The sequence below is a fragment of the Bradyrhizobium rifense genome (genome assembly GCF_008123425.1).
In the GTDB taxonomy this organism is placed as follows: Bacteria; Pseudomonadota; Alphaproteobacteria; order Rhizobiales; family Xanthobacteraceae; genus Bradyrhizobium; species Bradyrhizobium rifense.
The window spans coordinates 1-57,671 of record NZ_VSSS01000030.1; the positions used below are offsets into that span (position 1 = coordinate 1).

Annotated in this window: 53 protein-coding genes (1 of these 53 running past the window's edge); 12 read left to right on the forward strand and 41 right to left on the reverse strand. The window is 63.6% G+C overall.

Annotated features, from left to right (window positions below):
- From FXB40_RS18660 to FXB40_RS18680, 5 genes are all read right to left on the reverse strand, one after another.
- Positions 1–2,266 (reverse strand): caspase family protein (locus FXB40_RS18660; protein ID WP_148773658.1); only part of this gene is annotated, 2,266 nt, incomplete at its 3' end.
- 205 nt (positions 2,267–2,471) lie between these two features.
- Positions 2,472–3,212, reverse strand: coding sequence for a carbonic anhydrase (locus FXB40_RS18665; RefSeq protein WP_148773659.1), 741 nt, complete (start codon positions 3,210–3,212; stop codon positions 2,472–2,474).
- A 138-nt stretch (positions 3,213–3,350) separates the two neighbouring features.
- Positions 3,351–3,842 carry a DUF2846 domain-containing protein gene (locus tag FXB40_RS18670; RefSeq protein ID WP_246207709.1) on the reverse strand — a complete coding sequence of 164 codons (492 nt, stop codon included), beginning with the start codon at positions 3,840–3,842 and terminating at the stop codon, positions 3,351–3,353.
- Between the two features lie 142 nt (positions 3,843–3,984).
- Entirely contained in the window at positions 3,985–7,488 is a 3,504-nt protein-coding gene (dnaE, locus tag FXB40_RS18675; protein ID WP_148773943.1) for a DNA polymerase III subunit alpha, read from the reverse strand.
- A 450-nt stretch (positions 7,489–7,938) separates the two neighbouring features.
- Complete coding sequence (locus tag FXB40_RS18680; protein ID WP_148773660.1) at positions 7,939–8,658, reverse strand: outer membrane protein; 720 nt, start codon at positions 8,656–8,658, stop codon at positions 7,939–7,941.
- 256 nt (positions 8,659–8,914) lie between these two features.
- On the opposite strand from FXB40_RS18680, the gene FXB40_RS18685 reads away from it, so the two are divergent.
- Together FXB40_RS18685 and FXB40_RS18690 are read left to right on the forward strand one after the other, a co-directional pair.
- The gene (locus FXB40_RS18685) at positions 8,915–9,199 is read left to right on the forward strand and encodes a DUF3551 domain-containing protein (protein WP_148773661.1); all 285 of its coding nucleotides are present in this window, start codon (positions 8,915–8,917) and stop codon (positions 9,197–9,199) included.
- Positions 9,200–9,322: 123 nt separating this feature from the next.
- Positions 9,323–10,558 (forward strand): hypothetical protein, encoded by a 1,236-nt coding sequence (locus FXB40_RS18690; RefSeq protein WP_148773662.1) that lies wholly within the window; start codon positions 9,323–9,325, stop codon positions 10,556–10,558.
- A gap of 19 nt (positions 10,559–10,577) precedes the next feature.
- On the opposite strand, the gene FXB40_RS18695 is transcribed toward FXB40_RS18690, so the two are convergent.
- The 6 genes from FXB40_RS18695 to FXB40_RS18725 form a co-directional block, all read right to left on the reverse strand.
- Positions 10,578–11,510, reverse strand: a complete 933-nt coding sequence (locus FXB40_RS18695; protein ID WP_148773663.1) for a dihydrodipicolinate synthase family protein — start codon at positions 11,508–11,510, stop codon at positions 10,578–10,580.
- A 117-nt stretch (positions 11,511–11,627) separates the two neighbouring features.
- Complete coding sequence (locus FXB40_RS18700; protein ID WP_148773664.1) at positions 11,628–13,025, reverse strand: ABC transporter substrate-binding protein; 1,398 nt, start codon at positions 13,023–13,025, stop codon at positions 11,628–11,630.
- A gap of 212 nt (positions 13,026–13,237) precedes the next feature.
- Entirely contained in the window at positions 13,238–14,296 is a 1,059-nt protein-coding gene (locus FXB40_RS18705) for a LacI family DNA-binding transcriptional regulator (RefSeq protein WP_148773665.1), read from the reverse strand.
- A 217-nt stretch (positions 14,297–14,513) separates the two neighbouring features.
- Positions 14,514–15,119: a hypothetical protein gene (locus FXB40_RS18715; RefSeq protein ID WP_187436973.1), complete on the reverse strand. Its 606-nt coding sequence runs from the start codon at positions 15,117–15,119 to the stop codon at positions 14,514–14,516.
- Entirely contained in the window at positions 15,097–15,501 is a 405-nt protein-coding gene (locus FXB40_RS18720; protein ID WP_148773666.1) for a hypothetical protein, read from the reverse strand. The genes FXB40_RS18715 and FXB40_RS18720 overlap by 23 nt, the downstream gene beginning before the upstream one ends.
- Positions 15,502–15,580: 79 nt before the next feature.
- The gene (locus tag FXB40_RS18725; protein WP_148773667.1) at positions 15,581–16,354 is read right to left on the reverse strand and encodes a helix-turn-helix transcriptional regulator; all 774 of its coding nucleotides are present in this window, start codon (positions 16,352–16,354) and stop codon (positions 15,581–15,583) included.
- 108 nt (positions 16,355–16,462) lie between these two features.
- Between FXB40_RS18725 and FXB40_RS18730 the strand changes: the two genes are divergently transcribed.
- Complete coding sequence (locus FXB40_RS18730) at positions 16,463–17,542, forward strand: quinone oxidoreductase family protein (protein WP_187436974.1); 1,080 nt, start codon at positions 16,463–16,465, stop codon at positions 17,540–17,542.
- 127 nt (positions 17,543–17,669) lie between these two features.
- Here FXB40_RS18730 and FXB40_RS18735 read toward each other — a convergent pair whose 3' ends face one another.
- The 8 genes from FXB40_RS18735 to FXB40_RS18770 form a co-directional block, all read right to left on the reverse strand.
- Positions 17,670–18,374 carry an ABC transporter ATP-binding protein gene (locus tag FXB40_RS18735; RefSeq protein WP_148773668.1) on the reverse strand — a complete coding sequence of 235 codons (705 nt, stop codon included), beginning with the start codon at positions 18,372–18,374 and terminating at the stop codon, positions 17,670–17,672.
- A 7-nt stretch (positions 18,375–18,381) separates the two neighbouring features.
- Positions 18,382–19,662 carry a lipoprotein-releasing ABC transporter permease subunit gene (locus FXB40_RS18740; protein WP_148773669.1) on the reverse strand — a complete coding sequence of 427 codons (1,281 nt, stop codon included), beginning with the start codon at positions 19,660–19,662 and terminating at the stop codon, positions 18,382–18,384.
- Between the two features lie 72 nt (positions 19,663–19,734).
- Positions 19,735–21,054, reverse strand: a complete 1,320-nt coding sequence (proS, locus tag FXB40_RS18745) for a proline--tRNA ligase (RefSeq protein ID WP_148773670.1) — start codon at positions 21,052–21,054, stop codon at positions 19,735–19,737.
- Positions 21,055–21,200: 146 nt separating this feature from the next.
- Positions 21,201–22,763, reverse strand: a complete 1,563-nt coding sequence (locus tag FXB40_RS18750; protein WP_148773671.1) for a copper resistance CopC/CopD family protein — start codon at positions 22,761–22,763, stop codon at positions 21,201–21,203.
- A complete protein-coding gene (locus FXB40_RS18755) occupies positions 22,763–23,281 on the reverse strand; it encodes a YcnI family copper-binding membrane protein (RefSeq protein WP_148773672.1) in 519 nt (172 codons plus the stop codon). Before FXB40_RS18755 ends, FXB40_RS18750 begins: the two co-directional genes overlap by 1 nt.
- Positions 23,282–23,312: 31 nt before the next feature.
- Positions 23,313–23,834: a copper chaperone PCu(A)C gene (locus FXB40_RS18760; protein WP_148773673.1), complete on the reverse strand. Its 522-nt coding sequence runs from the start codon at positions 23,832–23,834 to the stop codon at positions 23,313–23,315.
- Between the two features lie 41 nt (positions 23,835–23,875).
- On the reverse strand, positions 23,876–26,419 hold the full coding sequence (locus tag FXB40_RS18765) for a TonB-dependent receptor (RefSeq protein WP_246207711.1): 2,544 nt from the start codon (positions 26,417–26,419) through the stop codon (positions 23,876–23,878).
- 40 nt (positions 26,420–26,459) lie between these two features.
- Positions 26,460–26,834, reverse strand: a complete 375-nt coding sequence (locus FXB40_RS18770; protein ID WP_187437002.1) for a DUF2946 family protein — start codon at positions 26,832–26,834, stop codon at positions 26,460–26,462.
- A 482-nt stretch (positions 26,835–27,316) separates the two neighbouring features.
- Between FXB40_RS18770 and FXB40_RS18775 the strand changes: the two genes are divergently transcribed.
- The 7 genes from FXB40_RS18775 (at position 27,317) to FXB40_RS49900 (ending at position 35,844) form a co-directional block, all read left to right on the forward strand.
- Complete coding sequence (locus tag FXB40_RS18775; RefSeq protein ID WP_148773676.1) at positions 27,317–27,721, forward strand: globin; 405 nt, start codon at positions 27,317–27,319, stop codon at positions 27,719–27,721.
- 140 nt (positions 27,722–27,861) lie between these two features.
- Positions 27,862–28,884: a sugar ABC transporter substrate-binding protein gene (locus FXB40_RS18780; RefSeq protein ID WP_148753658.1), complete on the forward strand. Its 1,023-nt coding sequence runs from the start codon at positions 27,862–27,864 to the stop codon at positions 28,882–28,884.
- A 6-nt stretch (positions 28,885–28,890) separates the two neighbouring features.
- Complete coding sequence (locus FXB40_RS18785) at positions 28,891–30,393, forward strand: sugar ABC transporter ATP-binding protein (protein ID WP_148773677.1); 1,503 nt, start codon at positions 28,891–28,893, stop codon at positions 30,391–30,393.
- A 12-nt stretch (positions 30,394–30,405) separates the two neighbouring features.
- Positions 30,406–31,434, forward strand: a complete 1,029-nt coding sequence (locus FXB40_RS18790) for an ABC transporter permease (RefSeq protein WP_148773678.1) — start codon at positions 30,406–30,408, stop codon at positions 31,432–31,434.
- Between the two features lie 248 nt (positions 31,435–31,682).
- Positions 31,683–34,955, forward strand: a complete 3,273-nt coding sequence (locus FXB40_RS18795) for an adenylate/guanylate cyclase domain-containing protein (RefSeq protein WP_148773679.1) — start codon at positions 31,683–31,685, stop codon at positions 34,953–34,955.
- Between the two features lie 185 nt (positions 34,956–35,140).
- On the forward strand, positions 35,141–35,653 hold the full coding sequence (locus FXB40_RS50400) for a substrate-binding domain-containing protein (RefSeq protein WP_430647711.1): 513 nt from the start codon (positions 35,141–35,143) through the stop codon (positions 35,651–35,653).
- Positions 35,566–35,844, forward strand: a complete 279-nt coding sequence (locus FXB40_RS49900; RefSeq protein WP_283812923.1) for a molybdate ABC transporter substrate-binding protein — start codon at positions 35,566–35,568, stop codon at positions 35,842–35,844. The genes FXB40_RS50400 and FXB40_RS49900 overlap by 88 nt, the downstream gene beginning before the upstream one ends.
- A 197-nt stretch (positions 35,845–36,041) precedes the next feature.
- Here the strand turns inward: FXB40_RS49900 and FXB40_RS18805 are convergent, their stop codons facing one another.
- The 4 genes from FXB40_RS18805 to FXB40_RS18820 form a co-directional block, all read right to left on the reverse strand.
- The gene (locus FXB40_RS18805) at positions 36,042–36,371 is read right to left on the reverse strand and encodes a GcrA family cell cycle regulator (RefSeq protein WP_148773680.1); all 330 of its coding nucleotides are present in this window, start codon (positions 36,369–36,371) and stop codon (positions 36,042–36,044) included.
- Between the two features lie 39 nt (positions 36,372–36,410).
- On the reverse strand, positions 36,411–36,590 hold the full coding sequence (locus FXB40_RS18810) for a hypothetical protein (protein ID WP_148773681.1): 180 nt from the start codon (positions 36,588–36,590) through the stop codon (positions 36,411–36,413).
- A gap of 144 nt (positions 36,591–36,734) precedes the next feature.
- A complete protein-coding gene (locus FXB40_RS18815) occupies positions 36,735–37,052 on the reverse strand; it encodes a hypothetical protein (protein ID WP_187436975.1) in 318 nt (105 codons plus the stop codon).
- Between the two features lie 170 nt (positions 37,053–37,222).
- Positions 37,223–37,438: a dodecin family protein gene (locus FXB40_RS18820; RefSeq protein WP_148773683.1), complete on the reverse strand. Its 216-nt coding sequence runs from the start codon at positions 37,436–37,438 to the stop codon at positions 37,223–37,225.
- Positions 37,439–38,409: 971 nt separating this feature from the next.
- Here FXB40_RS18820 and FXB40_RS18825 point away from each other — a divergent pair.
- Positions 38,410–38,739: a hypothetical protein gene (locus FXB40_RS18825; RefSeq protein WP_148773684.1), complete on the forward strand. Its 330-nt coding sequence runs from the start codon at positions 38,410–38,412 to the stop codon at positions 38,737–38,739.
- A gap of 122 nt (positions 38,740–38,861) precedes the next feature.
- Here the strand turns inward: FXB40_RS18825 and FXB40_RS18830 are convergent, their stop codons facing one another.
- From FXB40_RS18830 to FXB40_RS18850, 5 genes are read right to left on the reverse strand one after another with little or no spacing between them, the layout of a single operon-like run.
- Positions 38,862–39,914: an ABC transporter ATP-binding protein gene (locus tag FXB40_RS18830; protein WP_148773685.1), complete on the reverse strand. Its 1,053-nt coding sequence runs from the start codon at positions 39,912–39,914 to the stop codon at positions 38,862–38,864.
- Entirely contained in the window at positions 39,907–40,887 is a 981-nt protein-coding gene (locus tag FXB40_RS18835; protein WP_148773686.1) for an ABC transporter ATP-binding protein, read from the reverse strand. The genes FXB40_RS18830 and FXB40_RS18835 overlap by 8 nt, the downstream gene beginning before the upstream one ends.
- Complete coding sequence (locus FXB40_RS18840; RefSeq protein WP_148773687.1) at positions 40,884–41,705, reverse strand: ABC transporter permease; 822 nt, start codon at positions 41,703–41,705, stop codon at positions 40,884–40,886. The genes FXB40_RS18835 and FXB40_RS18840 overlap by 4 nt, the downstream gene beginning before the upstream one ends.
- Entirely contained in the window at positions 41,702–42,625 is a 924-nt protein-coding gene (locus FXB40_RS18845; protein WP_148773946.1) for an ABC transporter permease, read from the reverse strand. The genes FXB40_RS18840 and FXB40_RS18845 overlap by 4 nt, the downstream gene beginning before the upstream one ends.
- Positions 42,626–42,684: 59 nt before the next feature.
- Complete coding sequence (locus FXB40_RS18850; RefSeq protein ID WP_148773688.1) at positions 42,685–44,274, reverse strand: ABC transporter substrate-binding protein; 1,590 nt, start codon at positions 44,272–44,274, stop codon at positions 42,685–42,687.
- Between the two features lie 224 nt (positions 44,275–44,498).
- Here FXB40_RS18850 and FXB40_RS18855 point away from each other — a divergent pair, with 224 nt between their 5' ends.
- Positions 44,499–45,383: a hypothetical protein gene (locus FXB40_RS18855; protein WP_148773689.1), complete on the forward strand. Its 885-nt coding sequence runs from the start codon at positions 44,499–44,501 to the stop codon at positions 45,381–45,383.
- Between the two features lie 22 nt (positions 45,384–45,405).
- On the opposite strand, the gene mtnK is transcribed toward FXB40_RS18855, so the two are convergent.
- From mtnK to nuoH, 13 genes are all read right to left on the reverse strand, one after another.
- Positions 45,406–46,695, reverse strand: a complete 1,290-nt coding sequence (gene mtnK, locus FXB40_RS18860; protein ID WP_148773690.1) for an S-methyl-5-thioribose kinase — start codon at positions 46,693–46,695, stop codon at positions 45,406–45,408.
- Between the two features lie 33 nt (positions 46,696–46,728).
- Positions 46,729–47,076, reverse strand: a complete 348-nt coding sequence (locus tag FXB40_RS18865) for a hypothetical protein (protein WP_148773691.1) — start codon at positions 47,074–47,076, stop codon at positions 46,729–46,731.
- 34 nt (positions 47,077–47,110) lie between these two features.
- Complete coding sequence (locus FXB40_RS18870; RefSeq protein WP_148773692.1) at positions 47,111–47,386, reverse strand: DUF1467 family protein; 276 nt, start codon at positions 47,384–47,386, stop codon at positions 47,111–47,113.
- Positions 47,387–47,396: 10 nt separating this feature from the next.
- Positions 47,397–47,801, reverse strand: coding sequence for a methylmalonyl-CoA epimerase (mce, locus tag FXB40_RS18875; protein WP_148773693.1), 405 nt, complete (start codon positions 47,799–47,801; stop codon positions 47,397–47,399).
- A gap of 41 nt (positions 47,802–47,842) precedes the next feature.
- Entirely contained in the window at positions 47,843–49,513 is a 1,671-nt protein-coding gene (locus tag FXB40_RS18880) for a ribonuclease J (protein WP_148773694.1), read from the reverse strand.
- Entirely contained in the window at positions 49,513–50,319 is an 807-nt protein-coding gene (locus FXB40_RS18885; protein ID WP_148773695.1) for a biotin--[acetyl-CoA-carboxylase] ligase, read from the reverse strand. The genes FXB40_RS18880 and FXB40_RS18885 overlap by 1 nt, the downstream gene beginning before the upstream one ends.
- Before the next feature lies 1 nt (position 50,320).
- The gene (gene nuoN / locus FXB40_RS18890; protein ID WP_148773696.1) at positions 50,321–51,757 is read right to left on the reverse strand and encodes an NADH-quinone oxidoreductase subunit NuoN; all 1,437 of its coding nucleotides are present in this window, start codon (positions 51,755–51,757) and stop codon (positions 50,321–50,323) included.
- A gap of 22 nt (positions 51,758–51,779) precedes the next feature.
- Positions 51,780–53,288, reverse strand: a complete 1,509-nt coding sequence (locus FXB40_RS18895; protein ID WP_148773697.1) for an NADH-quinone oxidoreductase subunit M — start codon at positions 53,286–53,288, stop codon at positions 51,780–51,782.
- A complete protein-coding gene (nuoL, locus tag FXB40_RS18900) occupies positions 53,289–55,355 on the reverse strand; it encodes an NADH-quinone oxidoreductase subunit L (protein ID WP_148773698.1) in 2,067 nt (688 codons plus the stop codon).
- Positions 55,356–55,418: 63 nt separating this feature from the next.
- Entirely contained in the window at positions 55,419–55,727 is a 309-nt protein-coding gene (nuoK, locus tag FXB40_RS18905) for an NADH-quinone oxidoreductase subunit NuoK (protein WP_008547737.1), read from the reverse strand.
- Positions 55,724–56,362: an NADH-quinone oxidoreductase subunit J gene (locus FXB40_RS18910; RefSeq protein ID WP_148773699.1), complete on the reverse strand. Its 639-nt coding sequence runs from the start codon at positions 56,360–56,362 to the stop codon at positions 55,724–55,726. Before FXB40_RS18910 ends, nuoK begins: the two co-directional genes overlap by 4 nt.
- Before the next feature lie 9 nt (positions 56,363–56,371).
- Positions 56,372–56,860, reverse strand: coding sequence for an NADH-quinone oxidoreductase subunit NuoI (gene nuoI / locus FXB40_RS18915; protein WP_027529879.1), 489 nt, complete (start codon positions 56,858–56,860; stop codon positions 56,372–56,374).
- A gap of 13 nt (positions 56,861–56,873) precedes the next feature.
- On the reverse strand, positions 56,874–57,671 hold the 3' portion of the coding sequence (nuoH, locus tag FXB40_RS18920) for an NADH-quinone oxidoreductase subunit NuoH (protein WP_148773700.1). The gene runs 270 nt beyond the window's last position; the window shows 798 of its 1,068 coding nt (coding positions 271–1,068); its start codon lies off the right edge, out of view — the gene reads right to left on this strand; its stop codon occupies positions 56,874–56,876.

Below are 57,671 nucleotides of genomic sequence, written 5' to 3' on the forward strand. Positions count from 1 at the left end.
CGACAGGCGGGCGTGGTGGTGGCGGCGCCGCCCGCGGCAGAGGCGGCGCGGCGACCCGCGGCGGAGGCGGAGGTGCCGGCCTTGCGAGCGCCTGCGGGTGCGGCGCTGACGGCGGGGTCCTTGTGACCTGCGCGGGCGATGGCGTTACAGGCCGCAGGCTCTGCGGCTTGATCTGCTCCCGCGCCGCGACCGGCGGCGAAGAAGGCTGCGTCGGCTTCCCATTGGTCACGGTCGTCGTGGTCACGGGCGGCTTGCCCGCCGGGGTCGTGGTCGGTGGCGTGACGGCCGGCTCATGCGCCAGTGATTTTGCATGCGGATCCGGCCCGCCGGTCGTTGGCGTTTGTGCCACGGGCGGCTTCGTACCCGGCGTGGTCGCGGCGTTGGCCGGAGTGGTCGTGGTAGCCGGCGCCGTCGCCGTATTGGGATGAACCTGCGGCTGTCCGTTGGCGGGCGCTGTTGCCGTCGGCGCCTGCCGATTCGGCGCGGTTTGCGGACCCGCTGCACCAGCCGGCGCGGACGGCGTGTTCTGGGTGCCCGGCACCGGAAGCGCATGGCCGGCTGCCGGCGACGCCGCGGTCGGAGTAACCGCGGTCGGCGTCGTGTGGACCTGCATCACCTTCATCGCCCCCGGCTTTGCCGTGGGGTTGCTGACGAGCGCCGCCTGGCTCGGCTTCAGCTGCTGGTTCGGATTGGCCTGGATCTGCTGCGCCTGCTGCTTCACGACCGTCGGCACCTGCGTCATCCCGCTCGGGCGCCCCGCTCCATTCGCGGCGACGGCTGCAGCCGCGGCGGCGTTGCCGGCCGGCAGCGGGGCCGGTGGCTGGTTGATCACGGTGTTGATGACCGTGGTGTTATGGATGTTGTTGAAGATGATGTTGTTCGGCGGCGGCGCGACATAGACCGGCGGGCTGACGAAGACCGGCATCGGCACGAACACCGGCTGCGGCAGCACAAACAGGCCGACGACCGCGAGCGGCGGTGCCAGCACGACGAAGTCCGGCGGCGGCGGCGGACAGAAATAGTCCGGCGGCGGCGGTGGCGGCGCGAAGCCGAAATCCGGGTCGCTGAAATACAGCACCGGACGGTCGACATAGACCACTTCGGCCGGCGGCGGCGGCGGCACGTCATAGTCCATCATCGCGAAGGTCGGCGGCGGCTCCAGCGGCGCGGTCAGGATCGCCAACCGCCGACGCGCGTCACCCGCATGCGGCCCGCGCGGATAGCGGCGCAGATACGACCAATAAGCGTCCGGCGTATCGGCGCGATAGGACCGCCGCCAGGTGATCGCCTCGCGGCGCGCCGCCACGATCGCCATGACGCGCTTCGCCATGGGATCACCGGGATAGGCGGCGAGAAACTCCTCATAGGCCGGCAGCGTGTCGCGCTCGAGCGCGGCCGCGTAGGCGTCCTGCACGCCGAGGTCGCGGATCGGCTTGTCGCGGATCGCCGCGACCTGGTCGGGCGCAGTCTGCGGCGGCGGCGCGTCGGGGGCACGCTCGAAGAAGGCGAATTGCGCGCTGACCTTCTGGTCGTCCCACGGCACCTGCGCGCCCTTCGAGGCCTCGTTGACGCGCAAGCGAACGCGGTCGAACACCTCCGGCAACGACAGGCCGCCGGTGCGGATCATCTCGGCGAGCGATTGCGCATAGACACCGTACGGCCCCGGCTCTTCTGGCGCCACCGTGCCGGGCGCGGCGTTGAAGGCGATCAGCATGTTCGGATCGGGCTCGACCAGTGCCAGGCCGCTCGCGATCGGCTGCTGGCCGCCCTCGATGAAGGGCTGCGCGCGCGCCGCATCGAGCACGACGATGTTGGCCTTGAGCGGGATCGCGGCGAGCTGGCGGGCGTAATCGCTGATGCGCAGTGCCTCGGTCGGAATGTCGGTATCGCGCGCGATGTTGGAATCGACCGGGATGAAATAGTTCTCGCCGGCAAGCTGCACGCCATAGCCGGCCAGATAGATCATCGCGACGGTGCCGGGGCCTGAGGCCTGCGCCTTCTGGATGAAGTCGCGAAGACTCTTGCGCAGCGTGTCGCCGTCGAGATCCCGCGCGCCGACCACGTCGAAGCCCGCCGCCTGCAGCGTCTGCGCGATCAAACCGGCATCGTTCGCGGTGGTTGCCAGCGGCGACTTCGAATAGGCGCCGTTGCCGACCACGAGCGCGATGCGCTTTTCGGGTTGCTGCGCGCGCACCGGGCCAAGCGCGCCCGCAACGAAGAGGATCGGCAGAAGGAGGCAGATGAAGACCTTGTGTGTCCCGCGCATGGCTTGCTCGCCCGTTATTGTTTGTTGAGGTGCCAACCCGCATGAGGCGCGCGGCCGGCTGAACGGCAGTTGAACGAAAGGCTCGGATTGAGGCGGCGGCATGGCGCCAGCCAAGCCCGATGTCTTGCGTAAGCTCCGCGTAAGCCTCAGCCTTGTTGCATGAACCTCAGCCTCGAGTTTCAGCCTTGAGTTTCAGCCTTGAGTTTCAACCCTGCGCGATCAGATCGACCGTTCCCGTGGTGAGCCGGTAGATGCCGCCGGCGATCTTCAGCTTGCCCTGTTCCACGGCTGCATTGAGGATCGGCGCGGCCGACTTCAGCTTGCCGACATTGTCGATCACGTTCTGCCGGATCGCCTTGTCGAGCACCTCCCCGCCCTGCTGCATCGCAGCTTTCGCGGCCGGGGCGATTGCATCGACCAGCGAGGGAATGTGTCCCGGCGGCGATGTGTTGTCCTTGAGCGCCTTCAGCGTCGCATCGACCGCGCCGCAAGCATCATGGCCGAGCACGAGGATCAGCGGCGCGTTGAGCACGGCAACCGCATATTCCAGGCTGGCGATGGTCTCGGTGCCTGCAAAATTGCCGGCGACGCGGCAGACAAAGAGATCACCGCGGCCGGTGTCGAAGGCATATTCGGGCGCGATGCGCGAGTCGGCGCAGCTCAGCACTGCCGCGAACGGATTCTGCCCGCCAGCCAGCGCCTCGCGCTCATGCTTGAAATCGTGGCGCCGTGACACGCCATCGACATAGCGCGCATTGCCCTCCATCAGCCGCTTCAACGCCGCATCGGGCGACAGCACGTTCTGCGGTTTGGGCGGTGGCTTGTTATCCTTGGCGAAGGCTCGGCCGCTCAAGGCGGTGCCAAGCGCGGCAGCAGTCAGCAGCAGCGCGGATCGTCGCGATGGCGCGATTCTGTCATGTACAGATTCAGAGCACCTGTCACACATCACGTTCCCTCCCGGCGCAACGAACGCGTCCTCGCAGACGCGCCGCATTGCAACGATCATACCCGTAATGATGTGACGAGACTACAAGGTCGATCCGCGGGCGCCAACCATCCGGCGCGGCTGGCGCCGGCGGCAGACCTACTCCGCCAGCTTAAGCTCCGCGATGGTCGTCCTTGCCGCCTGTTCGTCCAGCGGCAGGAAATCCAGCGGCCCCTGATTCTTGTAGCCGGAGGTCATAGCCAGCGTGAGGCCCCAACCCAACACGCCCGTGCTCGCGTTTGCGATCACGGCGCTCTTGCGCGCGCTCATGCGCGTCACGAAGAACGCCGTCTGGCCGGATTGAGCGGAGAAATCCACGCGTGTGACGCCGAGGGCCGCCTCCTCCGCCACGAATTGGTGTTGGCCCGCCGGACGATCGACATAGACATATGTTCCGGTCTTCAGGCCCTTGATCGGCGTGCCGTCCAGGGAAAACACCCAGTCCGGATCGCCAATGCCGCCGTAACCCTTCTCGCGAAACACAACCACGCGCGCCTGCCCGGCCCTGGGTGGCCCGATCTTGCGCACCGTCTCCGAATAGTCGAGCCCACTTCTCGCCGTCTCACAGCCGCACAGCAACGCAGCAGCCATGAGCAACACCAGCCCACGCAGTAACATCACGCCCCCGAATTTTCCCCGGGAGCAGGCTAGCCGGAATCAGCGGCAGGTTGCAACGGGTCCGGCACAGCTACTGCCGCAAAATATGCGATCAGCCGCAACATCATGCGTGCTGCTAGAGCTGCTGCACGTCGACCACGCCCGCGACCGCCTTGATGGCGCCGGCGATCTGCGGCGAGACCTTGAAGCGGCCGGGCAGCTTCATCTCGACCTCGGTCTCGAGGTCGAGCATCATCACCAGCGAGACCTCGCCGTCGCCGTTGGAGCGCGGTGCGATGCCGGGGCTGCCGATCTTTGGCGCGGCGCCGTTGCTGCCTGCGGCCTCCGGTCCGGCCAGGCGCTTGGCGATCGAGTCCAGCGGCTTGGTGTCCCGCACGAAGATGCGCAGGCCCTTCTGCGTCTTGGCGGCGGCGTCATCCAGCGGCTCGGCATGCAGCACACGGGCGCGGACGTCCTCGCCCTGCAATTCGGCACCGAGCTGGAGCAGCACGGCTGCGCCCGGTTCCAGCACGTCGCGATATTGCGCAAGGCCTTCGGAGAACAGCACCGCCTCGAAATGGCCCGTGGGATCGGAAAGTCCCATGATGCCCATCTTGTTGCCGGTCTTGGTGCGCCGCTCCATGCGCGACACCACGGTGGCCGCGACCTTGCCGGCGGTGGCACCTGTCTTCACCGCGCGCGAAAATTCCGCCCAGCTCTGCACCCGCAGCCGCTTCAAGACGGTGGCGTAATCGTCGAGCGGATGGCCCGACAGGAAGAAGCCGATCGCGTCATATTCGCGGCGCAGCCGCTCGGCCGGCAGCCACGGCTCGATCTGCGGCAGCATGATGGTCGGCGCGTCCGCCGACATGCCGAACATGTCGTTCTGGCCGATGGTCTCGGCCTGATGCGCGCGCTGGCACGCGGCCAGGATCGAGTCCGCGCCAGCGAAGACACGTGCGCGGTTCGGCTCCAGCGTGTCGAAGGCGCCGGCGGCGGCGAGACTTTCGATGATGCGCTTGTTGATCGCCCGCGGATTGACGCGCGCCGCGAAGTCGGCGAGCGAGGTGAATAGCCCCCGCTTGGTCCGCTCCTCGATGATCTGGTCGATGGCCTGGATGCCGACGCCCTTGAGCGCTGCGAGCGCGTAGTAGATGACCTTGTCGCCAACCTCGAAGGTCGCGCCGGAGCGATTGATGTTCGGCGGCTCGACCTTGATGCCGAGGCGCTGCGCCTCGGAGCGGAATTCGGAGAGCTTGTCCGTGTTGTTGAGATCGAGCGTCATCGACGCCGCGATGAACTCCACCGGATAATGCGCCTTCATGTAGGCGGTGTGGTAGGACACCAGCGCATAGGCCGCCGCGTGGCTCTTGTTGAAGCCGTAGTCGGCGAATTTCGCCAAGAGCTCGAAGATGGTCTCGGCCTGCGCCTTCGGCACGCCGTTCTTCACCGCGCCGGCGACGAAGATGTCGCGCTGCTTGTCCATCTCGGCGCGGATCTTCTTGCCCATGGCGCGGCGCAGCAGGTCGGCATCGCCGAGCGAATAGCCCGACATCACCTGCGCGATCTGCATCACCTGTTCCTGGTAGATGATGACGCCGAAAGTCTCCTTCAGGATCGGCTCGAGCACGGGATGAAGATATTCCGGCTCCTCGTCGCCGTGCTTGCGCGAACAATAGGTCGGGATGTTCGCCATCGGGCCCGGGCGATACAGCGCGACCAGCGCGATGATGTCCTCGAAACGGTCGGGACGCATGTCGACCAGCGCGCGCCGCATGCCCTGGCTTTCAACCTGGAACACGCCGACCACCTCGCCGCGCGCCAGCATCTGGTAGCTCTCGGCATCGTCGATCGGCAACGTCGCGAGATCGACATGGATGTCGCGCGGCTTGAGCAGTTTGCAGGCGACGTCGAGCACGGTCAGCGTCTTGAGGCCGAGGAAGTCGAATTTGACGAGGCCGGCCGGCTCGACCCATTTCATGTTGAACTGGGTCACCGGCATGTCCGACTTCGGATCGCGGTACATCGGCACGAGTTCGCTCAAGGGGCGATCGCCGATCACGATGCCCGCGGCGTGGGTCGAGGCGTGCCGCGTCAGACCTTCGAGGCGCTGGGCGATGTCGAAGGCGCGCGCCACCACCGGGTCTTCGTCGCGAAACGCCTGGAGTTTCGGCTCGCTCTCGATCGCAGCGGCAAGCGTCACCGGCGCGGCCGGATTCTGCGGCACGAGTTTGGTGAGCTTGTCGACCTGGCCGTAGGGCATCTGCAGCACGCGGCCGACGTCGCGCAGCACGCCGCGCGCCTGCAGCGTACCGAAGGTGATGATCTGCGCGACCTGGTCGCGGCCGTAGCGCTCCTGCACATACCTGATCACCTCGCCGCGGCGGTCCTGGCAGAAGTCGATGTCGAAGTCCGGCATCGAGACGCGCTCGGGATTGAGGAAGCGCTCGAACAGCAGGCCGAACTTGATCGGGTCGAGGTCGGTGATGGTCAGCGCCCACGCCACCAGCGAGCCTGCGCCGGAGCCGCGGCCCGGTCCGACCGGAATGCCCTGCGCCTTTGCCCATTTGATGAAGTCGGACACGATCAGGAAGTAGCCCGCGTATTTCATGCGCATGATGACGTCGAGCTCGAACGCCAGGCGCTTGTTGTAGTCCTCTTCCGTCGTGCCCTGCGACAGGCCGTGCACGCGCAGGCGATTGGCGAGCCCCTCCTCCGCCTGCCGTTTCAGCTCGGCCGACTCGACCGCGGCGGCATCGGAGCTTGCGGCGGCACCGACGGTGAAGAACGGCAGGATCGGCTTCCGCGTCATCGGTCGGAACGAGCAGCGCTCGGCGATCTCCACTGTGGACGCCAGCGCCTCCGGAATGTCGGCAAACAGCACCGCCATCTCGGCGCGGGTCTTGAAGCGGTGATCCGGCGTGAGCTGCTCGCGCTCGGTCTCCGCGATCAGCCGGCCGCCGGCGATGCAGAGCAGCGCATCATGCGCCTCGTAATCGTCGGTCGACGCGAAATACGGCTCGTTGGTCGCGACCAGCGGCAGGCCTTTGGCATAGGCGATGTCGATCAGCCCGCTCTCGACGCGCCGTTCCTTGTCGATGTTGTGGCGCTGCAATTCGACGTAGAGGCGGTCGCCGAACAGCCCGGCGAGCCGCTCGCAGCGCGCAGCCGCAATCTCGGCCTGCCCCGACGCAAGCGCGAGCGAGATCGGCCCGTCCGGGCCGCCGGTCAGCGCGATCAGGCCCTCGGTCTCGCCGTCGAACCAGTCGAACTTGATGAACGGCGCGTGGCTGTCGGGCGATTCGAGGAAGGCGCGCGAATTCAGCCGCATCAGGCTGCGATAGCCGCGCTCCTGCGCTGCCAGCAGCACCACGCGCGAAGGTGGCAGCGCGTTGCGCGCATTGGGATCCTGGTCGCCGAAATCGATCGCGAGCTCGCAGCCGACGATCGGCTGGATGCCGGATCCCGCCATCTTGTCGGAGAATTCCAGCGCACCGAACAGGTTGTCGGTGTCGGTCAGCGCCAGGGCCGGCTGGTGGTCCTTCTTCGCAAGCTCGGCGAGCTTGGCGATCTTGATCGAGCCCTTGAGCAACGAATAGGCCGAGTGAACGTGAAGGTGGACAAATCCGGCGCTCGGCATGGTCGCGTGATGGCCTCTTGTGAGATGCGTTGGAGCGATCGCCGGCAGCATCCCCTGCATCGCCCGGCCGACTCGCCTCACAATGGTGGGGTGTCGCCGCGCCAGAGTCCACGCCGCAGCCGCCGATCGGCCGCCTCATCCCGCTTTTCCCCAAGGGGGTCCAGCAAGGGGCCCGGCCGGCTAGAGCTGCGGTATGACCTGGGCCCAGATCGCGATCATCCCGACGAACAGCGCGATCGACGTCAGTGCAGCGGCTTCTTCCACGAAAATCCTGAACATGGCTTGCTCCATCACTAGAACGTATGAAGAACATTGTTCCCATTTCGTTCTCGGGAGTCAAGCGAACTCAGCCGCTTCAAAATGAAATGGTTAACTCGCTGAATTCACGCAACAAAAAAGCCCCGACGCGAGGCCGGGGCTTCGACGATCGCTCGAAAGGAGCGACTAGTCTCAGTACTTCGCGATGATCGGGCCGCCGAACTTGTAGTTCAGGCGGACGAGACCCATGTCGACGTCCTGCTTGATGTGGTCGGTCTGGAAGCCGGTGAAGGTGACATCCTTGCCGGACAGGAAGATGTGGTTGTACTCGACGCCAACCGACCAGTTCGGAGCGAAGCCGAACTCGAGGCCCGCACCGACAGTGCCGCCCCAACGGGTGTCGTTGACCGAAGCAAACGTCGCGCCGGCGGCACGCAGCTCGTTCTTGGTACCAACCACAGCCGCACCGCCCTTCACGTAGAGCAGAACGTTGTTCCAGGCGTAGCCGACCTGACCGGTGAGCAGACCGAACGAATCGATCTTCGAGCGGTCGGTGAAGCCGGTCAGCGCGCTGAGGTTGTCGCCGGAGAAGTCAGCCCAGTTGCCCTGGCCTTCCACGCCGAACACCCACTGTGCCGACTGCCAGCGATAGCCGACCTGACCACCGACCGTGCCGCCCGTGGCGTTGTGGGAACCTTCGCCGCCAACCAGCGGAGCGGTCTGATTCCAGGTCGTGTGAGCGGAAGCGCCGCCGCCGTTGATGCCGATGTAGAAGCCGCTCCAGTCATAGACGGTGGCGATCATCGCGGGCGCCTTGGTGTAAGGCCGAGCGGCAAGGTCAGCAGCCAGCGCCGGTGCAGTCGCGCTGATCGCGACGAGGCTCACAGCAGCAAGCAACAAATTCTTGTTCATTTGAATCCCGTTCCAGTTTCGTCGTTAGGCCCCCGGGCCATGGCGACGTCATAACAGCCGTCGACGGAATTGCTGTAACCTCGACGCAACAGTTCACGCCAAAGGGCCGCTCTACATTAATGAAAGTTTAGCGGCGCGTGCGCGGAAACCCTTTGAAACAAGAGACTTCAGCAGTTCCAACGTCATCGGAACAACATGCATTGCGAACGCGCGTAACGACGTCGCCCGCACAATCCTGTGATCGGAAAATCGAAGAATGCGCGCATCGTTTTCTCTCCCCATTACCGCCACATTCTCAGGCGCGATCGCCATAATTGCGTTCATGTTCGGCGCGAGCGCGCCTGTGCGCGCGCAAACCTATGATCCCGACTATCCGGTCTGCGCGCAGATCTACGGCCGCAGCAGCTATTACGATTGCCGCTACGCCTCGCTTGAGCAGTGCAGGTCTCTCGCCGTCACCCGCTCCACAAGCTGCGTCGTCAATCCGTATTTCGCGCCGAAGAAGGAGGCCGCCCCTCGCCGCTCGCGGCGCGTCGATTGAGGGATCAATGCCACTCGCGGCGGACCCAGCCTCCGGCACGCGGGAATGCCACTGAAAGTTGTAGCTGGTTCCATCATCCTGTAACGTCAGCGCGTGTCCTTCCCTGCCCGGTCTGCTCATTCCATGCTTGCCCGTATCCTGCTTCTCGTGGCCACGCTCTCGATCCCTGGCGCATCGCGTGCAGAACAGACGGAGGCCGAGAAAGCAGGATTTGCATCCAGGCTGACGATCTATCTTGCCAAGGGGGCCCCTGACGCTTGCGGGCCGGGCTGCGACCGCTGGATCGCGATCGAGGGCCAGGTCGACAATGACGCGGCATCGCGCGTCCGCCGCTTCCTCGCCGGCGTCAAGGACACGCAGCGCCCGATCTATCTTCATTCGCCCGGCGGCAATGTGGAACAGTCCTATGTCATCGGGCGCCTGCTGCGCAGCCGCAAGGCGGTCGCGCGGGTCGGCCAGACGATTGTAACCGCGTGTGCCGCGGGCACGCAGGTGGACGCCGCATGCCTGAAGACGAAGAACGCAGGCGGCGAGATCGAGGCCGAGCTCACGACGTACCACGCGATGTGCAACTCGGCCTGCGGTTACCTGTTTCTCGGCGCGACGTCGCGCGAGGTGGCACCCGACGCGGCGCTTGCGGTCCATAACTCCAGGCTCGTCTTTGCGATTCACGGCCATCCGCCTGCCGCGTTGCTCGCAGAATTCAGGCAGCGGCGCACGGCAGCCGCCGACCGCGACCGCACCGCGTATATCTCCGCTATGGGGATCAGCCGCGAGCTTGACGATCTGATCCACACCGTGAAGTTTGAAAACCTGCACGTGCTGACGCGCACCGAGCTCGACAGGTTCGGCATCGACACGCGTTCTCTTGCCGAGACGATGTGGCGGCTCGAGAAAGGAACGACGCCCTACGTCAGCAAGTTCGCAATGCTGAAGAACGAAATCGGCCCGTCGTTCCGAACGATGGAATGGCGCCTGTATTGCGACAACAAGAATCGCGTGCCGCTGATGTTCGCGGCCGAGATCGACGAGGCTGCGATCGGCAAACGCACAATCGTGATGACGGCGGACGCCGCCCCCAACGAGGAAGCCGGAGGATTATCGGTACGGGCCGGCAAATACGAAATGTGGAGCGGCTCGCTCGATTTCGGCAAATTCAGAGCGATCATGGCGTCCCGCTCCCTGCATGTCCGGGAGATCACGCGGAAGCCGGACGAAACGGCAGACACGACAAAGTTCGACATCGACGCCACGGGCCTGCCGTCGGCGTGGAGGCAGCTCGAGGCAAATTGCCCTCCGGCGACGGCCGCTCCGAAGAGTCCCTGGCCATCGGCTCCTCTGCCAGGTCGCGGCACCTAAGGCCGCAGGCGCGTCGTGCTCAGCCTGCCGCCGCGATCTTCGCGCGGAACGATTCCTGTCCCTCGACGATCTTGTCGATCAGCGCATCGAGCGCCCAGAAGCGTTCGCGAATGTCGAAATCGACCGCCCGGCTCTCGATGCAGGAAAAGGTGCCGAGCCGCTGGTGATAGAGCTTGGCCAGTTTCGGATACCCCATCGGCTCCGCCATCGCGGCAAGCGCGAGATAGACCGAAAGCTCATTCGCCAGCGACGGGTGCTTCTGGTGCTGCGTCAGCAGCCATTTGTAGAGGTCGGGGTGGAAGTTCGTGAACACACCGGTGAATCCGGGAGCCCCCGACTTGATCGCGTCGAAGGCGATCGCGGCATTGGCGTTGACGATCCGCAGCGGCGAGCCGTTCGTCAGCTTGACCCGGCGCTGCACGGTCGGAAGATCACACGAGACGTCCTTGAGAATCGCAAAACGGCCGCTGTCGGCGCAAAAGGCCAGCTCATCATCGGAGAGAAGCCGGCGGAACGGCGCCGGACATTCATAGAGACCGAGCGTCATGTCCTTGGGCAGCCTGTCGAGCAGCCAGGTCACATTGTCGGTGAAATTCGTCCCCGTCAGATCGAGCGACGCAAGACGGTTCGTCACCAGCACCAATCCATCGACACCTGTCTTCGCGATCGACGTCAGCTCGGTCAGCTGGTCTTCCCTGGATTCGCTGATATGGCCGGATGCGATGACGGGAAGCCGGCCGGCCGCCGTCCTGGCGACGAACCTTGCGAGCTCGACGCGTTCGTCCAGCGTCAGGAACTGCATCTCGCTGGACTGAGCGACCGCGAACAATGCGTCGGCACCGTTGGCGATATACCACTCGATCAGCCTTTCGAGGCCGGAATAGTCGATCGTCTTCGCCTCGGTGAATGGCGTCAGCATCACGGGAATGATGCCCTTGAGCGCGATGGTCACAAGCAAGCTCCAGACAGTGGCGAATGAGGCAGCGAGTTCGCTGTCCATTCCGCGATTATAGATCAACGGCAAGTCGGCGTCCGCAGCAGCAAAGCGGGCTGCCGCGGACGCCTGTTGTTAGTCGCTGACGATCTTCTTGATGCGGTCGATCATCTCGTCGACGGCCTGCTCGGGCGGCACCTTGTCGAGCACCACACGGATCGTGGCTTTCGCCCAGACGTTCTCGTTGTTGACCGTGGTGAACTTGTAGTTCCGCGTCATCTCGTAGCCACCGACGCCGGCTGCGAACTGGTCGCGCAGGATCTTGCGATGCTCGTCGCCGTTCCAGAAGGTCGACTTCACGGCGGCGGTTTTCACCGGGAACCAGCGGCCCAGCGCGCCTTCGACATAGGGCTGGAGGTTTTCGTCCTGAAGCAGGAACTGCACGAACTCCTTGGCGCGCGCCTTGTTCTTCGCCTGCTGGAACACCACGCCGACGACGACAGACGCGCGGGTGTGCATCGGCGAGCCGTCCGGCTTGCTCGGCCAGGGCAGCGTCCGGATGCGCTCCTCGTAGTTCTTCCTGGCTTCGTCCCGCTGCTCGGCGGTCAGGGTCTGGTTGGTCGAGTCATCCAGCCACTTGCCGGGAATCGAGATGGTTGGATTGAAGGTCATCACCGTCGTCTTGTTGTGGAAGGCGACGTTGTTGTCCGCGTCCTTCCAGCTCGTCGCGGAGGACGGGACGCAGCCCTTCTTGTAGATATCGGTGTAATCCCTGAGCGCAGACACGAGCCCGGCCTTCACCTTGGGATCGTCGAGCAGCAGCTTGCCGCTGTCGTCGACCATCACGACGTTATAGGCCTCGGCGAAGGTCAGAAAGCCGATCAGGCTGTCGCTGCTGTCCACTCCCATCGGCAGACCGATGCCATAGACGCGCTTGCCGCTCGCCTTGCGGACGGCCGGCTGAGCCTTGTCGCACCAGAATGACCAGAAGCCTTTCCAGTCCTTCGGAATGTCGCTTTCCTTGAGACCGCCCTCCTCGAGCATGTCTTTCCAATAGTGCAGATGCAGCGTCGCCTGCTTCACCGGGAAGGCGTAATAGCCCTTGATCTTGGTCTGCTCGTTCTGGAGCATCACCGTCTCGAGTGCGGTCTTGTCGAACTGGTCCTTGAGCGGCGTCAGCACGGAGCCCAGGTCTTCGAGCTTGCCTTCTGCGGCCCATTTGCCAACGCTCTGGAAGTTGAAGGTGTCGGCGTAGGCGACATCCGGCACCGTACCGGAATCGAGCGCAGCGACGGTCTTCGGAATGATGTCTTGCGTCGCGTATTGCGACAGCTCGACCTTCACGCCGGTCTTGGCTTCGAATTTGTGGATCGCCTGGAGCAGCGCGTCCTCTTCGGCCGAGTAGAAGCCCTTGTTCCACCAAATCACCAGCTTCTCCTCGGCGTGCGCCGCCGGCGATGCCGCGAAGGAGCTCAGCAGAAGCGTGGCTGCGACTGCCCAGCCGTTCAATGTTTTCGACAGACCGACCCGCATTCCCGCATGTCCTCCCCTGGCGCTTCCTTGCGAAACGCTCGCTACGCTTATGGCGATGAGCCGCGAATTTTGTAAGCGCTTACAGACAGGGTGTCAATTCCGGCAGAACAGCCGTTTTCTCTTGTTTTTCAATGAGATGATTCGGTTCTAGATTTGCGCAGATCAGCCATCTCGCCCGCCAGACCGGCAAGGCGGCTGTCCCCGGCCGAATATCACGCGCGATCCTGGGGCCACCTGCCAGAGCTGTCCCTGATCTGCAGCACAGGAGCGACCTCTTCGGACTGCGGGCCAGCCTGGCGGCCCGTGACGACGGCGAGGAGTTGATTGGCGGCCGATGTGCCGATCGACTGGTTGTCGACCTTCATGGTGGTCAGGCCTGGTGCAAAGCGCGACGAAATCGCGAGATCGTCGAACCCTGTGATCGAGAAGTCTGTTGGCGCCTTCAGGCCCAGGGCGTTGGCCGCCATCAATGCGCCGAGCGCGATGTTGTCGTTGCCGCAAACGATGGCCGTCGGTCGCACCTCTCGTTCCCGCGTCATCAGGTGCGAAAAACTCTCGGCGCCGAATTCCAGCGTGGAGGGACCGACCAGCAGGTTCTCGTCCGCCATCGCCAGATCCGCAGCCGCCAATGCGTCCCTCACGCCGGCTAGCCGCGCGGCGACACGATCGTTGTTGGCGACCGGCTGGAAGATGCCGGCGAAGCGGCGATGTCCGAGCGCGAGCAGATGATCCGTCATCCGGATGAAGGCGGCACGATTGTCGAACCCGATACAGGGATGTTCGGACAGCTTGCTGTAGGAGTATGTGACGACATAGGGAATGTCGCGGGCTTTCAAGGCCGCAAAAAGCTCCGCCGGATGGTTCTCACCGACGAGCGCAATCGCCTCCACGCCGCGCGCAAGCATCGCCTCCGCCTGCCTCAAGCCTTCCAGTGGATCGTAATTGGAACAGCCCAGAAACAGCGTGAAGCCGGCATTGCTGAAGACGGCCTGCATGCCGCCGATCTGGTGCGCGAAGATTTCGTTGTCCAGCGTCGGGATGATCGCGCCCGCAATATGCGTTCGGCTCGATGCCAGCGCCCTGCCCGCGGCATTCGGGATCCAGTTGAGGGCGCGCGCCGCCTCCTTCACGCGCTCCCGGATCGCCTCGGACACCTTGTCCGGCTCGTTGAACACCCGCGACACAGTCGCCGTCGATACATTCGCGGCACTGGCGACCGCCTCGAGCTTGACCCGGCCGCTTCCCTCGCGCGTTCGTTTCGTGCCAGTCACAGTCCAAGCCCACCCCGGTGATCGCGTTTTGAATAGTGAACCTACTCGAAGACTCCATTGTTTCGCAAAGAGGTTCACCCGCCCCTACACCGGCGTGTAGATCACGAGCTTCAGCGCGGAATCGTCATTGACCTGAAAGCTCATGTGCTCGAAATGCAGCACGCCCTTGGTCGGATGGGACATGGCCCGAGGCGGTGCTGCGGATCTTGGTCTACGATTACAACGGCGGACCGGCGCCGGACGCCAAACGCCTGTCGGCGAACCAGCCGCGGGCATCTCGACGGAAGAGCAGCGCCACGGCGACCGTCCACATGGCGAATGCCGCGCACGAGGCGATTGTCATGGTGGCGTTGAACCTGAAGCGTTCATCGAAGCCGAGGATTTCCCCCGGAATTGCCAGAACGACCAGAACGAGACTTGTCCAACGGGCCCAGTTCTGTCGCTTGCGGGCGACCAGCGAAATCCAGAGCAGTTGTACCGCAAACACGCAGGCGACCATGATTGGATAGAAAATCGGCTGCTGATTATAGTACTTGATGAGAACAGCCCAGTCCGCGGCGGCCGATATCGCGGTGAGCGCGACCCCCACCCAGGCGAGGCGTTCGTACCATATGATGCTTGCCGGACGGAGCCCCGTCTCCGACTTCGCCGGGCTCTTATCTGTCACGAGGAAATACTTCCCCAAACGGCCGTCCGGCTTTGACCTATCCAGCCACCTTGAATTTTCGGAGGAAACCGGCGGCCGCCCGTCGATCGAGGTGCATCGATCACGAACCCAAATCGTTGCCCAGAAATGACCTTCAAGCGCTGTCCTCTTGAGCAACTGCTCCCCCAGAACCCTGCGGGCCGGATGTATTGGTGGCGAAACAAAGCCGCCACAAGCTCAGAAGGATCGGAAACTGGAGAACGACGCTCATCGCAAGGGCGCCCACCAACCCCAAAATGCCGTGCGATGCGGTCACCGAGTGGGCACCGCCCAAAAACAGTACGCAGACCAGCTGATAGCCGACGTAAATCACCGCAAAAGCTCTCCAAAAGCCCTGCGAAAGGAAGGGCCTTTTGAAGGCAACGAGGAAGAGACCGGCCACCCCACCCAATCCGAGAGCAAATCCGACGACGCGAAGCGGCGTTCCATAGAACGTTGGATCAAAGAGCGAAGCCGAAAAACAAACCGCATAAAAAAATGCTGCGATCTTCAAGAACATTCCAAACCCTCGACGCGAGCAAAAAACATAGAGCACGCTCTGGTCGCAGGCAAGGCCACCAGCCTAGGGGCTTTCGCCCTCACACCGGCGTGTAGATCACGAGCTTCAGCGCGGGATCGTCATTGGCCTGAAAGCTCGTGTGCTCGAAATGCAGCACGCCCTTGGTCGGATGGGTCATGGTCTTGCGGCCCGACAAGGTGCCGTGCACCTCATGCGCGCCCCACCATTTGACGAATTCGGGACTGCCTTGGCGCAACCGCGTCAGCAATTCCGCGAAGGCGGGATCGCCGGCCCAGACGTCGTGGGTGGCGCGAAACATCGCGACCATGCGCTTGGCCACATCAGCCCAGCCCGCGCCGTAGGATTTTCGCGTTCGCTTGTTGGTCATCATCAGCAACAACGTGTTGCGATCCTCCTCCGGCAACCGGCCGAACGCAAAAATCTCCTCGGCGGCTTCGTTCCAGGCCAGCACGTCCCAGCGGCGCCCGGTGATGTAGGCCGGATGCGGCAGGCTCTCGACCAGGCGCAGAATGGGCGGCGGCACCACTTCGCGGGTGAACGCGCCCCGCGCGCCGTCGCGCGCGAGGTCCTTGAGGTGCGCATGCTCGGTCTTGCTGAGGCGCAGCGCACGCGCCAGCGCATCGACGGTGGTGACCGACGGGCTGACGGTGCGGCCCTGCTCGAGGCGGATGTACCAGTCGACGCCGATGCCGGCGAGCTGGGCGACCTCCTCGCGGCGAAGCCCCGCGGTGCGCCGCCTTTGCCCTGCGGGAAGGCCGACCGTCTTCGGCGACAGCTTTTCGCGGCGGGAGCGGAGGAAATCGCCGAATTCGACGCGGCGGGGGTCGGCCATGGCGTGTTCCCGTGGATGGAGGGTCTGGGAATACTAGGATAATACCAGGCCTTCTTGTCCCTTCAAGGGCGCCGCATATGGGTGTCACCCGTCTCTGAGGTGAACATCATGAAAGCTGCCGTACTCAAATCCTTCGGATCGCCGCTGATGATCGAGAACGCCCCGGATCCGGCGCTTGGCACCGGCGAGGTCATCGTCGACGTCGTCGCCACGCGCGTCCTGTCCTACATGAACGAGGTCTTTAGCGGTGAGCGCAACTACGCGCTCGATCTGCCGATCATCCCCGGCCCTGGCGGCATCGGCCGGGTGCGCGCGATCGGCCCGGACGCAACCAAGCTCAGCATTGGCGACTGGGTGTTCTGTGACCCGACGGTGCGTTCGCGCGACGATGTCGTGGCGCCCGACATCGCCCTGCAGGGGCTCACGGCCGCCGGCCCCGGCGGCATGCGCTTGCAACAGCATTTTCGCCACGGCTCGTATGCCGAGCAGATGCGCGTGCCGACGGAGAACGTGAAGCGCCTGGGCGCGATCAATTCGGAAGAAGCCTCGCAATGGTGCGCGCTGGGAACGGCGCTGGTGCCCTATGGCGGCTTTCTCGCCGCAAACCTTCAAGCAGGCGAGACCGTGCTGGTAAGCGGGGCCACCGGCAATTTCGGCAGCGCGGCCGTCTCCGTCGCACTCGCGATGGGCGCGGCCTGCGTGGTAACGCCCGGTCGCAACGAGAAAATCCTCGCTGACCTCGTCCGTCGCTTCGGCACGCGGGTGAAGCCGGTCAGGCTCACTGGCAACGAGGACGACGACCGCGAGGCGATGAAGCGCGCTGCAGGTGGCCCGATCGACTGCGTGTTCGACATCATGCCGCCCTCGGTGAGCACGAGCGTGGTACGCGCGGCGATCATGACGGTGCGCGCTTACGGTCGCGTCGTGCTGATGGGCGGCGTCGGCATGGCCGGCGGTCCGGGCCTCGAACTGCCCTACCCCTGGCTCATGCGCAATTGCATCTCCATCCACGGCGTCTGGATGTATCCGCCGGATGCGGCAACGCGTCTGATCGGGTTGGTGCGCGCGGGGCTGCTGCGGCTCGACGAATATGCGACGACGGATTTCGACCTCGACCACGTCAATGAGGCCGTGGCCCATGCCGCAGCCAATGGCGGACCGTTCAAATTGACGGTGATCCGGCCGTAATCGGCCGGCCCACTGCGGCGATGCGCAGCTGCGGCGGGTTTGCCTGATTGATCAAATGGATGGGAGACGTCACCCCGATCATGGACGGCCGCGGCCGTCTACTGTGCACGGGGTTGTTTTCGCGTTTTTATTCGAGCTCGATGACCTGGCCGTTCGACAGCGACACGCGCCGGTCCATGCGGCCGGCGAGCTCCATGTTATGGGTCGCAATCAGCATCGAGACCTTGGTCGCCTTGACCAGCTGCATCAGGGCCTGGAACACGTGGTCGGCGGTGTGCGGATCGAGGTTGCCGGTCGGCTCGTCCGCGAACAGCACACGGGGCGCATTGGCGACCGCGCGCGCAATCGCGACACGCTGCTGCTCACCGCCCGACAGCTCCGCCGGCCGATGCGTGATGCGGTCGCCGAGGCCGAGATAGCCGAGGATCTCCTTGGCGCGCTTGACGCTCTCGGACTTCTTCAGGCCGCGGATCATCTGCGGCATCATCACGTTCTCCAGCGCAGAAAACTCCGGCAGCAGCCGGTGCGACTGGTAGACGAAGCCGATATCGGTGCGGCGCAGCTGGGTGCGCTCGATGTCGGGCAGTTGCGATGTCGGCGCGCCATTGACATAGACCTCGCCGGAATCGGGCGCTTCGAGCAGGCCGGCGATGTGCAGCAGCGTCGACTTGCCCGAACCCGACGGCGCGACCAGCGCCACGGATTGTCCCGCCCACAGCGCGAGCTTGGCGTTGTCCAGGATCGTCAGCGCCGCCTCGCCCTGCAGGTACTGCCGTTTTATCTCGTGGAGATAGATGACCGGTACATCTTCCGCCCCCTGCTGCTGCTCCATCAGCCCCTCACTCGTACCGCAGCGCTTCGACCGGATCGAGGCGCGCGGCGCGCCACGACGGGTAGAGCGTCGCCAGGAACGACAGCGTCAGCGCCATGATGACGACGGCCGTGGTCTCGCCGACGTCGATCTCGGCGGGCAGTTTCGACAGGAAGTAGAGTTCTGGCGAGAACAGCTCGGTGCTGGTCAGCCAGGACAGGAATTGCCGGATGGATTCGATGTTGAGGCAGATCACGAGCCCCACGAAGAAACCGACCAGCGTGCCGACCACGCCGATGGAGGCGCCCGTGATCAGGAAGATCCGCATGATCGAGCCTTGCGAGGCGCCCATCGTGCGCAGGATCGCGATGTCGCTGCCCTTGTCCTTCACCAGCATGATCAGGCCGGAGACGATGTTCAGCGCCGCGACCAGCACGATCATGGTCAGGATCAGGAACATCACGTTGCGCTCGACCTGGAGCGCGTTGAAGAAGGTCGAATTGCGTTGCCGCCAGTCGACCAGGAACACTGGCCGGCCCGCCGCCTCCGTCACCGCTTTGCGGAAGGCGTCGATCCTGTCGGGATTGGTGGTGAACACCTCGATCGAGGTGACGTCGCTGCTGCGGTTGAAATAGGCCTGCGCTTCGGCAAGCGGCATGAAGACGAAGCCGAGATCGTATTCGGACATGCCGATCTCGAACACCGCGACGATCTTGTAGGGTTTTATGCGCGGCGTCGTGCCCATCGGCGTCACCGCGCCCTTCGGCGCCACCAGCGTCACGCTGTCTCCGGCATGCAGCGACAGCTGGTCGGCGAGCCGCCGGCCGATCGCGACGCCCTGCCCGTCGTCAAAGCCCTCGAGCGAGCCCTGCTTGATGTTCTTGGCAATCGAAGTGAGGTTGTTGAGGTCGTCGGAGCGGATGCCGCGCACCAGCACGCCCGAGGCGTTCCAGGGCGAGGACGCCAGCGCCTGGCCGTCGACCACGGGGGCCGCGAGCCGGATGCCCTGCACCTGGCTGATGCGCTCGGCGACGTCCTTCCAATCGGTCAGCGGCGATTCCAGCGGCTGTACCAGGATGTGGCCGTTCAGCCCCAGGATCTTGTCCAGCAGCTCCTTGCGGAAGCCGTTCATCACGGCCATCACGATGATCAGCGTCGCGACGCCGAGCATGATGCCAAGGAAGGAGAACCCGGCGATGACCGAGATGAATCCCTCCTTGCGGCGCGCCCGCAAATAGCGCGCGGACAGCATCCACTCGAAGGGCGCGAAAGGCGCGGTCTGCACGGTCTCGGTCATGGTTTCATCCATCGCTTGATAATCCCATGATTCGGGGTCAATTGTGGCCGGATTGCCGGCCCATTATCGCGCGATGAACACTATTCAGCCGACCAGGCGGGCGACCGCGTCCGCAGGCGACATCGTCTCGCGGGAGCCGTCACTACGCTTCTTGATCTCGACCTTGCCCTCGGCCAGCCCCTTCGGCCCGATCATGATCTGCCAGGGGATGCCGATCAGGTCGGCGGCGGCAAATTTGGCTCCGGCGCGCTGGTCGGTGTCGTCGTAGAGCACGTCGACACCCTTGGCGTTGAGCTCGGCATAGAGCTTCTCGCAAGCCGCATCGACCGCGGCATCGCCCTGCTTCAGATTGAGGATCGAGGCGCGGAACGGAGCCACCGCCTCCGGCCATTTGATGCCGGCATCGTCGTGGCAGGCCTCGATGATGGCACCCAGCAGGCGCGACACGCCGACGCCGTAGGAGCCGCCATGGATCGGCACGTCGACGCCGTCGGGACCCGCCACCATCGCCTTCATCGGCTCGGAGTACTTCGTGCCGAAATAGAAGATCTGGCCGACCTCGATACCACGGGTGTTCACGCGCTTGTCGGCAGGCACTTCCTGCTCGAACCGTGCAGCGTCATGAACGTCCTCAGTGGCGGCATAGACCGAGGTCCACTGCTTGATGATCGGGGTCAGGTCGCCCTCGTAGTCGACGTCCTCGCCCGGCACCGGCAGGTCCAGCACGTCGCGATTGATGAACACGCCGGATTCGCCGGTTTCGGCAAGCACGATGAATTCGTGGCTGAGATCGCCGCCGATCGGGCCGGTCTCGGCGCGCATCGGGATCGCCTTCAGCCCCATCCGCGCAAAGGTGCGCAAATAGGCGACGAACATCTTGTTGTAGGCGACGCGCGCGGCAGCCTCGTTGAGATCGAAGGAATAGGCGTCCTTCATCAGGAACTCGCGGCCGCGCATCACGCCGAAGCGCGGACGCTGCTCGTCGCGGAATTTCCATTGGATATGATAGAGATTCAGCGGCAGGTTCTTGTAGGACTTCACGTAAGCGCGGAAGATCTCCGTGATCATTTCCTCGTTGGTCGGCCCGTACAAGAGCTCGCGCTTGTGGCGGTCAGCGATGCGCAGCATCTCCGGGCCGTAGGCGTCGTAGCGGCCGCTCTCGCGCCAGAGGTCGGCGAGCTGGAGCGTCGGCATCAACAGTTCCAGCGCGCCGGAGCGGTCCTGCTCTTCGCGCACGATCTGCTCGATCTTCTTCAGCACCCGGAAGCCCAGCGGTAGCCAGGCATAGATGCCGGCCGCCTCCTGGCGGATCATGCCGGCGCGCAGCATCAGCCGATGCGAGACGATCTCGGCCTCTTTCGGATTTTCCTTCAGAATGGGCAGAAAGAACCGCGACAACCGCATGGCAATACTCTGGGAATCAGTGATGGCCCGCAGTGAAACCGGATTGGGAGCGAAAACACAAGGCCGGGAATGAGGAAAAGCCGCTAACGCGGCGGAATTCCTGTCATTTTTCCGTTGCCTTCAGGTTCGACTTGAACTCCGCCGCCTTAACGCGGCGCGACCTCGAGCTCGTCCTCGAGGGTGATTTTCTCGAAATCGGTCACCAGCGCGTCGATCCGCACATGCCAGCGGCCGGCGAAGGGCAGCTCGACCTTGCGGACGTGCCAATAGCCGTCTGGACCCAGCTCGGCGTCACGCTCCATCGGCTCGATCCCGCGCTCGGGCAGACTGAGCGTCAGCGTCGCCTCCTTGGCCTTCAGCGGCGTCGCCTCGCCGGTCATGAGCTGAAGCACGAAATCGTCCACGCCGGCCTTGCCGGGGGACACCAGCACCTGGAACATCGCTTTGTCGGTGTGAATGTGGATCGCCAGCGGCGTCTCCGGGACGATGGTCCGCGGCGGCGGCGTGAAGCGCCAGCCGGCGACGACGGCGAAGATGCCGAGCGCGACCCCGCATTCGAGCAGGATCGAACGCTTGAGTGCAGGCGCGCCCCTCTGATCCCTCGCCAGCGCCGGCGTCAGCCGAGTGCGATTGAGCCCGGCGAGCGCCAGCAGGGACAAGACCAGCGCCAGCTTGGCCGAGAGAATGAGGCCGTAGCTGGTCTCGACCAGCGCCGACGGCTTTTCGAGCTGGATGACCGCAAGCGTGAGCCCGGTCAGCGCCAGCGCGGCGACCACCGGCATGGCGATGCGCGAGAAGCGGTTCAAAAGCGGCAGCACTGCCGATGTCGGCTTCGACAGCAACGCTGCAAGCGGCGCCAGCGCGCCAATCCAGAAGGCGACAGCGAGGCCATGGAGAAAGATCGCCGGCCGCGTCAACACCTCAGGCGACGCCGTTGCGGCGTGCCCGGTCATGGCGAGCGTGAGCCCGACGCCGGCGAACGCGATGGCGGCGAGCACACGCGCATACCACGCCCGCCCCAGCGCCATCAGCGCGAGCAGCATCGCCGCGATGGCGACAAGCAAGGCGGGACCGGCGCTGGTCGCGAATGCGATGGTCCAGGGAGCCGCGGTCACGAGTGCCGCCGGCGGCAGGCCAAGGAGATCGAGACCCAACACGCCCAGCGACACAACGGCGCTTGGGAGACCGACAAGCAGCGCTGCGCGCGGCACGCTCATGCCCGCCATCGACCACGAAATCCAGCGGCCAAAGAACACACCGCCGACACCGACAAACAGCCCGAGATAAAGACCGATCCGCGACAGCCAGATCAGCGCGTTCAACCCCCCGTCTGCATTGGCCGGAGGCTGCGTAGCCGTCGGTACGCCGACCGAAAAGATCACCGATCCCGCGACGGGATGGCCGTCCTGCGAGATCACCCGGTAGCTCACGACCGCCGTGCCCTGCGGCAGGTCCGGCGGCATCGCAACGGAAATGCTCTCGCCGGATGTCGTGACGCGCGCATCGTCGCGCGCCCTGCCCGCGCCGTCGATCAACTGGATCGCGCCCGGGGTCACCGCCTCATTGAAGCGCAGTTCCACCGCCTTCGGCGCGTTCGTCAGGATGCTGCCGCTCGCCGGCTCGACCGAGATCAGCGCCGCATGCGCCCACACACCGGTCGAAGTGCCGGCGGCGAGGAGCAGCATCGCGAGCGCAGCGAGAAGACGCATCACGGCTTGGGCAGCAGCTTCACGCCGGGCGCCGGCGATTTGTCCTCATGCGAATGCGCTGCCCCCTCCGCCGGAATTTCGATCCAGCGGCTGACACCCTTCTCGCATTCCTGCACCACCGGGAAATACAGCGTGGTGTCGGGCTTCAGGCTGTCCGTGAGGAAGCTGCTGACGACGAACTCATCGTAATTGTGATCCGGCAACTTGCCGCCGGACCAGACCACTTCCTTCACGCCCGAGGTCAGCTTGTTGCCGTGATAGTCGTATGCGCTGGCATATTGGCCCTCGACGACATCGACGTTCCAGCCGGCCTTCGGCATCGGTTTCACCGCAATGACACCTTCGGGAATCTGCACGCGGATCTTCACCGTCGGCGAGCCGGAGCAGCCGTGCGGCACGGCGAAGACGGCCTTGTAGGACGCACCGACCGTGGCCTGCTTGCCTTCCAGATAGACGTGCGCCGCCGCAGGCGATGCGGCGAGCGCAGCCATCAGGATCAGCCAGGGTGTCTTCGACATGCTCGATCTCCCGGAAGTTAGATCACATCAATCACATTTTCATTCCCGAATGATCGGGCATTTTCTTCATCATCATGCTTCCGCCGCCGGGCGCCTGGGCACCGACGCCCTGGACATCGAGCGACACGGCGACCTTTCCGGCCTTCTCGAACTGAAGCGTCACCGGCACCTTCTCGCCCTCCTTGAACGGGCCCTTGAGATCCTGGAGCATCAGATGATAGCCGCCCGGTGCGAGCTTCACGGTCTTGCCCGGCTCGATGACGAGGCCCTTGTCCAGCGGGCGCATCTTCATCACACCATTGTCCATCGCCATCTCGTGAACCTCGGTCTTCCCGGCGATTTCGGCGGTCACCGCGACGAGCTTGTCGGGTGCAGAGCCCTTGTTCTCGATGGTCAGGAAGCCGCCGGCGACTTTTGCGCCGCCAGGCGTCGCCCGGCTCCAGGCCTGCGAGATGACGAGATCGCCCGCCTTGACGTCATCAGCGCGGACGGGAGCCGCGATCACAACGGCCGAGAGCGCCGCGAGTGCGAAGATGCGTGAGAGCTTGTTCATGTCGATTGCCTTTCTTGCCGCCATTGAGAGTGTCCCACCCGTCAGAACGTGTACTTGCCGGCGAGAACGTAAGTTCGTCCCGGGAACGGATGGAACAGGAAGTATTGCGCGTTGAAGATGTTGTCGATTCCGAAATCGAACGCGAAGTTCTGCGTCGCCTTGTAGTGAATCTTCATGTCGAACACCAAAAACGGATCGAAGGCCTGATAGACGTGTGCAAAGGTGTCGGTGTTATCGAGGGTCGCATATTGCTTTCCGGTGTAGCGTCCCGCGACTGTATAGGCCCAGTTGTCGTTCGGCCGATAGGTAACCCCGACCGTAGAGCGCCATTCTGGAACATTGGGCACGCGCTTGCCCGTCGCGGTTGTGCCGCCGATCGTACCGACAAATGTCGGATCGCTTAGAATCCGAGAATCCACATAGGTTACGCTGCCGAACACCTGCAGCCCCTTGACCAGCACGTCATCCTTGTCGGCCGACAGCTCAACGCCTTGCATTCGGATTGCGTCGACATTGCCGATGGTCGTCGTGGGAGTCTGACCGCCCGTCGAATTCGTCACGTTCGTGGTTTGCGAGATGATTGCGTTGTTGGTTCTCTCTTTGAACAGCGTCAGCCTGACGCGGCCATCATTCCATTTCCGCTCAACGTTCAATTCACCGGTGAAGTCTTGTTCGGGCTTCAGGTTAGGATTGGCGAACGTCGCGACACCAGCAACTGTTATGTTCTGATATAGTTCGGTAACGGTCGGATAGCGATACGATTCACCAAAGCTCGCGGTGACGTTCCACTCCTTGCTGAGATCATAAGAGAGCGAGGCTTTCGGCGAGAAGTTGGTCGAGTTGAGCCCTGGCTGGTTCTTTGGGACTGCAACGAAGACCGGAATCGGCGCCGCCGGGATACCGCTGGTGGCCGTCGGATTGGAGTTGATATTGAATCCATCCAGTGAGCGCCAAGTCTCAAGCCGCCCGCCCAGCGTCAGCTTCAGATTGGGAACGATCTTCCAGGCGTCCTGCAGCCAAAGAGCACCGGTACGGGTTTCGCCGACGCCAGTGGTAAGAAGCTGACCGGTACCGGTCGAGGACGTCGCATACCAGACGGAAGACAAATAGACCGGATTTTCCAACCGATAGCGGTCGCCGTGAATACCGAAGCTGATCTCGTGAGGACCATCGATGCCGAACGGTCTCCAGATGCCTTTGGCATCGGCGTTCTGCCAGTTTGTACCATCGTTACGGGTAATCTTGCCATTCAGCGAATAGCCGACCCCGGTCGGGGTCACGGTGAACGGATTGAGGAGAGTATCTTGCAAGTAGTTGTAGCTCGACGCTGAAAGATCGAAATCGAAAACGCCTTTGGTGTCGCTCTTGAGCGATACAGCGTTGCTCAAATGCGTCTGATCCCAAGTGTACTTGTTGCTCGCAAACGCGCCTTGGCCACCAAAAGTTGGCTGACCGTTCAGCGTCGACGTCAAGTAGGTCTGTGGATCGGAGGTCTGGTGATTGTTCCAGATACCCAGTGAGTAGGTCGCCTGCACCAGCGGCGAGATATCATAGGCAACTCTCAGATTCCCGGACGTCTGCTGCGAGTGCGCCAGCGCACCCGTGCCTATGACATTCGCAACGCCGCCCGTCCTGTTCCATGCGCCAATGGCTCCGGTCGTGTTTGCGGGGCCGACACCAAAAACGGTGCCAAAGGTCGTGTACGTCAGCGGCTGCTGGTAGCTGTCGAGATGATTTGCAGTGACGAGCCAGGACAGATTGCCGTCGCGATTGCCCGCGGCAGCGCTGGTCTGACTGGTGACATAGGTGTCTTTGGTGCCGTATTGATTCCACGGCATCACCGAGACGGTTTCCTTGGCCACCGCAAACGGCTTGTCTGGCATCTTGGACGTGATTAGCAGAACGCCGCCGATGGAATTGCCGGGATAGGCGGCCGCGAACGGACCGTTGAGGAAATCGACCCGCCCGATCGCCTCGGGCGAGATCAGATTCCATTTCGGCGAAGCACCGGAGTTGTTGTTGCCGATCAGCGCCGAGATCAGCAGATCGTCGTAATAGATCAGCGTCCGCGCACTCGAGTTCAGGCCCCAGCTTCGCGTCGCCAGCACCGCCTGATTGTCGCCGTCATTGCGCTTCCGCACAAACAGGCTCGGCATGTATTTGACGGCGTCCTCGGGGTCCTTGAGGTTGATGGTCTCGTCGACCTGCTTTGCCGTGATGCTGAAGGACCGCTGCGGCAGCTGATAGCGCGCCACCGCCGCCGGCTGATCGAGCGACGCCCGGGCGCTGTCCGCTCCCTGCCCGTTGGTTGCGGCAACCGCGGCCGGCCGTTCGGCCACCGGCTTCGCCGAATTCCCCCTGGCGCCTGCGGTTTGCACCGCCGGCTTGCGCGGCTTGGGTTTCGCCGTCGCGGGTGCATCGACGGTCACGGCCGGCAACTCCCTTGGGCTGCTCTGGGCGAAAACGCCGCTCGACGAGGCAAGCAGCGCGGCTTGAACGGCAACGACGCTCACACCGCAGCGGGCATGACGAGGTAACATTTGGCATTCCTGACGCCGGCTTTCTCTCCGGCCATTCGACAGCATCGATCGCCAACGGATGAACCGAGCCGATCACGAGAGGTCGTCAGGAAAAGTGGGGAGGTCCCCGCGCCTGGGCGCTTGAGCCCTTGTGGGCAGCGACAGCGGACGCATCCGCCTCGTACCACACCACGCGTTCGGCGTGGCGGATGGGAACGGAGAGCGTCGTGTGCGGCGGCGAATCGAAGGACGCGTTGGCCTGCGCCAGGCAACACAGCGCGCAGGCACCGGCATGCGCGGTCGGCGAACCATTTTGGTCGCCCGGAGTACCCTGCTCGCTGACGCTGTGGCAGATGACTCCGGTGCCAAGCGGATCGGCGACGGCCTGGCCGGCCGCCCAGCAGGCGGCAATCGGCGCCAGCACCTGCATCGCCAAGGCGAGCAGGACGATGGGTAGCAACTTTTGCAGCCGAGCGCGCATCCACCGAACCATTCGTTCGTCTGCTAACTAAACACCACCCCCGCCCCGAGTCGAGATCACATCGCCGCCCTTGTTGGGGAGGCGCAAATTTCTCGAAAACTGTGTCGGGATAGACCCGCCCTGGGGACCGCATCCGGCATTTGAGGCAGCCCACCGTCCTAGGGCATCCACAGATTTCTTATATTTGTCATATACTTATGGGGTCAATGACCCGATCATTTCGTCAACTGCTCGAATTTTGAACAATCGTTGCCGAAAATGATGACAAGTGAGAAAAGTTGATCTAGCATCCCTCTTGCTCAGGCTAGCCGCGAGGTCAAAGTCTGGTGGTCCAAGTCTCGGGAGGAGCCCCTGGCGCGCAAAACGCAGCGTCGCCCCGCCAATCAAGATCAAATCTTAGAATCGGGGATAATAGGGTCGACACAATTTTTGAGCGGGGCTAGGGCCCCGCTCTTTTTTTGTCTTTCGCGGCTGATGTACCGATGAGTGCTTCTCCCAATCCGATCGAGCAAAGCTTTGAGCTTGCGGCGGCGCGCTGCGCGGATCTCACGCCCCTGGTCTATCAACGGCTGTTCAACCGGCATCCCGAAACGCGGGCGATGTTCCGTTCGCAAGGCAGCGAGTTGGTGATGGGATCGATGCTTGCGCTGACCATCGAGGTGATCCTCGACTTTGCCGGCGAGCGCCGTGGCCATTTCCGGATGATCGCCTGTGAAGTCGTCTCGCACGACGCCTATGGCACGCCGCGCGAGCTGTTCATCGCCTTCTTCGCTACCATCAGGGATACGCTGGGCGACCTGCTCGGTGACCAATGGTCGCCGGACGTGGCGCAGGCATGGGACCAGTTGCTCGTCGAGATCGAGGCCTTCGCTGGCATCGCAGCGTAGCGCTTTGCGCTGCACCAACACGGGCAGCGACAATCCCGACGTTGATTGCACATTGAGTGGCATCAACTCTTGTGAGACACTTTCCGAGATCGGTAGCGCAACCAATGACGCGCCGACGATAAAATATATGGGAGCGAGCGATGTCCGGGACGAAAGATTTCTCGACGACGAGGCGCGATCTTCTTCAGGCGGCAGCAACCGCCGGCGCCGCGACTGCCATCCTCGGCAGCATGGGCATAAATCCAGCACTTGCAGCCGAAGTCGGACGATCCGAGAAGCCGTTGAAGGCGGCCTTCTCCAACGCAGGCCTCCAGGCCACCTGGTGCGCACAGGGCAAGCAGGCCGCGGAATTCTGGGGCAAGCTGTTCAACGTCGAAGTGACCTGGTTCGATGGCCAGCTCGACGCCGTGAAGCAGCGCGCGGCGATCGACAACATGGCCTCGCAGAAATGGGACTTTGTTGCGATCCAGGCCTTCGGCATCGGTACCCTCACCCAGCCCGTGCAGAAGATGATCGACGCCGGCACGCCTGTGATCGACATGGACACGCTGATCGCGCCGCTCGACCAGATCAACGTCCATTCCTTCCTCGCACCCGACAACGAGTTCATGGGCGCCTCGGTGACGCAGGCGCTGTGCAACGCCATGGGCGGCAAGGGCAAGATCATCATGACCCAAGGCGCGCTCGGACATACAGGCGCGCAAGGAAGAGCCAAGGGCTTCAACAACGTCGTCAAGCAATTCCCCGGCATCGAGGTGCTCGACACCCAGCCGGCCGATTGGGACGTCTCCAAGACGGCGCGGCTCTGGGAAACCTATCTGACCAAGTACCCGCAGATCGACGCGGCGTTCTTCCACAATGACGACATGGCGCTTGCGGCCGCCAACATCATGAAGGCGCACAACCGCACCAACATCCTGATCGGTGGTGTGGACGCCATGCCGCCGGCGATCCAGGCTGTGAGCGAGGGGCGCATGTTCGCGACCGTCCGCAATCCGTCCTGCCGCATCCATGGCGGCGCGATCATCGCGGGCGTCGCGGCCGTCGCAGGCGGCGAGAAGAGCGGCCAGGGCATCCCCAAGAACGTCGTCACCGATGGTCCGGTCGTGACCAAGGCCAATGCCGCCGGCATGCAGTGGATGCAGGATCACTTCCTGATCTGAATCTCCATGCCTGAGGGTCGTTCGCCCATCCTGGAACTCCAGGGCATCACGAAGAGCTTCGGCGGCGTCGAAGCGCTTCGTGGTGTCGACTTCGCGCTTCTTCCCGGCGAGATCCACGGTCTCGTCGGCGAGAATGGCGCGGGCAAAAGCACGCTGATGAAGATCATCGCCGGCGTGCACACCGAGTTCTCCGGCCGCTTCCTGATCGACGGCCAGGAGACCCACTTCCGCTCGGCGCGCGATGCGCACGCGGCCGGCATCGCCATGGTGCATCAGGAGCTCTCCGTCGCGCCCGACCTCACCGTCGCGGAGAACGTCTTTCTCGGCAACCAGCCGACCAACCGCCTCGGCCTCGTGCAATGGCGGCGCATGGCGCGCGAGGCCGGCGAGCAGCTGTCGCGATTCGGCATCGACGTCGATCCGATGAGCAGGCTCGGCGACCTGCCGATCGGGCTGCAGCAGCTGATCGAGATCGCCCGCGTGCTGTTCTCGGGCGCGCGCATCGTCATCCTGGACGAGCCGACCTCCGCCCTCTCCCCGCCGGAGGTCGAGCGGCTGTTTACGACCTTGCGACGGCTGCGCGAGCAGGGCACGGCCATCGTCTTCATCTCGCATTTCATCGAGGACATTCTGCGCGTGTCCGATACGGTCACCGTGTTCCGCAACGGGCGGAAGGTCGCCGAGACCGCGAGCACCGCGACCAGCAAGGGCGCGCTGATCGAGGCCATGATCGGTCGCGGCGGCGAAGCGCTCGAGCACAGCTACAGCGACGATCTGATGCTGCCGCGCCCGAGCGACAGTTCGGTCGTGCTGAAAGTCGACCAGCTGTCGCTGGCGCGCAGCCTCAACGACGTCTCCTTCGAAGCGCGCGCCGGCGAAGTGCTCGGCATCTACGGTTTCATGGGCTGCGGCCAGCAGGAGCTGTCGCGCATCCTCTTTGGCAAGCTGAAGCCCGACGCCGGCACGCTTGCCGTCGACGGCAAGCCAAAGACATTTGCCAGCACGGCGGCGGCGCGGCGCGCTGGCGTGGCGCTGGTGCCGGAGAGTCGGCGCGCCATGCTGTTCCATCAGGAGCCAGTCTACAAGAACATCTCGATCAGCATCCTGGACCGCATCTCGTCGCTGCTGCTCAAGCCGGCGCAGGAGCGCGATATTGCGCAGCGCCAGGTCGAGCAGCTGCAGATCCGGCCGCCGGTGGTCGGCCTCGATCTCGGTATGCTCTCGGGCGGCAACCAGCAGAAGGTCGCGCTGGCAAAGTGGCTGACCTATCCGCCCAAGCTCCTCGTGCTGTGCGAGCCGACCCGCGGCATGGATGTCGGCGCCAAGAACGACGTCATCAACATCGTCCGCGACCTCCGCGCCAAGGGGCTCGCGATCATCGTGCTGTCGACCGAACCGGAAACGGTGCTGTCGCTGGCCGACCGCATCCTCGTGCTCAAGCGCGGCGCGGTGGTGCGGGAATTCAAGAACGAGCCGGTCAGCAAGGACCGCCTGCTGGAAGCGGCGTGACGGAGAAGCACCATGGCGAGCAGTGAGACGGCACCAGCGGCGGGCCAGCGCGCAAAGGGCCTTGCGCCCTTCCTGCGCTCGCAGATGCGCAACATCGCGCCGTTCCTGACGCTGATCTTCCTGTCCGGCTTCTTCGCGCTTGCGAGCCCCTCCTTTGCAACGATCGACAATCTCGGCAACATCCTGACGCAGGTGTCGGTGACCGGCATCATCGCCGTCGGCCTCACCTTCGTGATCCTCTGCGCGGAGATCGATCTGTCGATCGCCGGCATCGCCAACGTCACCGGCATCGCGGTTGCCTACTTCACGCTGCAGGAATCCTACGTCAACATTCCGAACATCCCCCTCGCCGGCGCAGCCGCGATCCTGCTCGCGCTCCTGCTCTGCGCGGCGCTCGGCCTTGTCAACGCGCTGGGGCTGACCGTGATCGGGATCCCCTCCTTCATCATGACCTTGGCCATGATGCAGATCGCGGCCGGCATCTCGGCGCTCTTGGTGCGCGGCCAGATCGCCTACAAGGTGCCGAGCCTGATCACGACGCTCGGCTCCGGCTCGATCGGCGGCATTCCCTGGATCGTGATCGTCGCGGCCATCATGCTGCTCGGCGGCCATCTGGTGCTGACCTACACGCGCTTCGGCCGCTACGTCTACATGGTCGGGGGCAACCGCGAGGCGGCCGAATATTCCGGCCTCAACGTCAAGCTCATCCTCGGCGCGGTCATGGTGATCTCGGCGGTGTGCTCCGGTATCGGCGGCATGCTGGGCGTCGCCCATTTCGGCAGCGCGCAGCAGAACGAGTTCGACACCTACCTCCTCGACTCCATCGCCGCCGTCGTGGTCGGCGGCACCAGCCTGTTCGGCGGCCGCGGCGGCATCGGCAACACCATCGTCGGACTGTTCGTGCTTGGCGTCCTCAACAACGGCCTCGACCACGTCAACATCGACAGCTTCCTGAAGATCCTGATCCGCGGCGTGATCCTGCTGATGGCGCTGATCATCAACGTCTATGCGCAGCGCTTACGAGAAAAAGCGGCGGACTGATCCTCTCGAAACAAAAACCGCGAAAACAACCCCATGCACAGTACAAATCATTGGGGAATTTGGCGCGGAGCGGTTTGAGCCGCTGCTTCAGCGGCGTTTGACACGTCGGGCAAAACAGGAGCACGATGTCATCATGGCGCCGATCGCGGGTCGGAGGAGCGCCACGCTCTGGCTGGCGCCGCCCAGCCCCGTTTCCCGCTTGATCCCGCCACCACCCCGCGCCAGATTGCACTGGGGGCGAGGATTGAATGCAGCAAATCGAAGAGTGGCTCGAGCAGCTGGGCATGTCTGCCTATGCCCAGCGGTTTCTCGAAAATCGTATCGATATCTCCGTCTTGGGAGATCTGGACGACCAGGACCTCCGGGAGCTCGGAATCGTCCTCGGCGATCGCAAGAAAATCCTGCGCGCCATCCGTGAGTTGCACGCCTCCGACCCCACGGCATCTTCCACCGCGTCGGCGGAAGCGGCGCCTGATGTCGCCGAACGGCGCCAGTTGACGGTCATGTTCTGCGATCTCGTCGGCTCGACGGCCCTGTCGACGCAGCTCGATCCGGAGGACTTGCGGACAATCATCGGCGCCTACCACCGGACCTGCGCAGCAATCGTCGAAGAGAACGGCGGCTTCGTCGCAAAATATATGGGCGACGGCGTGCTGGTGTATTTCGGCTATCCGCGGGCCCACGAGCACGATGCCGAACACGCCGTGCAGGCCGCACTTGAGCTCGTTGCGGCGGTCGGAAAGCTCGATACGGCGGCCCCCGGCCGACTGGAGGTGCGTATCGGCATCGCAACGGGACTGGTCGTTGTCGGAGACATCGTCGGCTCCGGAGAGGCGCAGGAACGCGGTGTCGTCGGCGAAACACCGAATCTGGCGGCCCGTCTGCAGGCCGTTGCCGGTCCTGGAATGGTCGTGATCGCGGACGCAACCCGACGGCTGGTCGGCGATCTCTTTCTGCTGACGAGCCTTGGGGCACAACACTTGAAGGGCCTCGCTGGACCGGTTGAAGCCTGGGCGGTCCAGGGCGCGAACGCCATCGACGGCCGTTTCGAAGCCCTGCATCGCCGCGGATTGGGGGCCCTGGTCGGACGCGAGCGCGAATGCGCGGTGCTGGCGCAGAGCTGGTCCAGAGCGCAAACGAACGACGGGCAAGTCGTCCTCATTGCAGGCGAAGCGGGCATCGGCAAATCGCGCCTGGTGGCTGCCATTCTAGAGCAGGTCGCCCCGGATGCGCCAACGCAGCTGCGCTACTATTGCTCTCCGCAGCATACCAATTCTGCGCTTTATCCGATCATCAAGCAGATCGGGCGACGCGCGAATTTTACGCGCGAAGATGACCAGAAGACACGCCTGGGCAAACTTGACGCGGTGCTCGACCGTTCATCGGCGCCTGTCTCACACAGGGCTGCCCTTGCCGACCTGCTCCAACTCGCCAATGACGGCCGCTATCCCACCGACGGCCTGACGCCGGCGCAGCGCCGCCAACGAATGTTCGAAGCGATCGTGCTCGATATCCAGAGCCAGGCGCGCGCCAATCCTGTTCTCATGATCTTCGAGGATTTGCATTGGATCGATCCGACCAGCCTCGAACTGCTTGGCCAGCTCATCGAGGTGATTGCCGCCCTTCCCGTTTTGCTGGTTGCGACGTTCCGGACCGAATTTGCGCCACCCTGGGCCGTTGGGCCTCACATCAATGCGATGACGATCACCCGGCTTGGCGCGCGGGAAACCGAAGCCCTGCTCGATGAGGTGATCGGAGAACACCTCCTCCCGGCGCACATTCGCAAGGAGATCATCGATCGCACCGACGGCATACCCTTGTTTGTCCAGGAGATGACCAAGGCCGTGCTGGAAGCAGGCACCGAAACGCGACTCGTCGGAGCGATTCCTGCGGTCGCGAGCTCGGTGCCGGCCACCCTTCACGCATCCCTGATGGCCAGGTTGGACCGGCTTGGGCCTGCCAAGGAGGTTGCACAGATGGCAGCCGCGATCGGTCGCGAATTCAGCCAGGCGTTGCTCGCCGCCATCGTGCCATTGACGGAGTCCGATCTGAGCCGTGCGCTCGAACGCCTCGTCGGTGCGGGGTTGGTGTTTCGCCAGGGCGAGCCACAAGGCGGGCCAGAGGATGCGAGCTACGTCTTCAATCACGCGCTGGTCCAGGAGGCTGCCTATGGCACGCTGCTGCGTGAGAAGCGTCGCGCGCTCCACGCTGCGCTCGCCGAGACCATTGAAATCGATTTCGTCGACATCGCCGACAGCCAGCCGGAAGTGCTGGCCCGGCACTACACCGAAGCCGGTTTGCTTGAGAAGGCGGCAGGCCTGTGGAGCAAGGCCGGAAGGCGCTCGTTGTCCCGATCGGCGCTGGTCGAAGCCGCCGAGCAGCTGGCGCGCGCTCTCAACCTGATCGCCAAATCGCCCGAGACCGCCTTGTCGCGACGTGAGCGGATCACATTGCAGATCGAGCTCGCCAACGCCCTCATCCACACCAAAGGCCATGCCGCCCCCGAGACAAGAGCGGCCTTCGATCAGGCCCGCGCGTTCATCGAGCATGCGGAGAAGCTTGGGGATGCGACCGACGATCCTCTCCTGCTGTTTTCGGTGCTCTACGGCTTCTGGGTAGCAAGCCGCATGTCGTTCCAGGCCGACGTGACGCGGGAGCTGGCCACCCAATTCCAGGCCCTCGCCGAGCAACGGCAGGCAAGCACACCAATCATGATTGGGCACCTCCTGATGGGAATTTCCCTTGTGCTCGCCGGGGATTTGACCGTCGGCTCTGCCGAACTCGACCGCGCCGTGGAGTTGTATCAACACCCCGAGCACCGCCCGCTGGCGATGCGGTTTGGCCATGATGTTCTCGTCTCTGCGTTGGCATGGCGCGCCTTTTCGCAATGGGTGCTCGGTCATGACGACACGGCGACGGCCGACGTAGAGCGCGCAATCCGCGAGGCCCGCGAATTCGGTCACGCCGCCACGCTGATGTATGCGCTCGCCCATGTGTCGCTCACGCTGATCTACATGGGCAAGCTCGACGCCGCGGACGCGCTCGCCGACGAACTCATGCGGCTCGCCGACGGAAAGGGATCACGCTTCTGGAACGCTTATGGCACGCTATTGCGCGGCCGTGTGCTTGCCCTCGAGGGGCAGGATCGCGCTGCCGCCGACATGATCGAGGCCGGGATTTCAGCCATGCGATCCACCGGCGCGACAGCCTATGCGCCGTGGTACCTCAGCATTTTGGGCGCGACGTACGCCCGGACCGGACAGGTTGGCGATGCGCAGCGCTGGTGTGAAGACGCGTTGCTGAGGATCAGCGAAAGCGGCGAACGCTGGCAGGAGGCGGAAGCCTGCCGCATTGCCGGAGAGGTGGCGCTGGCGCTCGATCCGCCTGACGTTGAGCAGGCGCGGGCTCATTTCGAGCGGTCCCTCTTCGTCGCGAAACAGCAGATGGCCAAATCATTCGAGTTGAGAGCGGCTGAGAGCCTGGCCAGACTTTCGGCGCCGCGGACATCCCCTCCATCCTAGGGATATTCGCTCATGGCCGAAGCCAATGCGGTTTGACACGTCGGGCAAAACGGAAGCAGGATGGCATCATCACGCCGATCGCGGATCGGAGGGGCGCCATCATGCCGCGACGTGTCGCTTGCCTGTTTGCTGTCCTTATCACCCTTGCTTGGACAGCTGGCGCTACTGCAGCCGATGTCAGGGTGATGATCTCGGCCGGCTTCTTCGGCGTCTATAGCGAGCTGGGCCCTGCATTCGAGACATCAACTGGCCACAAGCTCATCACCACGCGCGGTCCGTCGATTGGAGATTCGCCGGAAGCAATTCCGACGCGCCTCGCGCGTGGCGAGGAAGCCGACGTGGTGATCATGGACGGTGTCGGCGTCGATCTCCTGGACCAGCGCAACCTGATCCGACCCGATAGCCGGGTGCCGCTGGCGGAATCATTCATCGGCATGGTGGTTCGAGCGGGTCAACCCAAACCGGACATCAGCACAATGGATGCGATGCGCAGCACGTTGCTCGCAGCCAAGTCCATTGCCTATTCGGACAGCTCGAGCGGCACCATCTTTCAACAATCGGCTTCAAGAAGCTCGGCGTCGCCGACCAACTCGCCGGCCGGACCCGCAAGGTGCGAGGCCCCCCTTCAGGCGAACCTGTGGCCGCAGTCGTCGCCCGTGGCGAGGCGGATATCGGCTTCCAGCAGGTCCCCGAGCTGATCCATGTCCCCGGCATCGATTTCGTGGGCACGGTGCCGTCCGAGGTCCAACCTCCCACTCTGTTTGTCGGGGCGCTGCCTAAAACTTCGCAACATCCCGATGTCGGGTTCGAGCTCCTGAAATTCCTGTCCGCTGCTGATGCCGCAGCCGTCATCACGAAGGCTGGATTGAAGCCATTGTCGCCGCGTTGAATTTGGTTCGCCAGCTCCACGCTGAACCGTGTGGTTGACGCCTGCTACTGGCCCCTTAGCGGATCTTGGCACTTGCTCCTGCGATGTCTGCAAGTAACCCGAAGCAGACCAAGGCCTGGGGAATGTTCACGACAGCCGAACCCGTTCGAACTGGACTAGGCACGGACCCGGAGCGTAACGACCTTCGTGGTGAGCCCCTAGCCGGTGTTCCTGACTGCCTCGGCTAGCATGGCGTAAAGCTGCTGCTTGCTGAATTCCTTAGGCTGCTGCCGCTCTGCTGTGCTCCGCGACACCTTCTTCGCTACTGGACGTGTGGAGGCGGCTGACGACGCCGGCCTTAGCTTCGGGTGCGGCCTTATCGTGGGTCTTGCTGTTGGCGGCTTGTGGCCACGCTTCAGGCCCGAACGGGTTAACATGCCGCAGACCGCGTTACGGCTACATCCGAGACGACGCGCAATCTGTGCCGCGCTCTGTCCTGCGGCCCAGAGCCTTTTAAGCAGCGCTACGTCTTTCGCACCCCAGTCCATGGCAGATATTATAGCGCTGACTGCCAGACACCGGCTAGTCTAGTCTTCGTCCGGCTCGCGCACGACTGCCGGATCGTCGGCGTCATCCTCCTCTTCGTCGTCCTCTTCGTCGTCCTCGTCTTCATCAGGATCTCGGGGCGGCATCACGGCACCCATAGCCACGAGCGGCATCCGGACGATCGCTGTGATGAAAAATGCTTCGAAGTCGTGTTGCTTCATGTTGTTGTTACTCCTCGAAAAGCATGCGCAGTCTAATATTCCTGATGGACGACATCCGGATGTCCAGAGTGCGATCGCTCCGACGTGACGGCGATCAGATCGACAGCAGCGGCAAGGGGCGGCACCGCACACAACTGGCGGCGTTTACGAACACTTTATGCCCGAGGACGCATCAGGTCCTATATTCACTAAAACGTCGCCGGCAGTGATTTCGGGATCTCCAAGATCGAGGTCAAGCAGACTTGCTTGAACAAACTCCAGTATCTTAGCGTTCGCTGCATTGGCACTTTCGCGGTCCTCGAATATCATCACAGCGACACCAACGCCGTCGCCCCCATCCAGCACGTAGTAAGACCTGAATCCGTGCGATTGCCTCAGGATCTGACCGATGCCGCTCTTGGCGCGACGAGCAGCGTCCGCAACCGAACGAACCTTGGTGTACTTGCGAAGGACGATGTACATGAGGTCACCACGCGTTACAGTTCCCGTCCCACGCATCAAAGCATATTGGGTCCCGGTTGGACCAGGGCGCCACTTCCAGGATGGATCATAAACGCCAATCGACGGGCCGCGCGACGTGCCTTGTTCCAGTGAGCCAACCTCGCCCCGCAGGCGGGGCGAGGTGCTGGGGCTCAGGAACCGTCGAACTTGAACGAAACGTTGAGCTTGGCGCGATAGGCCTCTACGTTTCCCTTCGCATCCAGTTGCATATCGAGTTTGACGACTTCTGCAATGCGAAGATCTCGGAGAGATTTTGCAGCTTGCCCGACCGCATTGGCGGCCGCCTTCTCCCATGAGTCGCTGCTGGTGCCGATCAGTTCAATGACCTTGTAGACGCTATCAGGCATGTCGTCCTCCGGTTCGGTATGAAGCAGGAAGCAGGTGCTCCCTGCCGTTGTGAAATCTAGCATCAGGATATCGGCGCTGATAGACGCGATACGGTCTCGGCCGTCGCCCGGAGCCCGATAAGGGACAAACTGCATTTGGCGGGGATGTCGGCTTTTGACCCCGAAGCCGACTTTGCGCTGGCGGTCTCGGCAGCTATGATGTCAGCCGATGAAGATAACATCTGACACAGCAACGAGGGTCTGTCGTCGATGAGGTTAATGTGTGCGGTTCTTTGGCTTGCCTTGACGCAGTCCGTAGATGCGCAGCAGCAAGGCTCGACGATCACTTTGGCTTGCAACGGAACAAGTAAGTTGGTGGCTTCATCCGGAGCAGAGTTGAAATTGGACCCCGTCACCAATCTCAGCATCATTGTGAGCGCGCGCAGTCAAACAGTGTCGTTCCTTGATAACGTCGTACCGATCACGAAGACCACCCCTTTGCTTGTCGGGTTCAGCAGCCAGTACGCGAATGGGAGGCCGACCATCTCTGGCCGGATTGATCGGCTTACCAAGAGTGTCGAAATCGATTGGATGTACGAGAACGTCGGCGATAACACCCATTGGGAGCTTACGTGTCGTCCCGTCGTTCCCTTTTCTGAAGCCCCCAATTTTGATCGCCCACGGGCCCACAGCTGACGTTAGCTTCTCGGCTAATGTCAGATAAAGGCACATCAGACGGCCAGCATCGGTAGCAAAGAAAACGAAGCCACGCTCGGGATGATGACCCAACGTAGGCGATAAACGCCCGATGGATGCCATTTGCCAAGCCGGTTGTTGGCCCATCGCTTCCGTTGACGCAGGGCAGCTACATGTCGGTTCGCAGGGGTAGACCGGAAGTTTGAATCCGAGCGTCAAACCGACGCGATTGACCCTGAGCGGACTTCGCGCTTTGTGCTATGCGCTAGAGCTGGGCAGCACGATGGGAAAGCCTATTGCGCGACCGTTACCTTGGTCAGTGGATGCGGATGTATCGAGAGCTCTCTATCTGGAAGCGAATTGACGCCGAAAGGGCTGTTCACTTCAGATGCTTTGAGGACGTTGCCTCGCATCTTTTTTGCGTCCAAAGCGCTGACTTTTATGCCTTGCCAGTGACGGTCAACGCCCGCCTTGAGTTCGATCGCCAATTTGTCGAGCTTTTTATCGAAGTCGAGCCGATGGAACGCAGTCGATGGTTCGCCACTGTTGATCAGGCCATTACTGCACATGAAGAGGAGTTCTTCTCGATAGGGCGCGATGTCGCCGACCAGGAAAAGAAGAAATGATGTGACGTCTGGAACTGGCCCCTTAGCTGACGTACCGCGCGGCTTGGCCTTGACATCCGACAATGGCCACGCAGCGGACATAGCTCACCAACTTTTCCTTTTCGGTCGCCGCATCCGCCTTCCTAAAAATGTTCGCCTTTGGCCGACACCAACGCCGCCTGCCCCGCAATCTCATCCGCTCGCCAGCACCTGATCGCATGCCCATCGGGCCGCGTCTCCAGCACCGGCCCCGGCTCACGCCGGCACACCGCCTCCGCATAGCGGCATCTTGGGCTGAAGGCGCAGCCATTGGGTGGATTGAGCGGATTGGGCAGATCGCCGCCTGTCGTCGCCAGCGGGGCATGACGCAGGGGATCGGGGATGGCGGCGATCAGAGCTTGGGTATAGGGGTGCGCCGGGTGCTCAAAGATTTCGCGCCAGTCGCCGTTCTCGACGATGCGGCCGAGATACATCACGGCGACCCGGTCGCTCATGTGCTCGACCACGCCGAGGTCGTGGCTGATCATGATGTAGGACAGACCGAGCGTGTCCTTCAATTCCAGCAGGAGATTGATGATCTGGGCGCGGATCGAGACGTCGAGCGCCGAGACGGGCTCGTCGCAGATGACGATCTTGGGGTTGAGGATCAGGGCGCGCGCGATGCCGATGCGCTGGCGCTGGCCGCCCGAGAATTCATGCGGGTAGCGGTCGGCCTGTTCGGGCCGCAAGCCGACATGCCGCAGCATGGTCGCGACGCGGTCCTCGATCTCGCTTTTCGTGGTCACACCATGCACACGCAGGGGATCTTCCAGCGTGCGGCGAACGGTCTGGCGCGGATTGAGTGAGGCGTAGGGATCCTGAAACACGATCTGGACAGTGCGGGCCAGTGCCTTGCGATCGGCGGATGGCCTGTTCGTTACGACCTGCCCGTCCAGCACGATCCGGCCGCGCGTCGGCGTCTGCAGGCCAAGGATCGACAACGCCACCGTCGACTTGCCGGAGCCGGACTCGCCGACGAGGCCGAGGCACTCGCCACGCTTCAGCTTGAGATCGACACCATCGACAGCGCGAAGCATCCGCTGGCCGCGGCCGAACAGGCCGCCACCCAGCGGAAAGTGAACCGCAAGATCCTCGACGCTGAGAATGAGATCCTCGTCTGCCCTGCCCTCACCCGATTTGTCCTTGGGCTCATGCATGGTGATGGCACCTCACCAGACCGCCAGCCTCCAGAACATCCGCGGTCGGCGCGACGGTCCTGCAAATGTCGGTCGCCTGCGCGCAGCGCGGGTTGAACCGGCAGCCATCCGGAAAATTCGTGATCGCCGGCACGACGCCCGCGATCTCCTTCAGCCGGCTACGGCCAAGTGCTGCACGGCTGCCCAGTCGCGGCAGCGAGTCGACCAGGCCCTGCGTGTAGGGGTGCGAGGGGGTGCGAAAAATATCGGCGGAGCCGCGCTCCTCGACGATGCGGCCGGCGTACATGACGGCGACGCGGCGGCAGACATTGGCAACAAGGCCGAGGTCGTGGCTGATCATCAGGATCGCCGTGCCACGTTCGGCGCAGAGGTTGCGCATCAGCTCGATGATTTCGGCCTGCACGGTCACGTCGAGCGCGGTGGTCGGCTCGTCGGCAATCAGGAGATCCGGGCCGCAGGCGAGCGCAATGGCGATCATCACGCGCTGGCGCATGCCGCCGGAAAGCTGGTGCGGGTAGTCGTTGACGCGCCGCTCCGGCGCGGAAACGCGGACACTCGCCAATGCCTCGACCGCCAGCTGGTTGGCCTCCCGCCAGCTCTTGCCCTTGTGCAGCACGAACATCTCGGCGATCTGCCGCCCCACCGGCGAGACCGGATTGAGCGCCGTCATCGGCTCCTGGAAGATCATGGCGATGCGATTGCCGCGCAGATCCCGTTGCCTCGCGGCCGAAAGGTGCTGGATTTCCTGCCCCTCGAAGCGAATGACGCCGCCGCCGATCGACAGCGGCTGCCGCAACAGGCCGATCAGGGCGAGCGCCGTAATGCTCTTGCCACAGCCGGATTCGCCGACCAGGCCGAAGGTCTCGCCGCGATCGATGCGGAATGAAATGCCCTCGGCCGCGGCAACGCGCCGCGATCCATCGTCGAGATCGATGCGCAAATCCTCGACCTCGATCAGCGGCGCGCCGGTCATGTCCGCCGGCTCCGCGACTGGGGATCGAGAATGTCGCGCAGGCCGTCGCCGAGCAGGTTGAGGCCGAGCACCGTCAGGAAGATGGCCAGGCCCGGAAACACCGAGAGCCACGGCGCCGTCGTGATCTGATCGCGCGCGTCCGACAGCATGCTGCCCCAGCTCGGAAACGGCGGCCGGACACCGAGGCCGAGGAACGACAAGGCGGCCTCGGAGAGGACCGCGCTGCCCATGCCGAGCGTGCCGATGACGACGATCGGCCCCAGCATGTTCGGCAAGAGCTGCGTGATCATGATGCGCAGATCGCCGTAGCCGAGCACGGTCGCCGCCTGCACATAGCCCTGGCTCCTCAACGACAGCGCCGAGGCGCGCGCGATCCGGCAGGTGAAGGACCAGTTGGTCAGCCCCAGCGCAATCAGCAGGCTGGTCAGGCCCGGTCCGAGCACGGCCATGATGGCCAGCGCAAAGATCAGCGAGGGGATCGCGAGCATGACATTGGTCAGGGCGTTGACGACATCGTCCCACCAGCCGCCCCAATAGCCGGCGCTCAGGCCCAGCGCCACGCCGATGACGCTGTTGATGAGCTGCGAGACGATGCCGACCGTCAGCGAAACACGCGCGCCGTAGACGACACGGGAATAGATGTCGCGGCCCTGGTCGTCGGTGCCGAACCACCAGGTCCAGCTCGGCGGCTCCTCCGCGTTCAGCAGATTGGCGTCCAGGACGGGATCGGTGTGCGCCAGCCAGGGCGCAAGCACACCGACCAGGATCGCGAGCGCGAACAACGCGCCACCGATGACGAGATTGGCGCGAAGCTTCATGCGTATCTGATCCTGGGATCGATCACGCCGTAGAGCATGTCGATCAGCAAGTTGATCGCGAGAAAGGCCAGCACCACCACGAGAATGGAGCCCTGGACGGCGGGAAGGTCGCGCTGCAGGACGCTGTCCACCAGCAGCGAGCCGATGCCCGGCCAGGAAAACAGCTTTTCGACGACGACCGCCTGCCCCATCAGCCCGCCGAACTGCAGGCCGACGGTGGTGAGAATGATGACGAGCGCGTTGCGCATCACGTGCCACTTCACCACCCGGGTCTCGCTCATGCCCTTGGAGCGCGCGGTGCGGACGAAATCGGCCGTCATGATCTCGAGCACCGCGGCGCGCGTCGTCCGGGCAAACAGGGCCATCGGCGAGACGCCGAGCGTCACGGCCGGGAGGATCAGATATTTGAGGCCGCCATCGCCGTAGCCGAAGCTCGGCAACCAGCCGAGCTTCAACGCAAAGACATACATCATCACCAGTCCGAGCCAGAATTTGGCAATGGACAGGCCCGACACCGCCACGACCATCGCGAGCGTGTCGACGAGACCGCCCGGCCGCAATGCGGCAATGAAGCCGAGGGGTACGCCGAGCAGAACCGAGAATGCCATGGCGGTGAAGATCAGCTGCAGCGTCGGCCAGGCCCGCTTGGCGATCATGGTCGTGACAGGCTCGCGGGTCCGGAACGACGTGCCGAAATCACCGGTGGCGAGCTTGGCGATATAGGCGCCGAAACGCACATAGACGGGATCGTCGAGGCCGAGCTGCTTCTTCAGGCGCAGCTCGACCTGGGGATCAGCGTCGTCGCTCATGGACGAGACGATGCTGCCGGGAACAACGCTGAACAGCACGAAGACCAGAGCCACGACGGCGAGCACGGTCGGAATGGTTTGCAGGAGACGACGGATCAGGAAGGAGAGCATCGGCACTTTCTTCCCTCCCCCCATCGTTCACTGCGATGGAGGGAGCACGAGAACGCGTATCACTTCGCGGGCGAGGTCTCGTCGACCCAGAGGTCCTCGACGTTCTGGTGGGTCAGCTCGGTCGCGTTCAGCTGAACGCCGTGGAGCCATGGCTGCACGGCCATGACCGCCTTGTTGTAATTGAAGAACCAGACCGGCGCCTCTTCATACAGCAGCGCATTGGCCTTCTGCAGCAGCTGGATGCGCTTTGCGGAATCGTCGGACTGCCCGGCCTCGTCGAGAATCTTGTCGAGGTCGGCGTTCTTGAAGTTCATGTAGTTGCAGGCCGATTGCGGCGTCGACGAGTGGAAGCATTTCAGCGCCGCCTGGGGGTCCGGGCCTGTCTGCTGGGAATAGATGAAGGCCTGGTAGTCGCCGGACCGCACCACCTCCGACAGCACCGCGGCCTCGACCTGCTTGACCTTCACCTTGATGCCGACCTTGTCCAGCATCGGGATGACCGCCGAGACGATCGGCAGGCCCCAGCTTTCATTCTGGCTGGTGGTCCATTCGAATTCGAAGCCGGAGGGGTAGCCGGCGTCAGCGAGCAGCTGCTTGGCCTTGGCGGGATCGAAGGGGTAAGGCTTCATCGCCTTGTCGTAGGCCGTCGAGGTCAGCGGCAGCCAGCCGGTGGCGCGATAGGCCTTGCCCTTGACCAGCTTGCTGATGATCAAATCGGTATCGATCGCATAGTTGATCGCCTGCCGGACGCGCTTGTCGGCGAACGGCTTGAACGCGGGATTCATCCCCATGTAACGCGTGAAAACCTCGGCGACCTCGGCGATGGTGCCCTTGAGGTTGGGATCGGCCTGATAGGCGACATATTGCGCCGGCCCGAGCACGGAGGTGTCGATCTCCTTGTTGCGGAAGGCGACATCGCGCGCCGCGGCTTCGCCCATGATCGACACGATGACCTTGTCGGCGTAGGGCTTGCCGGGCTTGTAGAACCGGTCCCAGCGCTCCAGGACGATGCGCGATCCCGGCACGTGCTCGACGAACTTGAACGGTCCAAGGCCGATCGGATGCTGGATGAAGCCGTCCTTGGCGGCCTCGTCGGCCGGATAGATCGAGGTCAGCGCGGTGAACAAGTAGAAGGCCGGATCGACTTTCTCGGTCAGCTTCATCTCGACGGTGAAGTCGTCGATCTTCTTCAGGCCGGAAATTTCCTTGGCCTGGCCCTTCTCCACCGCGGCCGCGCCCTCGATGATCCGGACATAGCGCGCGCCGGGGTAGGCCTTGGTGCCGTCCATGATGCGGTTGTAGGACCAGATGAGGTCGTCAGCCGTCATCTTGCGGCCGTTGTGGAAATAGGCGTCGTCGCGGAGCTTGAAGGTGTAGACGAGACCTCCGCCCGAAACCACGGCCTCCTTGGCAAGCTCCGGGATCGGCTTACCTTCCGCGGAATCCCAGATGTAGAGCGAGCGATGCAGGCCCTTGGCGTAGATCTCGTCCTGGGCGCGCTGGGTGGTGTGGATGTCCAGGCTCGTGAAACTCGAGCCATAGGGCGCGGTCATGCGGATGGTTCCGCCCTTGCGCGGTGTCTGAGCCTCTGCCGGGGCGGCGAGCGCCAGTCCCAGGCCCGCAACGATCGCCAACATCCTGAACATCATGTGTCCCCCAACAACGCAGGTAGTCCGATCAGGGATTTGATCATTCGGAGCCCGTCGAATGCAAGCCTCGTTTTGATGGCGATCAGTGGTTCCGGGCCTCGGGCAGGTTGTATCCCCCCGCGATGCAAGGCCGATTGACGCGGTGCCGGGACCAGTGAACATTTTTCGCAATCAATGCGACCAAACCCATGATCGTTATCTGAGCCCCAGGGATCGCGGAAAAAATGACTCGCCGAACGCTCTTTGTCTTGCTCGCGGGCAGTCTGCTCGCCGCGACGGCGGCGATGGCGATCCCCGTTACGCCGGACCCCTCTCGCGACAGTCCGACCAACACCATCCACGCCGGCTGGCAGCACACCTCGCGGTCAAACGGGTATGTCGACCAGACCTGGTGGGCCGTCAGGGACAGTTGCTCCCCGGAATATCTCGGTGAGCGCCTGCTCTGCGACGCTGTCGGGGTTTTGGCCCGGGCCACGAGCCGGACCTTCGAGGCCAAAATGTCCGAAGACATGGGTCTGCCGCTCCCCGACGGCTGGGGCCTGATGACCGCGAAGAACTCGCCTTTCATCCGGTCGGCTCACGTCGAGACGCCGCGCGATCTTGAGGTCGTGCTCAGCTTCTATCGCGCCGCACTCAGCAAAAACGGCTGGACCGAGACTGACGGTGCGGTGGTCGAGCCCGACCGGGCCGTGATCGCCTTCACGACTTCAGATGGACCGGCGCTGCTCCGGCTCACCCGTCAGGACGGCAAGACCATCGCCGACCTGTCGCGGCGCAAGCCGGCGGTGGCGACGTCAGGCCTCCTGCCGAAGCCGGGGCAAGTGAAGCTGATGCTCGGCAACAAGACGGATGACGCGGCAGTCGTCACCGTCGACCAGCGAACCATCAGGCTGGCTGCGCATGCCGGAGAGAAGCTCGCCTACTCCGACGACACGGCGAACGAATTGCCGGATAGCCAAAAGATCGACCTGCCGCCGGGTAAGTACAAGGTTACCATCAGGATCGACGGCGGCACGGCCGAGAGCCGCGCGTTCGAGGTCGCGGCCAACGAGACCTGGGGCCTGCTGGTCGGCCCGGACGGCGCTGCACTTCCGATGCGGCTGTATTGACCGCCTCCACGCCATGAGGCTCTCAGCCGGATAGCTCCGGCTGCCAGTCGCGCAATTTTCGCGCGGCGCCGGTGACGTCGGCGATGGTCCGAAACGCCACTGCCTCCACCATCATTCCGCGCGCCAGCCGCACGGCGCGGGCTTCGCTGATGGCGCGCCTCTTCGGGTCCTCGATCAGCTCGAAATCGATGTTGTGGGCGAGGCCGAAGATGCGGCGGATGGTCTTCGCGGCGGCGAAGCCGACGGTGTCAGTGAAGAGACGCTGCATATAGGCCTGCCGCTCGAGCTCCAGCCGCGCAACGCCCTTCTCGCCGGCGAACAGCGAGACCGGATAGGCGTCGCCGCCGGCGTCCGTCCGCCAGAGCTCGAGGAATTTTCGCGCGAACTCGTTCCAGACCTGGTCGACCGTTTCCAGCACCCAGCTCTCAAAGGCATGCCGCTCGCCCGGTGCGCGCTCGTGGCCGGCGGAGGCGAAAAAGGCCATCAGGAGGTTCGCCAGCACCGCGCCGACGTCAAACCCCATCGGGCCGTAAAAGGCGAATTCGGGGTCGATCACCCGCGTCTCGCTGTCGGTCACCATGATCGAGCCGGTGTGGAGATCGCCGTGCAGCAGTCCTTCCGGGCTTGCCATGAATTTCAGCTTCAGCCGGGAGATCGCGACATGCAGCTCCATGTCGTCGCGCAAGGCCGCGGCCACCCCGTCGAGATAAGGCGCGGTCCAGCGGTTCTGCTCGGCGATACGATAGGGATCGGTGAAGATCAGATCCTCGGTGATCTTGCACAGCGCATGGTTGCCGGCGAAGGCCGCGATGGCCTCCTTCTTCTCCGCGGCTGTGAGCGCGAGATCTGAGGTGAAGAACAGCGTCCGCGCCATGAAGGTCGTGATGTCATCGACGAAGCGCGGATAGCGCGTGCCGGCGACCAGCCCCTTGCGCATGATGATATGGGGCTCGAGCAGCTCCATCACCGTGAGTGCCAGCATCTCGTTGTGGTGCAGCAGCGCCGGCACGAGGCCGGGCGCGAGCTGGGCCTGCCGGGTCAACGCGAGATATTCGTAGTGGGCGCGCGACAACGGCAGCGGCCAACTCTCGCCGACGAGGCGGACGTAAGGCAGCGCCTGCTTCACGGCGATGCCGCCACGCGCACCCTTGACGATGAAGACGAGGTTGAGGTTGCCGTCACCGACCTCGGTGATCCCCCAGGCGGCCGGCTTGCCGCCGAGCAGTGCCGCGATGTCAGGCAGGCCCGCGAGATAGTCCCGCAAGGCTGCTTCCTGCAAAATCCGATAGTCCCCCGTCCGGCTCCCGGTCATGACGATCCCATCCCATGCTTGATGGCCGGATCGTTACTCGCGCTCCAGGAAGCTCGAGCCGATCTCGGCCTTTCTTTTGATCGGATCGTAATCACAATAGACGCTGTCCGCCACCAGCGTGTAGCTGGCGCTGACGGTGTATTTGTCCAGCTTGACAGAGTTCAATCCGATCACCGAGGTGCTCTTGCCGCCGTTCCATTTGAACGGCGTCGAGCTCTTGGCCTGCTCGCAGGCCTGCACGGCTTCGTTGAAGACGTAGCCCTCGACGAACGCCTTCAGTGTTCGCACCTGCACGGCCATCTTCCACTCAAAATAGCCGATCGCACTGATCCCGGCGACGATCAGCACCAGAAGCGCGACGACGATCCTCTGAAAAGTCATTCGTTCCCCCAACAACGACGCAACTGCAAAATCGCTAAAACGGCATTCCCATCAATTTCGACAGCCGCTCGATCGAGAGATAGCCGGCCTGATAGGCCGCCATGCCGAGCCCATAGATGATCGCCGAGATGATCGTGGTCCAGATCAGCTTGCGCTTCATGCCGGTCAGGACCGGGGCGCCGGGGTCTGTGCCTGGCGCGCCGACGCCGTCCTCGTGCTGGCTGCGCACGCCGAACGGCAGCGTCAGAAACAGCGCGATCCACCAGATGACGAAGTAGATCGCGAGCGCGGTTGAGATCTGGACGGCCATGATCCCGTCCCTACGCCTGCTCGATTTCGACCAGCGCGCCGGAAAAGTCCTTCGGGTGCAGGAACAGCACCGGCTTGCCGTGGGCGCCGATCTTCGGCACGCCGTCACCAAGGACCCGCGCGCCTTCCTTCACCAGGGTGTCGCGCGAGGCGATGATGTCGACGACCTCGTAGCAGACGTGGTGGATGCCGCCGTCGGCATTGCGCTCGAGAAACTTTGCGATCGGCGAGGTCTCACCGAGCGGCTCGATGAACTCGATCTTGGTGTTGGGGAGCGTCGCGAACACGGTGGTGACGCCATGCTCGGGCAGCAGCACAGCGTCAGAAATCTGCGCCCCGAACGCCGCACCGTAGATTTTTGCGGACTTGACGGCATCCCTGGTCGCGATCGCGACGTGGTTGAGGCGACCCAGCATGTTTCTTCTCCCTCATCGCATGATCCGAAGACCATGCTCAACTACACCGTCAGGACGTGTACCAGACAGGGGGGCTTTTTGCCCCAATGTTCGTTGATGACGGCCCGGACGGCGCGTCGCACCGATTCCGCCAGCGCGTCCGCATCCCTGCGGCGCGCCTTGGGCAGGCCCTCGATCGTGGACATCACGGCGTCGAAAACGATGTCGTCGAGCGGCTCACCTGCCCTGTTCTTCTCGGGGATGCCGACCAGATCGACCTCGGGCTCGTCGACCAGCTCGCCCTGCGCGGTCATGGCGACTGCGACGAAGGCGCAGCCGGAGAACGCCATGCGGCGGCGCTCGACCACGGCGCGGGACTTGGAATCCTCAAGAATCGTGCCGTCCTTGTAGAGCCGGCCCGACGGTATCTCGCCGATGATGCCGGGATCGCCGGGACCGAGCTTGACGAGGTCGCCGTTGCGAATGACCAGGACCCGCGGCACGCCGGCGGCGCGCGCTAGCTTGGCGTGCTCGTTCAGGTGCAGGGCTTCGCCATGGACGGGGATCAGGAGCTGCGGCTTCACCCAGGAGATCATGTCGCGCAGCTCGTCGCGGCGGGGATGGCCCGAGACGTGGACCAGATGGTCGCGGTCGGTGAGGACCTCGACGCCCTGCAGCACCAGATTGTTGATGATCGAGCCGACGGCCTTCTCGTTGCCGGGAATGGTGCGCGAGGAGAAGATCACGCTGTCGCCGCGGTTGAGCGTGATTTCGGGATGGTCGTCATTGGCGATGCGCGCCAGCGCGGCGCGGGATTCACCCTGGCTGCCGGTGCAGAGCGCCAGCACCTTGTCCTGCGGCAGATGGCCGTAGACCTCGGGCGAGCGGAAATTCTGTACGCCGTCGAGATAGCCGGTCTCGCGCGCGACCTGCACCACGCGCTCCATGGCGCGACCGACCACCACTACCTCGCGGTCGGCGGCTTTCGCAGCATCGGCGACAGCCTTGATGCGGGCGACGTTGGAGGCGAAGGTCGTGACCGCGACGCGGCCCTTGGCGGCCTTCACGAGGTCGATGATGGTGCGGGCAACTTCGGCTTCGGAAGGCGAGCGGCCGTCTCGGACGGCATTGGTGGAATCGCCGATCAGGGCAATCACGCCCTCCTCGCCGAGCTCGCGCAGCCGCTTCTCGTCGGTTGGACGTCCCAAGGTCGGAGTCGGATCGATTTTCCAGTCGCCGGTGTGCAGCACCGTCCCGGCCTCGGTGTGGATCGCCAGCGCATGCGCTTCCGGAATCGAGTGCGCAACCGGGATGAACTCGACGTTGAAGGGGCCGACGTCGATGCGGCCGCCCGACGGGACGATGGTGACCGGGATTTTCGGCGCATTGCGCTCGGCGGCGCATTTGGCCTCGAACAGCGCCGCGCTGAACTGCGTGGCGTAGATCGGGCATTTCAGCCGGGGCCAGAGATCGATGATGGCGCCAAAATGGTCCTCATGGGCGTGGGTCAGCACCAGGCCCATCAGGTTCTTGCGTTCCTTCTCCAGGAAGCTGATGTCCGGCATGATCAAATCGATGCCGGGCAGATGCTCCTCGTCGCCAAAGGAGACGCCAAGATCGACCGCCAGCCAGGACCGCTGCTGGCGGTTGCCGAGGCCGTAGATCGACAGGTTCATGCCGATCTCGCCGACGCCGCCGAGCGGTGCAAATACCAGTTCGTCGGGTCTCGCCATCACGCAGCTCCCACCGAACGGACCGGGCCGAAGAACACCTCGCCCGCGGCGATCGGCACGCGACGGCCCTCCGCGGTGCGGACGATCAGGCAGCCGGTGTCGTCGATCGTGTCAAAAATACCTTCCAGCACCTTGGTTCCCGTGTGGATCGCGATCGGCTCGCCAAGGCGGGCGGCGCGCTCCAGCCAGAGCTTTCGGATCTCGGCAAAGCCGCGGCCATCGTCCCAGATGCCGCGAAACTCGACCCAGGCGTCCGTCAGCTCGGAGAACAGCTCCTCAGCGCTGATCTGGACGCCGAGCGCCGCGAGCGACACCGCCGGTGTCGGCGTGCCTTCGGGCGCCGCCACGATGTTGGTGCCGATGCCGACCACGATGGCGAGGCGATCGCCAACGGCTTCGGCCTCCAGGCCAATGCCGACCAGCTTCTTGCCGTTGGCAAGGACGTCATTCGGCCATTTCAGGGTGTATCGGGGCCGGTCGGAGCCGAGCCGCAGCGCGGCCTCGATGCTGACTTTCTCGAGCGCCGCTTCCTCCGCCAGCCCTGCGGCGAAACCGATCGTGGCGGCCACCGCGGGTGCGATGTCGAGGACTTCAAGGACGCTGGCCGCGAGATTGCCCCGCGGCGAGACCCAGGCACGCTGGCGACGGCCGCGGCCCGCCGTCTGCTCCGCTGTCACGAACCAGATCGGACCGCGCTCGCCTGCGCGCGCGCTTTCGATCGCGTCGGTATTGGTCGAGCCGGTCCGCTCAGAAGCTGCGAGCTTGTAGCCCGCCGCGATAGCACGAGGACCGAGCGCGAACCCCATCCTAGAACAGCGACTTGGCGGCAGCGGAAGCGACGCTCACCACCGGACCCGCGAACAATGCGAACAGGATGTTGAACAGGCCAAAGACCGCCATCACCGTCTTCACCTCGACGCGCACCGGATCGACCTGGCCTGCCGGCTCGTCGAAATACATCGTCTTGACGATGGTGAGATAGTAGTAGGCGCCCACGACGCTGGAGAGCACGCCGATCACGGCCAGCGTGAACAAATTCGCCTTGATGGCTGCGACGAAGACGTACCATTTGGCGAAGAAGCCGGCGAGCGGCGGAATGCCGGCGAGCGAGAACAGCAGCATCGCGAACATGAAGGCGAGCAGCGGGTTGGTGCGCGAGAGACCGGCGAAATCCTTGATCTGCTCAACGGCCTGGCCGTTGCGCTTCATCGAGAGGATGATCGAGAACGAGCCGAGCGTCATCGCGACATAGATCACGATGTACATCAGCACGCCCTGCGCGCCCTCGACGGTGCCGGAGGCAAGGCCAACCAGCGCAAAGCCCATATGGCCGATCGAGGAGTACGCCATCAGGCGCTTGATGTTGCTCTGGCCGATCGCGGCGAACGAACCCAGCACCATCGAGGCGATCGCGACGAACACCAGGATCTGCTGCCACTGCGAGACGATGCCGGGGAATGCGGTCAGCGTGACGCGGGTGAACACGGCGAGCGCGGCCACCTTCGGCGCGGACGCGAAGAAAGCGGTGACCGGGGTCGGAGCGCCCTCGTAAACGTCCGGCGTCCACATGTGGAACGGCACAGCCGAGACCTTGAAGCAAAGGCCGGCGAGCAGGAAGACCAGGCCAAAGACGAGGCCGACATTCGCTGATGTCGCAGCCGTTGCGATCCCGGCGAAGCTGACCGTGCCGGTGAAGCCATAGATCAGCGAGGCGCCATAGAGCAGCATGCCCGAGGACAGCGCGCCCAGCACGAAATACTTCAGGCCGGCTTCGGTCGACTTGGCGTTGTCGCGGTTCGAGGCCGCCACGACGTAGAGCGCGAGCGACATCAATTCGAGGCCGAGATAGAGCGAGATCAGGTCGCCGGCCGAGATCAGCACCATCATGCCGAGCGTCGAGAGCAGCACCAGGATCGCGTATTCGAAGATGCGCCGTGACGGGTCGGACAGGAACTCGGTCGACAGCACCAGCGTCACCGCCGAGCCGATCAGGGCCAGGATCTTCATGAAGCGGGCGAAGTCGTCGACAATGAAGCTGCCGCCGAAAGTCACCTGCTTGCCTGCCGGCAGCGTGTATTCGAGCACGCCGACCACGATCAGCAGCAGCACCGCGAGCGTCGTGACCGTGCCGGTGGTCCCCTGCCCACGATAGGCGCCGAGCATCAGAAGCGCCATGGCACCGATCGCGAGCACGAGCTCGGGCAGCACCGGCGCCAGTTGATAACCTGCAGTCGTAAAGCTCATGGCGATATCCTGACCTGCCCGATCACTGGAGCAGTGCGGCGGCCTTCACGGCCGTCACAGCGGTGTTGTAATTGTTGACGAGTTGCTGGACCGAGGCGGCCGACATGTCGAGCACCGGCTTCGGATAGACGCCGAACAGGATCGTCAGCGCGATCAGCGGGAACAGCGTCACGCACTCACGCAGAGTGAGATCCTTCATGCTCGCCAGCGACGGCTTGACCAGCGCCCCGAATACGACCTTGCGGTAGAGCCACAGCGCGTAGCAGGCCGACAGGATCACGCCGAAGGTGGCGAAGAACGCGGTCGAGACCGAGACCTTGAAGGTACCGAGCAGCGTCATGAACTCGCCGACGAAGCCGGAGGTGCCAGGCAGACCGACATTGGCCATGGTGAAGATCATGAAGGTCAGCGCATAGAGCGGCATCCGGTTGACGAGGCCGCCATAGGCCGCGATCTCGCGGGTGTGCATGCGGTCGTAGACGACGCCGACGCAGAGGAACAGCGCGCCGGAGACGATGCCGTGCGAGATCATCTGGAACACGCCGCCGGCGACGCCCTGCATGGTGCCGGCGAAGATACCCATGGTGACGAAGCCCATATGCGCGACCGACGAGTACGCAATCAGCTTCTTCATGTCCTCCTGCATCAGCGCCACCAGCGAGGTGTAGATGATGGCAATCGCGGACATGGTGAAGATCAGCGGCGCGAAGTCATGCGAGGCCAGCGGGAACATCGGCAGCGAGAAGCGCAGGAAGCCGTAGCCGCCCATCTTCAGCAGGATCGCGGCGAGGACCACGGATCCAGCCGTCGGCGCCTCGACATGCGCGTCAGGCAGCCAGGTGTGCACCGGCCACATCGGCATCTTCACCGCAAACGAGGCGAAGAAGGCCAGCCACGCCCAGGTCTGCAGCGACCGCGGCACGGCGGTGTGCATCAGGGTCGGGATGTCGGTGGTGCCGCCGTTCCAGTACAGCGCCATGATGGCGAGCAGCATCAGGACCGAGCCGAGCAGCGTGTAGAGGAAGAACTTGAACGAGGCGTAGACCCGGCGCGGACCGCCCCAGACGCCGATGATCAGGAACATCGGGATCAGGCCGCCTTCGAAGAACAGGTAGAACAGCACGAGATCGAGCGCCGAGAAGGTGCCGATCATCAGCGTTTCCAGGATCAGGAACGCCATCATGTACTCGCGGACGCGGTTGGTGATCGCCTTCCAGCTCGCGATGATGCAGAACGGCATGATCGCGGTGGTGAGGATCACCAGCGGCAGCGAAATGCCGTCCACGCCCATGTGGTAGGTGATGCCGGTCGCAAGCCAGTTCGCCTTCTCGACGAACTGGAAGTCGGCGTTGGACGGGTCGAAGCGCATGACCAGGAGCACCGACACCGCGAAGGTGATCAGCGTGGTCCAGAGTGCGATCCAGCGCGAATTGCGCTTGGCCGCCTCGTCATCGCCGCGGCTCAGGTAGACGATCAGCGCGCCGACCAGCGGCAGGAACGTCGTAACCGATAGGATGGGCCAGGTAGTCATTTACTGGCCTCCAAAGCCGAACATGAACCACGTGATCAGGCCGGCGGCTCCGATCAGCATGGCGAATGCGTAGTGATAGAGATAGCCGGTCTGGATCTTCACGACGTTGCGGGTGACGTCCAGCACGCGGGCCGAGATACCGTCGGGACCGAAGCCGTCGATGATGAAGCCGTCGCCCTTCTTCCAGAGCTGGTAGCCGATCCACTTCGCCGGACGGACGAAGATGAAATCGTAGAGCTCGTCGAAGTACCATTTGTTGAGCAGGAACCGGTACAGCATCGGCTGCGTGTTCGCGAGCTCGACCGGGAGGTAGGGCTTGCGGATGTAGAAGGTGTAGGACACCAGGAAACCACCGGCCATCATCACGAAGGGCAGCCAGCCCAACAGATGCGGCATGTGCTCCATGTCCTCGAGGATATGCGGGTTCATCTTCACGGACTCGCGGAAGAACTCTTCCACGCCGTGAGGACCGGTGAACAGCTCCTTGAACGGGAAGCCGGCCAGGACCGAGCCAACCGCCAGCACGCCGATCGGGATCAGCATCCAGATCGGGCTCTCATGCGCGGCCTCGTAGTGCTCCTGGTCGTGCGGCTCGCCGAAGAAGGTCTTGAACACCAGACGCCAGGAATAGAACGAGGTCAGGCCGGCGGCCAAGATCGTCATCAGATAGGCATAGGTCGAGAACGGATTATGCGAGGCGTAGGCCGCCTCGATGATCGCGTCCTTGGAGAAGTAGCCGGCGAACAACGGGAAGCCGGTCAGCGCCAGCGTGCCGACGGTCATCACCGCGAACGTGTACGGGATCTTCCTCCAGAGGCCACCCATGTTGCGGATGTCCTGCTCGTGGTGCATCGCGTAGATCACCGAGCCGGAGCCTAAGAACAGCAGCGCCTTGAAGAAGGCATGCGTGAACAGATGGAACATGCCGACCGAATAGGCCCCTGCTCCCATCGCCACGAACATGTAGCCGAGCTGCGAACAGGTCGAATAGGCGACGATGCGCTTGATGTCGTTCTGGACGAGACCGATGGTCGCGGCGAAGAACGCCGTGGTGGCGCCGAAGAACATCACGACGGCCTGGGCGTTCGGGGCGAGCTCGAACAGCGGCGAGAGGCGCGCCACCATGAACACGCCGGCGGTGACCATGGTCGCGGCGTGGATCAGCGCCGACACAGGCGTCGGGCCTTCCATCGCGTCCGGCAACCAGGTGTGCAGCAGGAACTGCGCCGATTTGCCCATCGCGCCCATGAACAGCAGCAGGCAGGTCAGCGTCAGCGCATCGGCGTGCCAGCCGAAGAAGTCGATGGTCTTGCCGGTGAGGCCGGGAGCTGCGTGGAAGATGGTCTCGAAATCGGTCGAGCTGGTCAGGTAGAAGATCGCGAAGATGCCGAGCGCAAAGCCGAAATCGCCGACGCGGTTGACCACGAAGGCCTTGATGGCGGCGGCGTTCGCCGACGGCTTCTGGTACCAGAAGCCGATCAGCAGATAGCTCGCTAGACCCACGCCTTCCCAGCCGAAGAACAGCTGCACCAAATTGTCCGCGGTCACCAGCATCAGCATGGCGAAGGTGAACAGGCTGAGATAGCCGAAGAAGCGCGGCCGGTACGGATCCTCGTCCATGTAGCCGATGGAATAGAGGTGCACGAGCGAGGACACGGTCGTCACCACCACCAGCATCACGGCGGTGAGCGTGTCGACGCGCAGCGTCCACCAGACCTCGAGCTCGCCGGAGAAGATCCAGGGCAGAAGCTGATACCGGGCGTCATGGCCATTGAAGCCGACATCAACCAGCGTCATCCAGGACAGCGCGGCCGAAACAAACAGCAATGCAGTGGTGATCAGTTCGGCGCCGCGTGAACCCGCAGCCGCCGGCTCGACCGGACCGTGGCCGTGGTCGTCGTGAGCGTGATCGTCGTGCGCGGCCGCCGCATGGGCGTCGCCGTGGCCGTGATCATCGTGATGCTCGACCGTGTCGCCCGAGGGGTTGCGAGCATGCGCGCCGAACAGCGCGATCAGGCCAGCAAGAATGGCGCCCAGCAGAGGCAGAAAGACAATTGCCTGGACCATGACTTATTTCTCTTTCCGCATGATCTGGTCGGAAAACCGGTATCCACTTTTCCGGATCATGCGTTAGCCCTTCATCAGATTGACGTCCTCAACCGCGATCGAGCCGCGGTTGCGGAAATAGACCACCAGGATGGCAAGACCGATCGCGGCTTCGGCAGCAGCGACGGTCAAGACCAGCAGCGCGAAGACCTGGCCGACGATGTCGCCGAGGAAGGTCGAGAATGCCACCAGGTTGATGTTGACCGAGAGCAGGATCAGCTCGATCGACATCAGGATGACGATGATGTTCTTGCGGTTCAGGAAGATGCCGAGGATGCCGAGCGTGAACAGGATCGCGCCGACCGCCAGATAATGTCCGAGCCCGATCGTCATTTCACCCACTCCGCCGCGTCGCTGTCCTGCAGCCCCTGCCCCGACGCCACCTTGCGCATCGCCATCGCCATCTCGGGCGTGCGCGCGTTCTGAACGTTGATGTCCTGCCGCTTCACGCTCGCCTTGTGGCGCAGCGTCAGCACGATGGCGCCGATCATGGCGACCAGCAGCACCATGCCCGAGAGCTGGAAGTAGTGGACATACTTCGTATAGAGCACGAGACCCAGCGCCTCCGTGTTCGAGACGTTGGTCGGGATCGGCGCCGTGATGGTCTTGCTCACGGTCGGATTGATGACCCAGGCGCCGACGGTGAGCAGCAGCTCGAACAGGAAGATGCCGCCGATCACGACACCGACCGGCAGGTACTGGATGAAGCCTTCGCGCAGCTCGAGGAAGTCGACATCGAGCATCATGATGACGAACAGGAACAGCACCGCGACCGCGCCGACATAGACGACGATCAGGATCATCGCGAGGAATTCGGCGCCCAACAGCACGAACAGGCCGGAAGCGTTCACGAAGGCCAGGATCAGGTACAGCACGGAGTGGACGGGATTGCGCGAGACAATCACCATCACCGCCGAGGCAACGCAGACGCCGGCGAAGAGATAGAAGAACAGCGCGGGAAGGATCATGCTCTCATCTCACCGGTAAGGCGCATCGAGCTCGATCGCCTTCGCGATCTCGCGTTCCCAGCGGTCGCCGTTGGCGAGCAGCTTGGCCTTGTCATAGAACAGTTCCTCGCGGGTCTCGGTCGCGAACTCGAAGTTCGGACCTTCGACGATGGCGTCGACCGGACAGGCCTCCTGGCAGAGGCCGCAATAGATGCACTTCACCATGTCGATGTCGTAGCGCACGGTGCGGCGGGTGCCGTCGTTGCGGCGCGGGCCGGCCTCGATGGTGATGGCCTGCGCCGGGCAGATCGCCTCGCACAGCTTGCAGGCGATGCAGCGCTCTTCGCCGTTCGGATAGCGCCGCAGCGCATGCTCGCCGCGGAAGCGCGGCGAGATCGGGCCCTTCTCGAACGGATAGTTCAGCGTCGGCTTCGGCTGGAAGAAATAGCGCATGGCGAGGAAGAACGCCGAGACGAATTCCGACAGCAGAAGCGAGCGTGCAGTGGCGTTGATGTTGATACCCATGACAGCCTCACTTCGGCGCGATGCCGGCGAACTGGAGCACGCCAGCCACCACGACCACCATCGCCAGCGACAGCGGCAGGAACACCTTCCAGCCGAGGCGCATCAATTGGTCGTAGCGGTAGCGCGGCACGATCGCCTTTGCCATCGCGAACAGGAAGAACATGAAGAACACTTTGAGCGAGAACCAGATGATCCCCGGCACCCAGTTGAAGGGCGGCAGGTCGACCGGCGGCAGCCAGCCTCCGAGGAACAGGATCGTCGCCAGCGCGCACATCGTGACGATCGCGACATACTCGCCGAGCATGAACAGCAGATACGGCGTCGAGCCGTATTCGACCATGAAGCCGGCGACCAGCTCGGATTCCGCTTCGACGAGGTCGAAGGGCGGACGATTGGTTTCAGCCAGCGCCGAGACGTAGAACACCACGAACATCGGGAACAGCGGCCAGACGTACCAGTTCAGGACGGTGAGCTGCGGCAGCCCGATCAGGCTGGCGAGGCCGCGGACATGCTGGGCTTCGACCACGGCCGAGAGGTTCAGCGTGCCGGCGCAGAGCAGCACCGTGATGATGACGAAGCCGATCGAGACTTCATAGGACACCATCTGCGCCGCCGAGCGCAGCGCCGCCAGGAACGGGTACTTCGAGTTCGACGACCAGCCGGCCATGATGATGCCGTAGATCGACAGCGACGAGATCGCGAAGATGAAGAGAACGCCGACATTGATGTCGGAGATCACCCAGCCGAGATTGGTCGGGATCACCGCCCAGGCCGCGAGCGCGAGCACGCACGAGACCAAGGGAGC

Coding starts and splice junctions, on each gene's coding strand:
- FXB40_RS18665 (WP_148773659.1), bottom strand. CDS start 3,212: ATGTGTGACAGGTGCTCTGAATCTGTACATGACAGAATCGCGCCATCG.
- FXB40_RS18670 (WP_246207709.1), bottom strand. CDS start 3,842: ATGGCTGCTGCGTTGCTGTGCGGCTGTGAGACGGCGAGAAGTGGGCTC.
- dnaE (WP_148773943.1), bottom strand. CDS start 7,488: ATGCCGAGCGCCGGATTTGTCCACCTTCACGTTCACTCGGCCTATTCG.
- FXB40_RS18680 (WP_148773660.1), bottom strand. CDS start 8,658: ATGAACAAGAATTTGTTGCTTGCTGCTGTGAGCCTCGTCGCGATCAGC.
- FXB40_RS18685 (WP_148773661.1), top strand. CDS start 8,915: ATGCGCGCATCGTTTTCTCTCCCCATTACCGCCACATTCTCAGGCGCG.
- FXB40_RS18690 (WP_148773662.1), top strand. CDS start 9,323: ATGCTTGCCCGTATCCTGCTTCTCGTGGCCACGCTCTCGATCCCTGGC.
- FXB40_RS18700 (WP_148773664.1), bottom strand. CDS start 13,025: ATGCGGGTCGGTCTGTCGAAAACATTGAACGGCTGGGCAGTCGCAGCC.
- FXB40_RS18720 (WP_148773666.1), bottom strand. CDS start 15,501: ATGTTCTTGAAGATCGCAGCATTTTTTTATGCGGTTTGTTTTTCGGCT.
- FXB40_RS18725 (WP_148773667.1), bottom strand. CDS start 16,354: ATGGCCGACCCCCGCCGCGTCGAATTCGGCGATTTCCTCCGCTCCCGC.
- FXB40_RS18730 (WP_187436974.1), top strand. CDS start 16,463: ATGAAAGCTGCCGTACTCAAATCCTTCGGATCGCCGCTGATGATCGAG.
- FXB40_RS18735 (WP_148773668.1), bottom strand. CDS start 18,374: ATGGAGCAGCAGCAGGGGGCGGAAGATGTACCGGTCATCTATCTCCAC.
- FXB40_RS18740 (WP_148773669.1), bottom strand. CDS start 19,662: ATGGATGAAACCATGACCGAGACCGTGCAGACCGCGCCTTTCGCGCCC.
- proS (WP_148773670.1), bottom strand. CDS start 21,054: ATGCGGTTGTCGCGGTTCTTTCTGCCCATTCTGAAGGAAAATCCGAAA.
- FXB40_RS18750 (WP_148773671.1), bottom strand. CDS start 22,763: ATGCGTCTTCTCGCTGCGCTCGCGATGCTGCTCCTCGCCGCCGGCACT.
- FXB40_RS18755 (WP_148773672.1), bottom strand. CDS start 23,281: ATGTCGAAGACACCCTGGCTGATCCTGATGGCTGCGCTCGCCGCATCG.
- FXB40_RS18760 (WP_148773673.1), bottom strand. CDS start 23,834: ATGAACAAGCTCTCACGCATCTTCGCACTCGCGGCGCTCTCGGCCGTT.
- FXB40_RS18765 (WP_246207711.1), bottom strand. CDS start 26,419: ATGCTGTCGAATGGCCGGAGAGAAAGCCGGCGTCAGGAATGCCAAATG.
- FXB40_RS18770 (WP_187437002.1), bottom strand. CDS start 26,834: ATGCGCGCTCGGCTGCAAAAGTTGCTACCCATCGTCCTGCTCGCCTTG.
- FXB40_RS18775 (WP_148773676.1), top strand. CDS start 27,317: ATGAGTGCTTCTCCCAATCCGATCGAGCAAAGCTTTGAGCTTGCGGCG.
- FXB40_RS18780 (WP_148753658.1), top strand. CDS start 27,862: ATGTCCGGGACGAAAGATTTCTCGACGACGAGGCGCGATCTTCTTCAG.
- FXB40_RS18785 (WP_148773677.1), top strand. CDS start 28,891: ATGCCTGAGGGTCGTTCGCCCATCCTGGAACTCCAGGGCATCACGAAG.
- FXB40_RS18790 (WP_148773678.1), top strand. CDS start 30,406: ATGGCGAGCAGTGAGACGGCACCAGCGGCGGGCCAGCGCGCAAAGGGC.
- FXB40_RS18795 (WP_148773679.1), top strand. CDS start 31,683: ATGCAGCAAATCGAAGAGTGGCTCGAGCAGCTGGGCATGTCTGCCTAT.
- FXB40_RS50400 (WP_430647711.1), top strand. CDS start 35,141: ATGATCTCGGCCGGCTTCTTCGGCGTCTATAGCGAGCTGGGCCCTGCA.
- FXB40_RS18805 (WP_148773680.1), bottom strand. CDS start 36,371: ATGGACTGGGGTGCGAAAGACGTAGCGCTGCTTAAAAGGCTCTGGGCC.
- FXB40_RS18810 (WP_148773681.1), bottom strand. CDS start 36,590: ATGAAGCAACACGACTTCGAAGCATTTTTCATCACAGCGATCGTCCGG.
- FXB40_RS18815 (WP_187436975.1), bottom strand. CDS start 37,052: ATGTACATCGTCCTTCGCAAGTACACCAAGGTTCGTTCGGTTGCGGAC.
- FXB40_RS18820 (WP_148773683.1), bottom strand. CDS start 37,438: ATGCCTGATAGCGTCTACAAGGTCATTGAACTGATCGGCACCAGCAGC.
- FXB40_RS18830 (WP_148773685.1), bottom strand. CDS start 39,914: ATGCATGAGCCCAAGGACAAATCGGGTGAGGGCAGGGCAGACGAGGAT.
- FXB40_RS18835 (WP_148773686.1), bottom strand. CDS start 40,887: ATGACCGGCGCGCCGCTGATCGAGGTCGAGGATTTGCGCATCGATCTC.
- FXB40_RS18840 (WP_148773687.1), bottom strand. CDS start 41,705: ATGAAGCTTCGCGCCAATCTCGTCATCGGTGGCGCGTTGTTCGCGCTC.
- FXB40_RS18845 (WP_148773946.1), bottom strand. CDS start 42,625: ATGCTCTCCTTCCTGATCCGTCGTCTCCTGCAAACCATTCCGACCGTG.
- FXB40_RS18850 (WP_148773688.1), bottom strand. CDS start 44,274: ATGATGTTCAGGATGTTGGCGATCGTTGCGGGCCTGGGACTGGCGCTC.
- FXB40_RS18855 (WP_148773689.1), top strand. CDS start 44,499: ATGACTCGCCGAACGCTCTTTGTCTTGCTCGCGGGCAGTCTGCTCGCC.
- mtnK (WP_148773690.1), bottom strand. CDS start 46,695: ATGACCGGGAGCCGGACGGGGGACTATCGGATTTTGCAGGAAGCAGCC.
- FXB40_RS18865 (WP_148773691.1), bottom strand. CDS start 47,076: ATGACTTTTCAGAGGATCGTCGTCGCGCTTCTGGTGCTGATCGTCGCC.
- FXB40_RS18870 (WP_148773692.1), bottom strand. CDS start 47,386: ATGGCCGTCCAGATCTCAACCGCGCTCGCGATCTACTTCGTCATCTGG.
- mce (WP_148773693.1), bottom strand. CDS start 47,801: ATGCTGGGTCGCCTCAACCACGTCGCGATCGCGACCAGGGATGCCGTC.
- FXB40_RS18880 (WP_148773694.1), bottom strand. CDS start 49,513: ATGGCGAGACCCGACGAACTGGTATTTGCACCGCTCGGCGGCGTCGGC.
- FXB40_RS18885 (WP_148773695.1), bottom strand. CDS start 50,319: ATGGGGTTCGCGCTCGGTCCTCGTGCTATCGCGGCGGGCTACAAGCTC.
- nuoN (WP_148773696.1), bottom strand. CDS start 51,757: ATGAGCTTTACGACTGCAGGTTATCAACTGGCGCCGGTGCTGCCCGAG.
- FXB40_RS18895 (WP_148773697.1), bottom strand. CDS start 53,288: ATGACTACCTGGCCCATCCTATCGGTTACGACGTTCCTGCCGCTGGTC.
- nuoL (WP_148773698.1), bottom strand. CDS start 55,355: ATGGTCCAGGCAATTGTCTTTCTGCCTCTGCTGGGCGCCATTCTTGCT.
- nuoK (WP_008547737.1), bottom strand. CDS start 55,727: ATGACGATCGGGCTCGGACATTATCTGGCGGTCGGCGCGATCCTGTTC.
- FXB40_RS18910 (WP_148773699.1), bottom strand. CDS start 56,362: ATGATCCTTCCCGCGCTGTTCTTCTATCTCTTCGCCGGCGTCTGCGTT.